General features: G+C 70.8%; 54 protein-coding genes and 1 riboswitch (1 of these 55 cut by a window edge). Of the genes, 25 read left to right on the top strand and 29 right to left on the bottom strand.

Going from position 1 to position 56637, the window contains the following annotated elements; translation table 11 throughout:
• Positions 1 to 55 precede the first annotated feature (55 nt).
• A complete protein-coding gene (locus DEJ02_RS11960) occupies positions 56 to 280 on the top strand; it encodes a DUF3107 domain-containing protein (protein WP_031259670.1) in 225 nt (74 codons plus the stop codon).
• Positions 281 to 284: 4 nt separating this feature from the next.
• Positions 285 to 581 carry a hypothetical protein gene (locus DEJ02_RS11965; RefSeq protein WP_111033226.1) on the top strand — a complete coding sequence of 99 codons (297 nt, stop codon included), beginning with the start codon at positions 285 to 287 and terminating at the stop codon, positions 579 to 581.
• A 42-nt stretch (positions 582 to 623) separates the two neighbouring features.
• On the opposite strand, the gene DEJ02_RS11970 is transcribed toward DEJ02_RS11965, so the two are convergent.
• Positions 624 to 1337 carry a ferritin-like fold-containing protein gene (locus tag DEJ02_RS11970; RefSeq protein ID WP_231564082.1) on the bottom strand — a complete coding sequence of 238 codons (714 nt, stop codon included), beginning with the start codon at positions 1335 to 1337 and terminating at the stop codon, positions 624 to 626.
• A gap of 159 nt (positions 1338 to 1496) precedes the next feature.
• Between DEJ02_RS11970 and DEJ02_RS11975 the strand changes: the two genes are divergently transcribed.
• Positions 1497 to 3002, top strand: coding sequence for a DEAD/DEAH box helicase (locus DEJ02_RS11975; protein WP_111033227.1), 1506 nt, complete (start codon positions 1497 to 1499; stop codon positions 3000 to 3002).
• Positions 3003 to 3153: 151 nt separating this feature from the next.
• Here the strand turns inward: DEJ02_RS11975 and DEJ02_RS11980 are convergent, their stop codons facing one another.
• Entirely contained in the window at positions 3154 to 4026 is an 873-nt protein-coding gene (locus tag DEJ02_RS11980) for a PHP domain-containing protein (RefSeq protein WP_071405460.1), read from the bottom strand.
• 70 nt (positions 4027 to 4096) lie between these two features.
• Here DEJ02_RS11980 and DEJ02_RS11985 point away from each other — a divergent pair, with 70 nt between their 5' ends.
• Positions 4097 to 5581, top strand: coding sequence for an aminopeptidase P family protein (locus DEJ02_RS11985; protein ID WP_111033228.1), 1485 nt, complete (start codon positions 4097 to 4099; stop codon positions 5579 to 5581).
• 15 nt (positions 5582 to 5596) lie between these two features.
• On the top strand, positions 5597 to 6067 hold the full coding sequence (locus DEJ02_RS11990) for a GNAT family N-acetyltransferase (RefSeq protein WP_071405472.1): 471 nt from the start codon (positions 5597 to 5599) through the stop codon (positions 6065 to 6067).
• 361 nt (positions 6068 to 6428) lie between these two features.
• Here DEJ02_RS11990 and DEJ02_RS11995 read toward each other — a convergent pair whose 3' ends face one another.
• A complete protein-coding gene (locus DEJ02_RS11995) occupies positions 6429 to 7319 on the bottom strand; it encodes a general stress protein (protein ID WP_111033229.1) in 891 nt (296 codons plus the stop codon).
• Positions 7320 to 7449: 130 nt separating this feature from the next.
• Between DEJ02_RS11995 and DEJ02_RS12000 the strand changes: the two genes are divergently transcribed.
• From DEJ02_RS12000 to DEJ02_RS12015, 4 genes are read left to right on the top strand one after another with little or no spacing between them, the layout of a single operon-like run.
• Positions 7450 to 8769: a magnesium transporter MgtE N-terminal domain-containing protein gene (locus tag DEJ02_RS12000; protein ID WP_027464574.1), complete on the top strand. Its 1320-nt coding sequence runs from the start codon at positions 7450 to 7452 to the stop codon at positions 8767 to 8769.
• 52 nt (positions 8770 to 8821) lie between these two features.
• On the top strand, positions 8822 to 9319 hold the full coding sequence (locus DEJ02_RS12005) for a DUF1003 domain-containing protein (RefSeq protein ID WP_042539423.1): 498 nt from the start codon (positions 8822 to 8824) through the stop codon (positions 9317 to 9319).
• Positions 9312 to 10472 carry a P-loop NTPase gene (locus DEJ02_RS12010; protein ID WP_111033230.1) on the top strand — a complete coding sequence of 387 codons (1161 nt, stop codon included), beginning with the start codon at positions 9312 to 9314 and terminating at the stop codon, positions 10470 to 10472. The genes DEJ02_RS12005 and DEJ02_RS12010 overlap by 8 nt, the downstream gene beginning before the upstream one ends.
• Positions 10473 to 10481: 9 nt before the next feature.
• The gene (locus DEJ02_RS12015) at positions 10482 to 11330 is read left to right on the top strand and encodes a bifunctional 2-polyprenyl-6-hydroxyphenol methylase/3-demethylubiquinol 3-O-methyltransferase UbiG (RefSeq protein ID WP_111033231.1); all 849 of its coding nucleotides are present in this window, start codon (positions 10482 to 10484) and stop codon (positions 11328 to 11330) included.
• Between the two features lie 82 nt (positions 11331 to 11412).
• Here the strand turns inward: DEJ02_RS12015 and DEJ02_RS12020 are convergent, their stop codons facing one another.
• On the bottom strand, positions 11413 to 11781 hold the full coding sequence (locus DEJ02_RS12020; RefSeq protein ID WP_110894138.1) for a twin-arginine translocase TatA/TatE family subunit: 369 nt from the start codon (positions 11779 to 11781) through the stop codon (positions 11413 to 11415).
• A gap of 64 nt (positions 11782 to 11845) precedes the next feature.
• Here DEJ02_RS12020 and DEJ02_RS12025 point away from each other — a divergent pair, with 64 nt between their 5' ends.
• A complete protein-coding gene (locus DEJ02_RS12025; protein ID WP_017887052.1) occupies positions 11846 to 12478 on the top strand; it encodes an O-methyltransferase in 633 nt (210 codons plus the stop codon).
• A 27-nt stretch (positions 12479 to 12505) separates the two neighbouring features.
• Here DEJ02_RS12025 and DEJ02_RS12030 read toward each other — a convergent pair whose 3' ends face one another.
• The 4 genes from DEJ02_RS12030 to dapE form a co-directional block, all read right to left on the bottom strand.
• On the bottom strand, positions 12506 to 13234 hold the full coding sequence (locus DEJ02_RS12030; protein ID WP_111033232.1) for an AAA family ATPase: 729 nt from the start codon (positions 13232 to 13234) through the stop codon (positions 12506 to 12508).
• A 115-nt stretch (positions 13235 to 13349) separates the two neighbouring features.
• Complete coding sequence (locus tag DEJ02_RS12035) at positions 13350 to 13520, bottom strand: DUF3117 domain-containing protein (RefSeq protein ID WP_017887054.1); 171 nt, start codon at positions 13518 to 13520, stop codon at positions 13350 to 13352.
• 147 nt (positions 13521 to 13667) lie between these two features.
• Positions 13668 to 14912 (bottom strand): hypothetical protein, encoded by a 1245-nt coding sequence (locus DEJ02_RS12040; RefSeq protein WP_111033233.1) that lies wholly within the window; start codon positions 14910 to 14912, stop codon positions 13668 to 13670.
• Positions 14897 to 15979 (bottom strand): succinyl-diaminopimelate desuccinylase, encoded by a 1083-nt coding sequence (dapE, locus tag DEJ02_RS12045; protein ID WP_071404160.1) that lies wholly within the window; start codon positions 15977 to 15979, stop codon positions 14897 to 14899. Before dapE ends, DEJ02_RS12040 begins: the two co-directional genes overlap by 16 nt.
• Positions 15980 to 16065: 86 nt before the next feature.
• Between dapE and dapD the strand changes: the two genes are divergently transcribed.
• On the top strand, positions 16066 to 17031 hold the full coding sequence (gene dapD / locus DEJ02_RS12050) for a 2,3,4,5-tetrahydropyridine-2,6-dicarboxylate N-succinyltransferase (protein ID WP_111033234.1): 966 nt from the start codon (positions 16066 to 16068) through the stop codon (positions 17029 to 17031).
• A gap of 1693 nt (positions 17032 to 18724) precedes the next feature.
• On the opposite strand, the gene DEJ02_RS12055 is transcribed toward dapD, so the two are convergent.
• From DEJ02_RS12055 to typA, 7 genes are all read right to left on the bottom strand, one after another.
• A complete protein-coding gene (locus DEJ02_RS12055; RefSeq protein ID WP_111033235.1) occupies positions 18725 to 20023 on the bottom strand; it encodes a citrate synthase in 1299 nt (432 codons plus the stop codon).
• Positions 20024 to 20187: 164 nt separating this feature from the next.
• Positions 20188 to 21306, bottom strand: coding sequence for a succinyldiaminopimelate transaminase (dapC, locus tag DEJ02_RS12060; protein WP_111033236.1), 1119 nt, complete (start codon positions 21304 to 21306; stop codon positions 20188 to 20190).
• A 13-nt stretch (positions 21307 to 21319) separates the two neighbouring features.
• Complete coding sequence (fdxA, locus tag DEJ02_RS12065; protein ID WP_017887060.1) at positions 21320 to 21637, bottom strand: ferredoxin; 318 nt, start codon at positions 21635 to 21637, stop codon at positions 21320 to 21322.
• Positions 21638 to 21672: 35 nt separating this feature from the next.
• Entirely contained in the window at positions 21673 to 22857 is a 1185-nt protein-coding gene (locus tag DEJ02_RS12070) for a PIG-L deacetylase family protein (protein WP_111033237.1), read from the bottom strand.
• A gap of 19 nt (positions 22858 to 22876) precedes the next feature.
• Complete coding sequence (locus DEJ02_RS12075; protein ID WP_111033238.1) at positions 22877 to 23425, bottom strand: hypothetical protein; 549 nt, start codon at positions 23423 to 23425, stop codon at positions 22877 to 22879.
• 117 nt (positions 23426 to 23542) lie between these two features.
• Positions 23543 to 24736, bottom strand: coding sequence for an amidohydrolase (locus DEJ02_RS12080; RefSeq protein WP_220034921.1), 1194 nt, complete (start codon positions 24734 to 24736; stop codon positions 23543 to 23545).
• A gap of 100 nt (positions 24737 to 24836) precedes the next feature.
• Positions 24837 to 26759 (bottom strand): translational GTPase TypA, encoded by a 1923-nt coding sequence (typA, locus tag DEJ02_RS12085; protein WP_027464562.1) that lies wholly within the window; start codon positions 26757 to 26759, stop codon positions 24837 to 24839.
• Positions 26760 to 26880: 121 nt separating this feature from the next.
• Between typA and DEJ02_RS12090 the strand changes: the two genes are divergently transcribed.
• From DEJ02_RS12090 to DEJ02_RS12100, 3 genes are all read left to right on the top strand, one after another.
• Positions 26881 to 27630, top strand: a complete 750-nt coding sequence (locus DEJ02_RS12090) for a CPBP family intramembrane glutamic endopeptidase (protein ID WP_071404166.1) — start codon at positions 26881 to 26883, stop codon at positions 27628 to 27630.
• Between the two features lie 126 nt (positions 27631 to 27756).
• Entirely contained in the window at positions 27757 to 28236 is a 480-nt protein-coding gene (locus DEJ02_RS12095) for a peroxiredoxin (protein WP_111033240.1), read from the top strand.
• 193 nt (positions 28237 to 28429) lie between these two features.
• Positions 28430 to 28981, top strand: a complete 552-nt coding sequence (locus tag DEJ02_RS12100) for a PH domain-containing protein (RefSeq protein ID WP_111033241.1) — start codon at positions 28430 to 28432, stop codon at positions 28979 to 28981.
• 71 nt (positions 28982 to 29052) lie between these two features.
• On the opposite strand, the gene DEJ02_RS12105 is transcribed toward DEJ02_RS12100, so the two are convergent.
• Positions 29053 to 30771, bottom strand: coding sequence for an ABC transporter family substrate-binding protein (locus tag DEJ02_RS12105; RefSeq protein ID WP_110864438.1), 1719 nt, complete (start codon positions 30769 to 30771; stop codon positions 29053 to 29055).
• A gap of 255 nt (positions 30772 to 31026) precedes the next feature.
• Between DEJ02_RS12105 and DEJ02_RS12110 the strand changes: the two genes are divergently transcribed.
• Genes DEJ02_RS12110 through DEJ02_RS12120 form a run of 3 tightly spaced genes read left to right on the top strand, consistent with a single transcriptional unit; the run spans position 31027 to position 35086 of the window.
• The gene (locus DEJ02_RS12110) at positions 31027 to 32007 is read left to right on the top strand and encodes an ABC transporter permease (protein ID WP_110864437.1); all 981 of its coding nucleotides are present in this window, start codon (positions 31027 to 31029) and stop codon (positions 32005 to 32007) included.
• A 3-nt stretch (positions 32008 to 32010) separates the two neighbouring features.
• A complete protein-coding gene (locus DEJ02_RS12115; RefSeq protein ID WP_071404170.1) occupies positions 32011 to 32949 on the top strand; it encodes an ABC transporter permease in 939 nt (312 codons plus the stop codon).
• The gene (locus DEJ02_RS12120) at positions 32942 to 35086 is read left to right on the top strand and encodes a dipeptide ABC transporter ATP-binding protein (RefSeq protein ID WP_111033242.1); all 2145 of its coding nucleotides are present in this window, start codon (positions 32942 to 32944) and stop codon (positions 35084 to 35086) included. Before DEJ02_RS12115 ends, DEJ02_RS12120 begins: the two co-directional genes overlap by 8 nt.
• A gap of 179 nt (positions 35087 to 35265) precedes the next feature.
• On the opposite strand, the gene DEJ02_RS12125 is transcribed toward DEJ02_RS12120, so the two are convergent.
• From DEJ02_RS12125 to gcvT, 8 genes are all read right to left on the bottom strand, one after another.
• Entirely contained in the window at positions 35266 to 35772 is a 507-nt protein-coding gene (locus DEJ02_RS12125; RefSeq protein WP_071404172.1) for a PH domain-containing protein, read from the bottom strand.
• A 62-nt stretch (positions 35773 to 35834) separates the two neighbouring features.
• Positions 35835 to 37577 (bottom strand): ABC transporter ATP-binding protein, encoded by a 1743-nt coding sequence (locus DEJ02_RS12130; RefSeq protein WP_071404173.1) that lies wholly within the window; start codon positions 37575 to 37577, stop codon positions 35835 to 35837.
• Complete coding sequence (locus DEJ02_RS12135) at positions 37574 to 38524, bottom strand: ABC transporter permease (protein ID WP_071404174.1); 951 nt, start codon at positions 38522 to 38524, stop codon at positions 37574 to 37576. Before DEJ02_RS12135 ends, DEJ02_RS12130 begins: the two co-directional genes overlap by 4 nt.
• Positions 38514 to 39443 (bottom strand): ABC transporter permease, encoded by a 930-nt coding sequence (locus DEJ02_RS12140; RefSeq protein WP_111033243.1) that lies wholly within the window; start codon positions 39441 to 39443, stop codon positions 38514 to 38516. The genes DEJ02_RS12135 and DEJ02_RS12140 overlap by 11 nt, the downstream gene beginning before the upstream one ends.
• A 221-nt stretch (positions 39444 to 39664) precedes the next feature.
• Positions 39665 to 41290: an ABC transporter substrate-binding protein gene (locus tag DEJ02_RS12145; protein ID WP_110864434.1), complete on the bottom strand. Its 1626-nt coding sequence runs from the start codon at positions 41288 to 41290 to the stop codon at positions 39665 to 39667.
• Positions 41291 to 41800: 510 nt separating this feature from the next.
• Positions 41801 to 44722, bottom strand: a complete 2922-nt coding sequence (gcvP, locus tag DEJ02_RS12150) for an aminomethyl-transferring glycine dehydrogenase (protein ID WP_111033244.1) — start codon at positions 44720 to 44722, stop codon at positions 41801 to 41803.
• On the bottom strand, positions 44719 to 45096 hold the full coding sequence (gcvH, locus tag DEJ02_RS12155; RefSeq protein WP_017887079.1) for a glycine cleavage system protein GcvH: 378 nt from the start codon (positions 45094 to 45096) through the stop codon (positions 44719 to 44721). The genes gcvP and gcvH overlap by 4 nt, the downstream gene beginning before the upstream one ends.
• A 4-nt stretch (positions 45097 to 45100) precedes the next feature.
• Entirely contained in the window at positions 45101 to 46246 is a 1146-nt protein-coding gene (gcvT, locus tag DEJ02_RS12160; RefSeq protein ID WP_111033245.1) for a glycine cleavage system aminomethyltransferase GcvT, read from the bottom strand.
• 49 nt (positions 46247 to 46295) lie between these two features.
• Positions 46296 to 46401, bottom strand: a riboswitch (glycine riboswitch).
• 298 nt (positions 46402 to 46699) lie between these two features.
• Between gcvT and DEJ02_RS12165 the strand changes: the two genes are divergently transcribed.
• Genes DEJ02_RS12165 through DEJ02_RS12180 form a run of 4 tightly spaced genes read left to right on the top strand, consistent with a single transcriptional unit; the run spans position 46700 to position 48599 of the window.
• The gene (locus DEJ02_RS12165; protein ID WP_111033246.1) at positions 46700 to 47074 is read left to right on the top strand and encodes a BlaI/MecI/CopY family transcriptional regulator; all 375 of its coding nucleotides are present in this window, start codon (positions 46700 to 46702) and stop codon (positions 47072 to 47074) included.
• Between the two features lie 13 nt (positions 47075 to 47087).
• Positions 47088 to 47825: a M48 family metalloprotease gene (locus tag DEJ02_RS12170; protein ID WP_111033247.1), complete on the top strand. Its 738-nt coding sequence runs from the start codon at positions 47088 to 47090 to the stop codon at positions 47823 to 47825.
• 40 nt (positions 47826 to 47865) lie between these two features.
• Complete coding sequence (locus tag DEJ02_RS12175; protein ID WP_181440344.1) at positions 47866 to 48348, top strand: FBP domain-containing protein; 483 nt, start codon at positions 47866 to 47868, stop codon at positions 48346 to 48348.
• Entirely contained in the window at positions 48345 to 48599 is a 255-nt protein-coding gene (locus DEJ02_RS12180; protein ID WP_017887084.1) for a hypothetical protein, read from the top strand. The genes DEJ02_RS12175 and DEJ02_RS12180 overlap by 4 nt, the downstream gene beginning before the upstream one ends.
• Positions 48600 to 48657: 58 nt before the next feature.
• On the opposite strand, the gene DEJ02_RS12185 is transcribed toward DEJ02_RS12180, so the two are convergent.
• Positions 48658 to 49542 (bottom strand): LysR substrate-binding domain-containing protein, encoded by an 885-nt coding sequence (locus DEJ02_RS12185; protein WP_111033249.1) that lies wholly within the window; start codon positions 49540 to 49542, stop codon positions 48658 to 48660.
• Positions 49543 to 49610: 68 nt separating this feature from the next.
• On the opposite strand from DEJ02_RS12185, the gene DEJ02_RS12190 reads away from it, so the two are divergent.
• The gene (locus tag DEJ02_RS12190) at positions 49611 to 50099 is read left to right on the top strand and encodes a GNAT family N-acetyltransferase (protein WP_111033250.1); all 489 of its coding nucleotides are present in this window, start codon (positions 49611 to 49613) and stop codon (positions 50097 to 50099) included.
• A 70-nt stretch (positions 50100 to 50169) separates the two neighbouring features.
• Positions 50170 to 50355 carry a hypothetical protein gene (locus tag DEJ02_RS12195; protein ID WP_017887087.1) on the top strand — a complete coding sequence of 62 codons (186 nt, stop codon included), beginning with the start codon at positions 50170 to 50172 and terminating at the stop codon, positions 50353 to 50355.
• Between the two features lie 28 nt (positions 50356 to 50383).
• Here the strand turns inward: DEJ02_RS12195 and DEJ02_RS12200 are convergent, their stop codons facing one another.
• Complete coding sequence (locus tag DEJ02_RS12200) at positions 50384 to 50764, bottom strand: hypothetical protein (protein WP_111033251.1); 381 nt, start codon at positions 50762 to 50764, stop codon at positions 50384 to 50386.
• 393 nt (positions 50765 to 51157) lie between these two features.
• Positions 51158 to 52345 (bottom strand): MalY/PatB family protein, encoded by a 1188-nt coding sequence (locus tag DEJ02_RS12210; RefSeq protein ID WP_258378727.1) that lies wholly within the window; start codon positions 52343 to 52345, stop codon positions 51158 to 51160.
• Between the two features lie 112 nt (positions 52346 to 52457).
• Here DEJ02_RS12210 and DEJ02_RS12215 point away from each other — a divergent pair, with 112 nt between their 5' ends.
• A complete protein-coding gene (locus DEJ02_RS12215; protein WP_111033254.1) occupies positions 52458 to 53234 on the top strand; it encodes an isocitrate lyase/phosphoenolpyruvate mutase family protein in 777 nt (258 codons plus the stop codon).
• Between the two features lie 84 nt (positions 53235 to 53318).
• Here the strand turns inward: DEJ02_RS12215 and DEJ02_RS12220 are convergent, their stop codons facing one another.
• A complete protein-coding gene (locus DEJ02_RS12220; protein WP_111033255.1) occupies positions 53319 to 55190 on the bottom strand; it encodes an amidase family protein in 1872 nt (623 codons plus the stop codon).
• On the bottom strand, positions 55187 to 55996 hold the full coding sequence (locus DEJ02_RS12225) for a hypothetical protein (protein ID WP_111033256.1): 810 nt from the start codon (positions 55994 to 55996) through the stop codon (positions 55187 to 55189). Before DEJ02_RS12225 ends, DEJ02_RS12220 begins: the two co-directional genes overlap by 4 nt.
• 139 nt (positions 55997 to 56135) lie before the next feature.
• Between DEJ02_RS12225 and DEJ02_RS12230 the strand changes: the two genes are divergently transcribed.
• Positions 56136 to 56637, top strand: partial view of an HD domain-containing protein gene (locus DEJ02_RS12230; protein ID WP_111033257.1) — the 5' portion only. The gene runs 110 nt beyond the window's last position; only the first 502 of its 612 coding nucleotides appear in the window; its start codon is at positions 56136 to 56138; its stop codon lies off the right edge, out of view.

Below are 56637 nucleotides of genomic sequence, written 5' to 3' on the forward strand. Positions count from 1 at the left end.
TGCGCCCGCGGCGAACGCCCGATGCCGCACGGGACCGCTCGGATACGCTGTGCTCGTGGACATCAAGATCGGCATCATCAACAGCCCCCGCGAGATCGCCTTCGAGACCGCCCAGACCGCGGACGAGGTCGAGAAGGCCGTGTCCGAGGCGCTCACCGCCAAGTCGACGCACCTGTCGCTGCAGGACGACAAGGGCCGTCGCTTCATCGTCCCCGTCTCGGCCCTGGCGTACGTCGAGGTCGGCGCGGAAGAGGCACGGCGCATCGGCTTCGTCGCCTGACGACGTGGAACTGCTCTTCGCCGTCCTCGGCGGCATCATCATCGGTGCGGTCGCGCACGTGATCCTGCCGTGGCGGTCGAACCGTGGCGTGCTCGTCGGCCCAGCGGTCGGCGGCATCGCCGCAGCAGTGCTCTGGGAAGCGCTGACCTGGGCCGGGTGGCGGTACGACGGCACCTGGATCTGGGTCGTGGCCCTCGTGGGGTCCGGCGTGGTCGTCCTCGTCGTCGAGTGGCTCCTCGGCACGCAGCGCGACAAGCGCGACGCCGAGTACTACGAGCAGCTCAAGACGCGCGGCGCCTGACGCTCGAGCAACTCAGACGCGCGGCGCCTGACGCTCGACCGCTCAGGCCGTCAGCCCGAGCGCGTCCATCCGTCGGGTGTGCGCGGCGATGAGTTCGGTCCAGACCGGCTCGAGCCGCTCCTGGTCCTCGCGGGCGTGCGACGCCAGCGCCGACCGGGCGACGAGCAGGGTGTCGCCCACCAGACGACGTCCCCACATCGCCAGACGCGAACCGATCTGCGGGTCGTCCTCGATGTGGGCCGTCAGCTCCTCGACGACCGCCGCTTCCTCGCGCGCGTCGAACACCGACCGCAGCCGCTGCCGCACGTCGATCGGCAGCGAGCGGAGCAGGTTGCCGAACAGGTCGTTGAGGATGCCGGCCGTCACGTAGCCGGTCAGCATCGACTCGTACCAGTCGGCGCCGCTCGTCCGTTCGAGGAACAGGTCGATCGCTTCGCGGTGCGGGGCCATCAGCGCCGCCGGGTCCCCGCCGGTGCGCTCGATCTCGGCCACGATCGTGCGGTGCCGCTCGAGCGCCGTGGTCGCGAGCACCCCGGTGACCAGGCGGCCGGAGAGCGTCGGGGCCGAAGCACCGGCTCGTCCCATCGTCTCGTAGACGGACAGCTGCAGGTACGCGGCCTGCCCCAGGTAGACGTCGAGCTCCGGGGTGACGTCGTCGAGCGCGAGCCGCTTGACCTGCGCGGCTCCGCGCGGGTTCCGCGACGCGAGCCATGCTGCAGCGAGCTGCGCCGCGCGCTTCCGGTTCCACCACGACACCACCCGACCAGCATAGAGGGCGCGCCCCGTGGGACCCGCCGGTCGCCCCGCTCGGCGCCCGGACCGGACCGCCCGACTCCCCGGAGCACCCCGGAGCGCCCCGGACCACGCGCCCGTCGGTAGACTGGCCCGGACTTCCACCAGAACTAAGGTGATTCTTTGACTTTCTCAGACCTCAACATCGACCAGGACATCGTCGATGCACTGGCCGGCAAGGGCATCATCGAGCCCTTCCCGATCCAGGAACAGACCATCCCGCTCGGCCTGACCGGCCAGGACATCATCGGCCAGGCCAAGACGGGTACCGGCAAGACGCTCGGTTTCGGCCTGCCGCTGATCCAGCGACTCGGTGCCGACCCGGCGCACGGCGTGAAGGCGCTCGTCGTCGTCCCGACCCGTGAACTCGCGGTCCAGGTCACCGAGGACCTCGAACTCGCGGCCTCGAACCGGCCGACCACGGTCGTCTCGATCTACGGCGGCAAGGCCTACGAGGGCCAGGTGGAGCAGCTCAAGGCCGGTGCCCAGATCGTCGTCGGCACGCCCGGGCGACTCATCGACCTGCAGCGGCAGCGGCTGCTCGACCTCTCCCACGTGCAGGAGGTCGTGCTCGACGAGGCCGACCGCATGCTCGACCTCGGGTTCTTGTCGGACATCGAGCGCATCTTCCAGGCCGTCCCCGAGGTGCGGCACACGATGCTGTTCTCGGCGACGATGCCCGCTCCGATCGTCGCCCTCGCCCGCCGGTTCATGAGCCGTCCGGTGCACATCCGGGCGACCGACCCGGACGAGGGCCTCATGCAGGCCAACATCAAGCACCTCATCTACCGCGCGCACTCCCTGGACAAGGACGAGGTCATCGCCCGCATCCTCCAGGCCGAGGGCCGCGGCAAGACCGTGATCTTCACCCGCACCAAGCGTGCCGCGGCGAAGCTCGTCGAGGAGCTGAAGGACCGCGGGTTCAACGCCGCAGCGGTGCACGGCGACCTCAACCAGGAGCAGCGCGAGCGCGCGATGGCGGCGTTCAAGGCCGGCAAGCGTGACGTGCTCATCGCCACCGACGTCGCCGCTCGCGGCATCGACGTCGACGACGTCACGCACGTCATCAACCACACGATCCCGGACGACCCGGACACGTACCTGCACCGTGCCGGCCGCACCGGCCGTGCGGGCAAGACCGGCATCGCGGTCACGTTCGTCGACTGGGACGACCTGCACAAGTGGACGCTGATCGACAAGGCGCTGGAGTTCGGCATCCCCGAGCCCGTCGAGACCTACTCGTCGTCGCCCCACCTGTTCGAGGAACTCGACATCCCCAATGGCACCAAGGGCCGTCTGCCCGGCTCGTCGTCGCACGCCGCCTCGGCTGGCGCCTCCGTCGAGAAGCGCAGCAGCGACCGCCCGGCCTCGGGTTCGCGTGACGCGTCGCGTTCGCGGTCGCGCAGCCGCACCCGGTCAGGAGGCTCGGAGCAGTCCGCCCCGCAGGCTCCGGCCACCGAGTCGGTCACCCCCACCGCCGCGGCAGGCCCCGAGGACGGCTCGGCCGCCGAGGGTGGTTCCACTGACGGCGCGGCGAAGCGTCGCCGTCGTCGCCGCCGTCGCGGAGCCGGCACCGGCGATGCCTCGGCGACCGCCTCGGCACCGCAGGGCACGTCGGACGGCGAGTAGCGCCTCCAGTCCGAAGGGCCCGTCGCTGACGCGACGGGCCCTTCGTCGTCCCCACCTGCGGACCGGCGTCACGCGCGCAGCGACAGTTCACGTGGACGCCGACGCGTGGACTGTCGGCCAGGCCGAAAACTCGTTGGGACGGCGCGACGCGTCAGGACAGGCGCGAGCCGGGTCCGACCACGGGAGCGCTGCCCGTCGCCTCGGACACGATCGCGTCGAACGAGACGCGTGCGGTGCGGTGCTCCCCCAGCCGGTTCGGCTTGCCGGTGCCGTGGTAGTCGCTCGAACCGGTGACGAACAGGCCGTAGCGCGTCGCCCAGTCGAGCAGGGTGCGCTTGCCGTGTGCCAGGTTCTCGCGGTGGTCGACCTCGAGCCCGCCGAGCCCGGCGTCGACCAGGTCGCGGAGCATCGGCTCGTCGATGACGATCCCGCGCGAGGACGCCGCGGGGTGCGCGATGACGGGCACGCCGCCCGCCTGCCGGATGAGTTCGACGCCGCGCAGGGGCGACGGTGCCTCGTGGGGTTCGTAGTAGCCGGACGCCGGGTGCAGGATGCCGCGGAACGCCGCGGACCGGTCGGACTCGAGCCCGCGGGCGACCAGGGCGTCGGCGATGTGCGGACGGCCGATCGTGGCACCGGGACTGGACTGGGCCAGGACGTCCGCCCAGGTGATCGGGTGGTCCTCGGCGATGCGGTCGACCATGCGGTGCGCGCGGGACAGCCGGCCGTCGCGGATCCGGGTCGTCTCCTCGACCAGACCGGGGTGCTCGGGGTCCACCAGGTAGCCGAGCACGTGCACGCTGCGGTAGCCGATGCGGGTGCTCAGCTCGAGGCCCGGCAGCAGGGTCAGGGGCAGCTCGTGCGCCGCTGCCGTGGCGTCCGCCCACCCCGCGGTCGTGTCGTGGTCGGTCAGCGCGACGGCGTCGAGTCCGGCGGCCGCGGCCGCTCGGACGAGCTCCGCGGGACGCTCGGTGCCGTCGGAGACACTGGAGTGCGCGTGCAGGTCGATGAACGGGTCTGGCACGTCGCCAATGCTATCCACAGGTGAGCGGCCGCACAGGCCGGGTGGCGCCCGGCGGTGCGATGATGGACGCATGGCCGACACGACTCCCCGCGCGACGAGCAACCGATCCACGACCCCCGGGTCCTCGACCTTCAAGGACTTCATCGGGTCGCAGTGGGCCGAGCGCTCGGAAGCGCAGCCCGAGCCCCGCGAGCAGGCCGCGTTCGCCGCCGAGCGTCGCGCACGCATCTCCGAGCTGCACCCGGGCCGCACGATCGTGGTGCCGGCCGGGCAGGCCAAGGTCCGCTCGAACGACTGCGACTACCCGTTCCGCCCGCACTCCACCTTCGCGCACCTGACCGGCTGGGGCACCGACACCGTCGTCGGCTCCGTGCTCGTGATGACGCCGAACGGCTCCGGCCACGACGCCACGCTGTACTTCCGCGCCACCGCGGGCCGCGACTCGGAAGAGTTCTACGCCAACCCCGAGATCGGGGAGTTCTGGGTCGGGCCGCGCCCCTCGCTCGATGCCGTCGCCGCCGACCTCGGGCTGGCCACCGCCGACCTCGGGGCGTTCTCGGCCGTCGCCGATGCACTCGACGCGTCGGCGCTGCTCGTGCGTGAAGCCGACGACGACCTGACCCGTTCGCTCGACGCCCGCATCGGCGCAGCGATCGGTGGCGCGGACGAGACCGAGGGGTCGCCCGCCACCGACGACCTGCTCGCCCGCGACCTGTCCGAGCTGCGACTGGTCAAGGACGCGTACGAGGTCCGTGAGCTCCGCAAGGCCGTCGACGCCACGAAGCACGGGTTCGACGACGTCATCGGCGACTTCGACGCCGTGCTCGCGCACCCGCGCGGTGAGCGCATCGTCGAGGGCACGTTCAACCGCCGGGCCCGCGCCGACGGCAACACCGTGGGCTACGACACCATCGCCGCCTCGGGCCACCACGCCTGCATCCTGCACTGGACCCGCAACGACGGCGCCGTGCAGCCGGGCGACCTCATCCTCATCGACGCCGGGGTCGAGGTCGACTCGTTCTACACCGCCGACATCACCCGGACGCTGCCGGTGAGCGGCACGTTCTCCCCCGTGCAGCGCATGGTCTACGAAGCCGTGCTCGAGGCCGCCGACGCCGCGTTCGCGATCGTCAAGCCGGGCATCACGTTCCGCCAGGTGCACGCCACCGCGATGGAGGTCATCGCGCGCAAGACCGCCGAGTGGGGTTTCCTGCCGGTCTCCGCCGCCGAGTCGCTCGAGCCGGACAACCAGTTCCACCGCCGCTACATGGTGCACGGCACGAGCCACCACCTGGGGCTCGACGTGCACGACTGCGCGAAGGCCCGCCGCGAGATGTACCTCGACGGCACCGTGCAGGCCGGCATGGTCTTCACGATCGAGCCCGGACTGTACTTCCAGCAGGACGACCTGACCGTGCCGGAGGAGTTCCGCGGCATCGGTGTCCGCATCGAGGACGACATCCTGGTGACCGAGGACGGTGCCGAGAACCTGTCGGTCGGCATCCCCCGGACCCCCTCGGAAGTGGAGGGGTGGATCGCCCGCTCGGGCCGCTAGCCTGATCGGGTGACCATGCCCGAGGCCTCCCCGAACACCATCTCGATCGAGGTCGAGCACTTCGACTCCCCCGACGCCCAGCGACTCCGCGCCGCCCAGCGCCTGGAGATCGACCGGGCGCACGGCGGCGACACCGAACCGGGTGAGAAGCCGACCGCCGAGTCGATCGCGGTGTTCTTCGTCGCACGCGACGAGTCCGGGACTCCACTCGGGTGCGGGGGCCTGCGCATCGTCGACGACGGCATCGCCGAGATCAAGCGGATGTACGTCCGGCCGGAATCCCGCGGGTCCGGCGCCGCGGCTGCGTTGCTGCGCCGGCTGGAAGAAGCCGCGCTCGACCTCGGGTCCCCGGCGCTCGTCCTCGAGACGGGCACGGAGCAGCAGCGCGCCGTCGGGTTCTACCAGCGCGAGGGGTTCCGGCGGATCGCGAACTTCGGGCCCTACGTCGGGGCGCCCCTGTCGGTCTGCTTCTCGAAGGTCCTCTAGCCGGCCCGAGCCTGCCCGGTCCGCGCCGCGCGCAAGCCCGGCTCGCGCGCGCCCGAGCCCGCCCGGCTCTCGGTCACAACGTGCCGTCTGCCCGAGGCCGAGCGGTCACGAACCGTCGTGTGGGCCGGCGCCGAACGACGATCTCCGACCGCTCGACGCCGTGCGCGCGGGGCGTTGCGACCACTCGGACCGCCCGACCGTCCCGACTCCGCCGCCGAGGTCGCACGAAGTGCCGTCCGCGGAGCTCGGCGGCGACAGTTCGTACGACCTCGGCGGACGTGAACGGCGTGTCGAGCGATCTCGCACGACCCGACCTCGCACGACCCGAGGACGAAGCCCGGTCGCGTCAGCCGGAGCCCGGCTAGCGGCGGTCGCTGCTCCCGTCACCGTCACCGTCGCGCTGGGCGTCCGGCGAGGACGAGGGCTCCGGCGGCGTGGCACCGGCGACCCGCTCGCCGTAGCGCGGCGGCTCCTCGGGTCGACGCTCCGGCACCGGCGGGGCCGCGGGGGCCGCAGCCGTCTCGGGGGTCTCCCCGTACCGCGGTCCGTCGTTCGTGCCGTAGCGCGGCGGGCCCGAAGGCGCACCCGTCTGCGCGCCGGGGGCCGACGTGCCGGGGTGTTGCGGGCCTCCCGGCTGCTGGTGCGGTGTGGCGTGCCCGCCGTACGGCGACTGCTGCTGCGGCGGGACCCCACCGGGGCCCGGACGCCACTGCTGCTGCTGCTGCTGCTGCTGCTGGGGAGCGTCGTTCCAGTGCGTGGACGGGGTGGCACCGTGCTCGCCGAGGATGCGCTGCGCCTGCCCGGTCAGTTGCGGGTTGACGACGATCTGGTAGTTCGTGGCGAGCACCTGGTGCACGCTCGTGAAGTCGCGCTGCCGCTTCGTGATCGCGAACGAGACGATGCCGTAGAGCATGCCGAACGCGGCACCGATGACGGCCGCGGCGAAGAACAGCCCACCTGCTTGCGGTGAGAACAGCGTGAGCACGATGCCGAAGAAGAACCCGAGCCACAGGCCGGACAGCGCACCGGCGATCGCGGCACGGCCGTAGGTCATCTTGCCGGTGACCCGCTCGACCGTCTTCAGGTCGTTGCCGACGATCGAGAGCTGGTTGACGGGGAAGTCGGCCTCGGCCAGCTTCGCCACCACGCGCTGCGCGTCGGGGTAGCTGTCGTACGTTCCCAGGACGTCGCCCTTGGGCAGCGTCGGGAACGCCTGGGCGGTCCTGCCGGCGAAGGGGCTCTGATTGCTCACACAGCCATCATTCACCGCACACCTTGCAATCGCACGTGCACTCTCAGGGAAGCAGCCGATCGGAAGCCACCGACCGGTGCCGTCGGCGGCGCGAGCGAACGCCCACACCCGAGCGACTACGCTGGGTCGAGTGAGCGCCACGAAGGTCTTCGTCGCCCGCCTCGCCGGGTGCTCCGTCTTCGACCCCGCGGGCGACCGCGTCGGCAGGGTCCGGGACGTCCTGGTCGTCTACCGCCGGGCCGATCCCCCGCACGTCGTCGGGCTCATCGTCGAGGTGCCCGGCAAGCGCCGCATCTTCGTGAGCATCGGCCGCATCACCTCCATCGGTGCCGGGCAGGTCATCACGACCGGTCTGGTCAACATGCGCCGCTTCGAGCAGCGCGGTGGCGAGGTCCGCGTCATCGCCGAGATGCTCGGCCGCAAGGTGCTCATCAAGAACCAGCGGATCCGCGCCACGATCGAGGACGTCGCGATCGAGGACCGCGGGCAGGGCGACTGGGAGGTCGCGCAGCTCTTCCTCCGCAAGCCGAAGACCACGCCGTCGCCGTTCGGCAAGGGCCCCACGACGTTCGCGACGTGGAACGAGGTCACCGAGGACGAGCTCCCCGGCGAGGCCCAGTCCGCCGAGCACGTCATCGCCGCCTACTCCGACCTGCTGCCCGCCGACCTCGCGTCGACGCTGCTCGACCTGCCCGCCGAGCGCCGGTTCGAGGTCGCGGAGGAACTGCCCGACGACCGCCTCGCCGACGTGCTCGAGGAGATGCCCGACCAGGAGCGCATCGAGATCCTCACCCGGCTGGTGGACGCGCGCGCCGCCGACGTCCTCGACCAGATGCAGCCGGACGACGCGGCCGACGTCCTCGCACAGTTCTCCGACGAGCGGAGCGAGGCCCTCCTGCAGCTCATGGAGCCGGAGGAGGCGCAGGACGTCCGCATGCTCCTGGAGTACGAGCCGGACACCGCCGGTGGTCTGATGACCACCGAACCGGTGATCGTCTCGGCCGACGCCACCGTGGCCGAGGGCCTCGCGCTGGTCCGCCGCCACGAGCTCGCACCGGTGCTCGGCGCCGCCGTCTGCGTCACCCTGCCGCCGTACGAGCCGCCGACCGGACGGTTCCTCGGGCTCGTGCACTTCCAGCGGATGCTCCGCTACCCGCCGAACGAGCGGCTCGGCACGCTCATCGACCAGCAGACCGAACCGGTCCGGGTCGACGCGAGCGCCGCCGAGGTCACCCGCATCATGGCGACCTACAACCTGCTGTCCGTCCCCGTGGTCGACGACGCCCACCGTCTCGTCGGGGTGGTGACGATCGACGATGTCCTCGACCACGTCCTGCCGGACGACTGGCGAAGTCAGGGCGAGGGGGAACCCTCACCGCTTCCACGCCAACGCCCGCGCAGGACACCCGTGACGACGGGAAGGAGGACCACCCGTGGCCCGAACGGATGACAACCGTCGCGACCGTGACCGCCAAGAGGTCCGGCTCGACTCCCCCAAGGGCATGCGCACGCGTGTGCTCCCCAGCCGCCGCCGTGGTCGCGGGGACACCTTCGGTCGTGCGACCGAGGGCATCGCCCGCGGGATGGGCACGCCGTGGTTCCTCATCGGCCTCACGCTGTTCTGCGTGGTCTGGATGGGCTACAACACCCTGGCGCCGAAGCCGTGGCAGTTCGACTCGGCGGCCATCGGCTTCACGGCTCTGACGCTCGTGCTCTCGCTGCAGGCCTCGTACGCCGCCCCGCTGATCCTGCTCGCGCAGAACCGGCAGGACGACCGCGACCGCGTGCAGTTCGAGCAGGACCGCCAGCGTGCCGAACGCAACCTGGCCGACACCGAGTACCTGGCCCGCGAGGTCGTGGCCCTGCGCCTGGCGATGCGGGACATGGCGTCGAAGGACTTCATCCGCGCCGAGCTCCGCTCCCTGCTCGAGGAGCTCGACCGCCGCGACGCCGACGAGGCCGGCTACGCGGACGAACACGACAGCTCCACCCGTGGCTGACGCCGCCCCCACCGACGAACAGCTCGGCTCGGCGGTCCTCGCTGCGCTCGGCCGCGTCATCGATCCCGAGATCCGCCGCCCCGTCACGGAGCTCGACATGATCCGCGGTGTCGACGTGCAGCCAGGAGGCGCGGTGCGCGTCGACCTGCAGCTCACGATCGTGGGGTGCCCCGCCGCCGACACCATCGAGCGCGACGTCCGCGTCGCCGCCGGGTCCGTCCCGGGGGTCGCCGCAGTCGACGTCGACGTGTCCGTGATGGACCCGGCCACTCGTGCTGCGCTGACCGAGCGGCTGCGAGCCGGCCGCCCCAAGGGCGTCCAGTTCACCGCGGACTCGCTCACGCGCGTCATCGCCGTCACGAGCGGCAAGGGTGGCGTCGGCAAGTCCACCGTCACCGTGAACCTCGCCGTCGCGCTCGCCCGCCGGGGCCTGCGGGTCGGGGTCGTCGACGTCGACGTGCACGGTTTCAGCGTGCCCGGACTGATGGGCCTGACCGACGAGCACGGGGTCGCACCCCGTCCGACCCGCGTGGACAGCATGATCCTGCCGCCGGTGGCGCACGACGTGAAGGTCGTCTCGATCGGCATGTTCGTCGACGACGTGTCGACCGCGGTGTCGTGGCGCGGACCGATGCTGCACCGCACCGTGAACCAGTTCCTGACGGACGTGTTCTTCGGCGACCTGGACGTCCTGCTGCTCGACCTGCCACCGGGCACCGGCGACGTCGCGATCTCGGTGGGGCAGCTGTTGCCGCACGCCGAGGTCCTGGTCGTCACGACCCCGCAGGCCGCCGCGGCCGACGTCGCCGAGCGCAGCGGGATCGTCGCTCGGCAGACCGGGCAGCGGGTCATCGGCGTGGTCGAGAACATGGCCGGGCTCGTGCAGCCCGACGGCTCGGTCCTGCACCTGTTCGGCGAGGGTGGCGGCGCCGAGACCGCCGCACGGCTGTCCCGCGGGCTGGACGCCCCCGTCCCGGTGCTCGGCAGCGTGCCGCTGTCCGTGCCGCTGCGCGAGGGCGGCGACGCGGGCGTGCCGGTGGTGCTCGGCGCCCCGGAGGACCCGTCCGCCGTGGCCCTGACCGCGATCGCCGACCGGATCACCACGATGGGACGCGGGCTCGCCGGCCGGAAGCTCGGGTTGTCGCTGTCCTAGGCTCGGGGCATGAGCACCGATCACGTCGACGTCGACTGGGAGCACGCACGCGCCACCAACCGCGCGAACTGGGACGACCGGGTGCCGATCCACGAGGGCGCCTACGCGATCGACGCCCTCGCCGACCCCGACCACCGCTCCGACGTCGTCCGCGAGGACCTGCCGGCACTGACGCCGTGGTTGCCGAACGGCTCGCTCGCAGGCCTCGACGTCTGTCACCTGCAGTGCCACATCGGCACCGACACGGTGTCACTCGCCCGCGAGGGTGCCCGACTGACCGGTGTGGACTTCTCCCCCGCCGCCCTCACCTCGGCCGCCGGGCTCGCATCGCGCCTCGGTCTCGACGTCACCTGGGTCGAGACCGACGTCCTCGATGCCCGCGCCGCCGTCACCGGCGACTTCGACGTCGTCTACACGAGCATCGGCACGATCTGCTGGCTCCCCGACCTCGACCGCTGGGCTGCGCAGGTCGCCGGCCTGCTCCGCCCCGGCGGGGTGTTCTTCATCCGCGACGGACACCCGGCGCTGTACGCCCTCGACGAGGACGCCGACGAGCTCGTCACCCGGTACCGGTACTTCCCGGACGGCACCGCGCAGCAGTGGGACGACGCCGGCACCTACGTCGGTGACGGGACCGTGGCGAACGCCCGCACCTTCGAGTGGCCGCACCCGCTGTCCGAGATCGTGAACGCCCTGCTCGGGGCCGGGCTGCGGCTCCGACGGCTCGACGAGGGCCGGACCCTGCCGTGGCGCTTCAGCTCCCGCATGGTCGAGACCGACACCGGCTCGTGGGCCTGGCCGGAACACGACCGCGACCGGATGCCGACCACCTACACGATCGTCGCGACCCGCGATTGACGACGCGACCCCCAGACGGACTGGAGGCCCGGTGCCAGCTGGCACCGGGCCTCCAGTCCGTCGCGTGGGGACGTGACGGGCGTCAGGTCGCCTCGGCGTCGAAGGGTGCCGGTTCACCGGCAGCCAGGGGCACGACGGGAGCCGTCGCGCGAACCTTGGAGGCCGTCACCTGCGCGGTCTGCACCGCGGCCGCACTGGAACCGGAGTCGAGCAGGGCGTCTCGGATGATGCGGCGCGGGTCGTACTGGCGCGGGTCGAGCTTCTGCCACTCGATGTCGTCGAACTCGGGGCCCATCTCGTCGCGCATCCGCTCCTTCGCGGTGTCGGCGAATCGACGGACGGCCTTGACGAACTCGGCCAGCTTCTGGGCGTACATCGGCAGGCGCTGCGGCCCGAGCAAGAGGACGCCGATGACCCCGATGATCAGGATCTTGTCGAGCGGGATGTCCACGCGAGCGAGCCTAACGCGTGCGGCTGCGTTGCACCTCTAGAGTTGTCTCCCGAACGGAGTGTGCGTGTCAGAGAAAGAGTCGAACTGGAAGTTCGCCGAGGACATCGTCTCGGAGACCGAGGCGATCGCCCGTGCTCGTGAGCACTCCCTGGAACTCGGGGTCGAAGCGATCTCGCCCGCGATCGGTGCGCAGATCGGGGTCATCGCCGCAGCCTCGCGAGCCACGAGCATCATCGAGATCGGCACCGGCCTCGGGGTCTCCGGCCTGTACCTGCTCGCCGGCGCCCCGAACGCGACCCTGACGACGATCGACGTCGAGGTCGACCACCAGCAGTTCGCCCGCGACGCCTACATCAGCGCCGGCACCGCTCCCGCACGGATCCGGCTCATCCCCGGCCGGGCGAACCAGGTGCTCCCCCGCATGAACGAGGCCTCGTACGACGTCGTCCTCGTCGACGCCGACCCCGAGCACGTCATCGAGTACGTCGAGCACGGTCTCCGGCTCGCCCGCCTGGGTGGCACCGTCCTGGTGCCGCACGCCCTGTGGCGCGGACGCGTGGCCGACCCGGTGAAGCGCGACCGTGCCACCACGGACTTCCGGCTGCTCCTGACCGAGGTGTCGACCTCGGGTGCGGTGCGCAGCGCGCTGTCGCCCGCCGGCGACGGACTGCTGCAGTTGACGAAGGTGACCAACTAGCGCTCGACCCGCCGGCGCTCGCGCAGGTCAGTCGAGGTGCCGCAGGTACCGCTCGGGCGACTCGAGGAACGCCCGCTGGTTCCGCACCAGGTCGAGGTCGCGCCACTCGGTGCGCCGCAGGCCCCACTCGCCGACCTCGTGGATCGTCGCGCCCGGGAACGCGGCGAGCACGGGTGAATGGGTCGAGAGCACGACCTGGCCGACGCCGCTCTCGACGATCGAGCGCAACAGTGCGATCAGGGTGAGGCACCCCGAGAACGACAGGGCGGACTCCGGCTCGTCGAGGATCCAGAGCCCGGGCCAACGCGCCCGGTCGATGACGAAGTCCAGGAACGCCTCGCCGTGGCTGCGCTCGTGGAACGCCGGCTCGGGGCGACTGCGGTTCGGGTGCTCCTCGAGGTAGGTGAAGAAGCCGTGCATGGTCTCAGCCCGCAGGAAGAAGCCACCGCGGGGCGCACCGAAGTCACGTCGCAGGGCGATGTGCTGCCACAGGTCCGACTCGGACGGGCGGGTCGAGTGGTGTGCCCCGGTCGAGCCGCCTTCCGGGGACATCCCGAACGCGAGCGCGATGGCCTCGATCAGGGTCGACTTGCCGACACCGTTGTCCCCGACGAACACCGTCACCGGGTCCAGGTCGAGGCCCTCGTCGAGCATCTGCCGGATCGGCGGGAGCGTGGCCGGCCACTCGTCGCGCGGCATCGGGTCCGGGTCGCGGTACTCCTCGACGCGTCGGATGGGCAGGTGGGTCCTCGGCACGGCCCCATCCTGCCGGAGCCGACCGACACCGCGTGTGGACGCCCCGCTACCGGCGGCCAGACGGAAGGCCCGGAGCGTACACGCTCCGGGCCTTCCGTTCTGGTGCTTCGACGTACTAGGCCGAGACGACCTCAGCGAGTGCGTCGTGGAGTTCCTTGGCCTCGGCATCGTTGACCGAGACGACCAGGCGGCCTCCACCTTCGAGCGGAACCCGCACGATGATGAGTCGACCCTCCTTAACAGCCTCCATCGGCCCGTCACCGGTCCTCGGCTTCATGGCTGCCATCAGATGTCCCCTTTCGTGCAGTAAATGCAGCCCTATTATCCCGTATGGAGGGGGCAACTGCGAAACCGCCCAGGTTGGGGGTGTCGGATGCGCCGTCCGGATGCTCCGCAGAACGCGGTTCCACGGGCCTCCGGCGCCCCGCATCGATCACGGCGGGGTCCAGTCGTAGCCGTCGACCCACCACGTGTAGTACAGCCAGACCCACTGCAGCCCGACGAACGCGACGACGACGGCCACGCGGTACACCCGCGACCGCGGCAGCGCCACGATGCCGAGCAGCGGCGCGATCGGCACGAGGATGCGCCAGGTGCTCGACTGCGGGAAGAACACCGCCAGCAGGTACACCAGGTACGCCACGCCCCAGAGTCGCAGCTCGATGCCGATCCGGCGTGCGGCCGGCATGCACACGAACGCCACGAACCCGATGAGCACGACGACGAGCAGCACCGCGCCGGCCGGCTGCCCGAACCACCACCCGAACCCCTGCACCCACGGCGCGAACGGCACGAGTTCCTTCCACCCGATGTACGACGAGCGCCAGGCGAGCTCGGTGTCCGTGTAGGCCTTCGTCACGCCGGTGACCGCCCACGCGATGGCCGGCCAGGCCAGACCGACCAGACCCGACACCGTGGCGACCACCGCGGGTGGGACGAGCCGGCGGAGGGTCAGCGGTTCCGACGAGCGCACCCACGCCGGGCGGATCGCCCACGCGGCCACGAAGAGCACCACCAGGAACGCGAAGGCGAGCCCCGTCGGTCGGGTCATGCCGAGCAGGAGGACGACGGGCAGCATCGCCCACCACCGTCGATCCACCATGAGCAGCAGCGCGACGAGCAGCAGGAACAGGCCCATCGACTCCGCGTAGGCCACCTGGAACATCGCCGACACCGGTGCAACGCAGAACAGGACCGTGGCGAACGTCGCCCGTGCGGGGTCGAGGAACCGTCCCATGAGCCGGCGGAACACCAGCGCGGCCCCGAGTCCGGCGAGCAACGACACCGAGACCGCGACGAACTCGAACGACGCTCCGGTGAGCAGCGTGAGCCCGCGCACCAGGAACGGGTACGCGGGCATGAACGCCCACGCGTTCTCGGTCACGTGCCCGGCGGCGTCGACCGGCAGCGTCGACGGGTACCCGCCCGTGGCGATCACGCGGTACCAGGCGCCGTCCCAGATCGACGCGAACGACAGGTAGCCCGGGCTCTGCACGGTGAACGAGTTCGCCGCCTGCACGCGGGCGAAGGCGAGCATCATCGCGCCCGTGACGAGCCGCGCCAGCACGTAGACGACCGTGATGCGCACCCACCACGGGACGACCCGGTACCGGGCCAGCCAGCGGTTCCGAGCAGGGGTCCTCCGGGTGGCCCCCGCCGTCGTCAGGCCGTCAGCCACCGACGCAGCCCGGCCTCGACCGCGGTGATCTGCGCGACCGGGACCTGCTCGTCGTCGTGGTGGGCGAAGACCGGCTCGCCGGGGCCGTAGTTGACCGCGGGGACCCCGAGCGCCGAGAAGCGTGCGACGTCGGTCCAGCCGTACTTCGGACGGGGCTCCGGTCCACCGACGGCCGCGACGAAGTCCTGCGCGAGCGGGGCGTCGAGTCCGGGGCGGGCACCGGCGGCGAGGTCGACGATCGTGACCTCGTACCCGTCGAACAGCTCGCGGATGTGGGCCACGGCTTCGTCGGCCGAGCGCGAGGGGGCGAACCGGTAGTTCACGTGCACCATCGCCTCGTCGGGGATGATGTTGCCCGCGATGCCGCCGCTGATGCCGACCGCGTTCAGGCCCTCGCGGTACTCGAGCCCGTCGACCGTCACGGTCCGCGGTTCGTACGCGGCCAGGGTGGCCAGGATCGGGGCGGTCTTGTGGATCGCGTTGTCGCCGATCCAGCTCCGGGCGCTGTGCGAACGCTTGCCGAACGTACGGATCTCGGCGCGGAGGTTGCCGTTGCACCCGCCTTCGATCTGCGCCCCGGACGGCTCGCCCAGGATCGCGAAGTCGGCGGTGAGGAGTTCGGGTCGTGTCCGGGCCAGGCGGCCGAGGCCGTTCAGGGCGTCGCTGACCTCCTCGTGGTCGTACCAGACCCAAGTGACGTCGACCGAGGGGTCGACCAGGTCGTACGCGAGCTTGAGCTGCACCGCGCAGCCCGCCTTCATGTCGACGGTGCCGCGGCCCCAGAGGATCTCGGTGCCGTCCTCGGTGGTCCGGAACTCGGTCGGCAGGTTGTCGTTGAGCGGCACCGTGTCGATGTGACCTGCGATGACGACGCGGCGGTCGCGGCCCAGGTTCGTCCGCGCCACGATTGCGTCGCCGTCGCGGATCACCTCGAGGTGCGGCAACGGTGCGAGCACGGCCTCGATCGCGTCGGCGAGGGCCTGCTCGTTGCCGGACACCGACTCGATGTCGCAGATGGCACGGGTGATGTCGATGGACGAGGCGGTGAGGTCGAGGTGCTCCGGCATGCGGGCAGCCTACCGGCCGCCCCTCGCACCGCCCCGGCAGTCCGGCCGGACGGTGCCCGCCGACGGCCGCTCGGTACCCTGGAGCCGTGACCGACACGACTGCCTCCGACCGCCCGACCCACGCCTGGGGCCACGGCCTCGCGACGATCGCCGCCGACGGCACGACGCTCGACACCTGGTACCCGGAGACGCACCTCGGCGCGCTGCCCGCCGACGCCGTGTTCCCCGCCGAGCTGCAGGCGCACGTCGGTGACGACCCCCGCCGCGAGGTCCGGATCGAGGCCGTCACCACCGAGATCACGATCGACGCCGGCCCGACGAGTACCCCGGACGCGTACCTCCGCCTGCACCTTCTGAGCCACCTGCACGTCCGCCCGAACGAGGTCTCCCTCGACGGCGTCTTCGGCCACCTGCCGATCGTCGCGTGGACGAACGCCGGCCCGGTGCACCCCGAGTCCCTGACGCGCCTGCGACCGTCCCTGCAGCGCGCCGGCATCGCCGTGCACGCCATCGACAAGTTCCCGCGCCTGCTCGACTACGTCGTGCCGGACCGCGTCCGCATCGGTGACGCCAACCGCGTCCGCCTCGGCGCACACCTGGCGCCGGGCACCACCGTCATGCACGAGGGCTTCGTCAACTTCAACGCCGGCACCCTCGGTGACGCCATGATCGAGGGCCGCGTCTCGCAGGGCGTCGTCGTCGGCAACGGCACCGACATCGGCGGCGGCGCCTCGATCATGGGCACGCTGTCCGGCGGCGGCACGCACCGTGTCTCGCTCGGCGAGCGCGCGCTGCTCGGCGCGAACGCGGGCCTCGGCATCTCGCTCGGTGACGACTCCGTCATCGAGGCCGGTCTCTACGTCACGGCCGGCACGAAGGTGGTGCTGGTCGGCGCGGCACCGAACCCCGACGGCACCCCGAAGACCGTCAAGGCCGCGGAGCTCTCCGGCACCCCGAACATCCTGTTCCGCCGCAACAGCATCAGCGGCGCCGTCGAGGCACTGCAGCGCAAGGGCGAGGGCATCCAGCTGAACACCGCGCTGCACGCGTAGCGCTCGGCCAGCGGTCACGACGCGCCGCCTGCGTGCGCCGAGGGCGCACGAACTGTCGCTCCGGCACCTGCCGGACGACAGTTCGCGACCGCTCGGCGAAAGTAAGCGGCGCGTCCCACGATCCCGCACCGACAGACGCACCCGCCTGGAGGCCCGGTACCGGCCCACGAGACCGGCACCGGGCCTCCAGGCCATCGCGTCCAGAGCCGCAGCCCGCCCCGCGAGTGGTCACAAACACGCCGCCTGCGCGCGCCGAGGGCGCGCGAACCGTCGGTTCGACGCCCTCCGGACGACAGTTCGCGACCACTCGGCGAAAGTAAGCGGCGCGTCCCACGATCCCGCACCGACAGACGCACCCGCCTGGAGGCCCGGTACCGGCCCACGAGACCGGCACCGGGCCTCCAGGCCATCGCGTCCAGAGCCGCAGCCCGCCCCGCGAGTGGTCACAAACACGCCGCCTGCGCGCGCCGAGGGCGCGCGAACCGTCGGTTCGACGCCCTCCGGACGACAGTTCGCGACCACTCGGCGAAAGTAAGCGGCGCGTCCCACGATCCCGCACCGACAGACGCACCCGCCTGGAGGCCCGGTACCGGCCCACGAGACCGGCACCGGGCCTCCAGGCCATCGCGTCCAGAGCCGCAACCCGCCCCGCGAGTGGTCACAACACGCCGCCTGCGTGCGCCGAGGGCGCACGAACTGTCGGTTCGACGCCCTTCGGACGACAGTTCGCGACCACTCGGCGAAAGTAAGCGGCGCGTCCCACGATCCCGCACCGACAGACGCACCCGCCTGGAGGCCTGGTACCGGCCCACGAGACCGGCACCGGGCCTCCAGGCCATCGCGTCCAGAGCCGCAACCCGCCCCGCGAGTGGTCACAACACGCCGCCTGCGTGCGCCGAGGGCGCACGAACTGTCGGTTCGACGCCCTTCGGACGACAGTTCGCGACCACTCGGCGAAAGTAAGCGGCGCGTCCCACGATCCCGCACCGACAGACGCACCCGCCTGGAGGCCTGGTACCGGCCCACGAGACCGGCACCGGGCCTCCAGGCCATCGCGTCCAGAGCCGCAACCCGCCCCGCGAGTGGTCACAACACGCCGCCTGCGTGCGCCGAGGGCGCACGAACTGTCGGTTCGACGCCCTTCGGACGACAGTTCGCGACCACTCGGCGAAAGTAAGCGGCGCGTCCCACGATCCCGCACCGACAGACGCACCCGCCTGGAGGCCTGGTACCGGCCCACGAGACCGGCACCGGGCCTCCAGGCCATCGCGTCCAGAGCCGCAACCCGCCCCGCGAGTGGTCACAACACGCCGCCTGCGTGCGCCGAGGGCGCACGAACTGTCGGTTCGACGCCCTTCGGACGACAGTTCGCGACCACTCGGCGGAGGTGAGCGGCGCGTCCCACGATCGCGCACCCACCGACGCACCCGGCTGGAGGCCCGGTGCCGGTCCCCGAGACCGGCACCGGGCCTCCAGGCCGTCGTGTCCAGTGCCCCACTCCGCCCCGCGAGTGGCCACAACACACCGTCCGCGTGCGCCGAGGGCGCACGAACCGTCGTTTCGACACCCGCCGGACGACCGTTCGCGACCACTCGGCGGAGGTGAGCGGCGCGTCCCGCCCGACGGCGGCACGCGGCGCACACGCACGAGCGCCCCGCGCCACGGAACCGTGGGGCGGGGCGCTCGGAGTCGATCAGCGCTCGGGGACGTCGCGCTCGGGTGCACCCACGTAGAGCTGCTGGGGGCGACCGATCTTGTTGAGCGGGTCGTTGTTCAGCTCGCGCCACTGGGCGATCCAGCCCGGCAGGCGACCGATGGCGAACAGGACGGTGAACATCCGCGGCGGGAAGCCCATCGCCTTGTAGATGATGCCGGTGTAGAAGTCGACGTTCGGGTAGAGCTTGCGGCTGACGAAGTACTCGTCCTCGAGCGCGATCTGCTCGAGTTCCATCGCGATGTCGAGCAGGTCGTCCTGCACGCCGAGGGACTCGAGGACCTCGTGCGCGGACTCCTTGACGAGCTTCGCGCGCGGGTCGTAGTTCTTGTAGACGCGGTGACCGAAGCCCATGAGCTTGACGCCCTGCTCCTTGTTCTTCACCCGCTCGACGAAGCGCGTCACGGGCTCGCCCGAGTCCTTGATCTGCTGGAGCATCTCGAGCACGGCCTCGTTCGCACCGCCGTGCAGCGGGCCGTACAGGGCGTTGATGCCGGCCGAGATCGAGGCGAACATGTTCGCCTTCGTCGAGCCGACCATGCGCACCGTCGAGGTCGAGGCGTTCTGTTCGTGGTCCTCGTGCAGGATGAGGAGCCGCTCGAGCGCCTTCGAGAGCACCGGGTTGGGCTTGTAGGTCTCGGCCATGGTGCCGAAGTTCAGCCGCAGGAAGTTGTCGACGAACGACAGCGAGTTGTCCGGGTACAGGAACGCCTGCCCGATGGCCTTCTTGTGGGCGTAGGCCGCGATGACCGGGAGCTTGGCGAGGAGCCGGACGGTCTGCAGCTCGACCTTCTCGGGGTCGTCGACGTCCATGTCGTCCTCGTAGTACGTGGACAGGGCGCTCACGGCGCTCGACAGGACGGACATCGGGTGCGCCGAGTGCGGCAGGGCGTCGAACAGGCGGCGGAGGTCTTCGTGCAGCAGGGTGTGCCGACGGATGCGGGCGTCGAACTGCTCGAGCTCGGCGGGGGTCGGCAGCTCGCCGTAGATCAGGAGCCACGCGACCTCGAGGAACGTGCAGTTCCCGGCGATCTGGTCGATCGGGTACCCGCGGTAGCGCAGGATCCCCTGGTCGCCGTCGATGTAGGTGATCGCGCTCTTCGTCGCACCGGTGTTCACGAACCCGTAGTCGAGCGTGTTCATCCCGGTCTGCTTCTTGAAGGTCGAGATGTCGATCGCGGACGCGCCGTCGACGCTCTGCAGGATCGGGAACTCCGCCGTGCCACCCGGGAACGTCAGCGTCGCGGTCGCGCCCTGCTGTTCGGCGGCGGGACTCACGGGGACGGGCGTGGTGGGCGGTGTGGCCGTCTTCTGAGCGTCATTGGCAGTGTCAGTCACGAGGACAGCCTAATCGCGGCACCTGTCGGTCGTGCACACATCCCAGGTGACGATTTGGTGGTTCCCACGGATTGCGGGCACCACCGGAACCACTCGGGTCCGTGCTACGCGGTGCCGAGGCGACGGCTGCTCGCCAGTCGCTGCGACGCTGCGGCGATGCGTTCGTCGGTCGCCGTCAGGGCCACGCGGACGTGCTCTCCCCCCGCTGCGCCGTAGAACGTGCCCGGTGCGACGAGGATCCCGCGGTCGGCGAGCCAGGCCACGGTGTCGAGTGCGGGTTCGCCGCGGGTGCCCCAGAGGTAGAGCCCAGCCTCGCTGTGGTCGATCCGGAACCCGGCATCCTCGAGTGCTCGCCGGAGCATGTTCCGGCGCGCCCGGTAGCGGGCCTTCTGCTGCTGCACGTGGGTCTCGTCCTGGAGCGCGACGACCATGGCCTGCTGCACGGGCAGCGGCGGCATGAGCCCGGCGTGCTTCCGGACGGCCAGGACGTCGGCCAGGATCGCGGCGTCGCCGGCGACGAAGGCCGCACGGTAGCCGGCGAGGTTCGACTGCTTCGACAGCGAGTACACGCTGAGCACGCCGTCGAGCGAGTCACCGACGACCCGGGGGTCGAGGATGGTGGGCGTCGGGGTGGTGGCGTACTCCGGGTCCCACCCGAGCTCGGCGTAGCACTCGTCGCCGACGATGACGGCCCCGAGCTCGCGGGCGCGCACCACGGCGGCACGGAGCTCGTCGATGGTCAGCACGCGGCCGTCGGGGTTGCCCGGGGAGTTCAGCCACACGAGCTTGGTGGTGGACGGCCACGCCGCCGGGTCGTCCGACGCGAGGGCCTCGGCGCGGACCAGTGCGGCGCCGAGCTCGTACGTCGGGTATGCGGCGGCCGGGAACACCACGGTGTCACCGGGCCCGATGCCGAGCCAGAGCGCCAGGCCCGCGATGAACTCCTTCGAGCCGATCGTCGGCAGCGCGTTCGCCTCGGTCAGGGCGACGCCGTGCCGACGGCCGTACCAGTCGGCGATGGCCTGCCGCAGCGCCGGGGTGCCGGCGACCTGCGGGTAGGCGTGCGCGTCGGTCGCGGTGGCCAGGGCGGTGCGGACGACCTCGGGCGTGGGGTCGACGGGCGATCCGACGCTGAGGTCGACGATGCCGCCCTCGTACGCCGCGGCGCGCTGCTTGAACGGGACGAGCTGGTCCCAGGGGAAGTCGGGGAGGTCGAGCGCCACGAGGGGGGTCCGGTCAGCCGCGGACGGGCTCGGCCGCGACGACGGGGTGGTCCTTGTGGATCACGCCGACCTTCGCAGCGCCGCCGGGCGACCCGACCTCGTCGAAGAACTCGACGTTGGCCTTGTAGTAGTCCGCCCACTGGTCGGGCAGGTCGTCCTCGTAGTAGATGGCCTCGACGGGGCAGACCGGCTCACACGCACCGCAGTCGACGCACTCGTCGGGGTGGATGTAGAGCGAGCGGTCACCCTCGTAGATGCAGTCGACCGGGCATTCGTCGATGCAGGCACGGTCCTTGACGTCGACACAGGGCTGGGCGATCACGTAGGTCACGGTTCGGGTGCTCCCTTCGACGAGCGGGTTCGAGTCTACTCGCGGCCCGGGGCCGTCCGGGACCGCAGCCCCGACAGGTCCGGCCACGCGAGGACCAGGGCGGCGATCACCGCGGGGGCGAAGTTCCACACGTACCCGGCCACGTTGGCGAGGACGAGCGGCGAGCTCTCCCCGCCGACCGACACGAGCACCTGCGTCGCGACGAGGATCCCGATGCCGATCGCGGCGACCATCGTCCGCGAGCGGTAGACGAGCCGCACGCCCACGGTCAGGCCGAGCACGATGAGGGTGGTGATGACGAGTCCGACCGGGAACGCGCCGAGCGTCTGCTGGTGCGTGACCGTCCCGAGCCCGCCGGCGAGCAGCCCGAGCAGCAGCGAGACGACGACCGCCGCGGCCTTGCCCTGGCCGGACATCTCGGCGTAGGTCTGCGGGGCCGCCGGCTGCGGGGCCGCGTCGTGCCGGAACGCCTCGACCGCCGGGGCGTGCTGCCGGACGCCGTGCGGCATCACCCACGACAGAGCGCTCGGGTCGGCGGGGTCCACGGGGTCGACGGCGACCTGGGAGCGGTACTGCTCGACCGCCGCACGCACCTTGGCCCGGACCGGCAGGACGTCGACCGTGACGTCGGCCTGGCCGCTGGCGGGGTCGACGATCATCGAGAAGGGGACCTCTTCGGCACGGGCCGCGTACTGCGCCGCGTGGTGCATCCGCACGTGGTCGGGGTGCCCGTAGCCGCCGTCGTCGGCGTAGCTGATCACGGCGTCGGCACCGGTGGAGCGGATCGCGGCGCGGACGTCGTCGACGACCTCGCCCAGGTCCGCCGCTGTCAGCGAGTCGGCCGGGGCGTCGTCCGCGGCGGTGGCCCGCCCGTCCGGGCCCCACTGCATGCCGGAGTCGACGTAGCGACGCTCCGGCAGGTCGGTCGGCCGGGCACCGCGCCCGCCGAGCCACAGGTGCTGCGGCCCGCCGAGGGCGGCGAGGGCCGAAGCGATCTCGGTCTCCCGGTGCCGCGCCACCCGCGCGGGGTCCCCGGCCAGCGGCGCCAACTGCTGCGTGAGCATCTCACCGCGCTCGCCTCGGGTCGCGGTGAGCACGTTCACCTCGGCGCCGCGCTCGAGCAGGGTCGCGATGGTCCCGCCCGACGAGAGCGTCTCGTCGTCGGGGTGGGCGTGCACGATCAGGACGCGCTCGGGGCGCGTGGCGGGGGCCTTCGACATCGTCCCCAAGGGTACGGGACTAGCGGGGCGTGACGATGTAGGTCGCCGTGACGCCGCCGCTGTCCTTGGTCTCCGAGAAGGTCAGGACGACGCGGTAGGCGTCGCTCCGGAACATGCCGAACGCGCTCGACGAGTCCGCACGCTTCGCCGACTCGGTGTACCCGGCGTCGGTGAGCTGCTGCACGGCGGCCTGGTAGTCGTCGACCGAGGCCGCCCGGACCTGCGCGACCCACCCCGAGCCGTTCGGTCCGGCTCCCCCGCCGAGCACGGTGCCGTCGACGAGCGGCACGTCGGCCGACGGGAACCCGTCCGGCACCTTGCCGTCGGAGGTCACGTCCGCGCCCTTGAGCGCCGTGTCGAGCGCGCCGTCGATGCCCCCGGCGACCGAGGACATGCCGTCCTGGATCGCCTTGCCGTCGATGCCCGCGACCCCGTCGGCGACGTTCGACGCGACGGAGGACCCGAGGTCGGTGGCCTGCTGCACGGCCTGGGTCGAGCAGCCGGTGAGTCCGGCCAGGGCGATGCCGGCAGCGACGGCGGCGATCAGCGGGGTACGGAGGGAACGCATGGCGCGACCGTAACGGACGAGCCGGGAGGCCCGGCGCGAGTTGGCTGTGAACGTGCCGTCCCCGGGGCGGTCACGTGCGCGGCGGGGCCGCCCCGGGCCTCCTTCCCGAAGAACGTGTCAGGCGACGTAGGCGCGCGTCGCCGCGACCAGGGCGTCGACGCCGACCGGGATCGCGGTCTCGGCCTGCGGCGCGTAGAACGGCGAGTGGTTGCTCGGGATCTCCTCGCCGCGGCGGAAGCGCTCCGGGTCGGTGATGCCCGTGAACCAGTACACGAGCGGCGCCCCCGCGGCGGTGGCGAGCTGGCCGACGTCCTCCGACGCCATGGCGAGCCCGATCTCGAGGTCGCGGGCTCCCGGCACCTCGGCGCGGATGGCCTCGAGCACGGTGGCGGCGGCATCGGCGTCGTTCACGGTGACCTCGGCGCCCGGTGCACGCACGATCGTCGGCTCGGACAGGCCACCAGCAGTGCTCTCGGCCCGGACGATGCGCTCGATCGAGGCGATGATGCGCTGGCGGGTCTCCTCGTTGCGGGCCCGGGTCGAGATCTCGATCACGGCCTCGTCGGGGATGATGTTCGCCCGCGTGCCGGCGTGGAAGCTGCCGACGGTGACGACCCCCGCGTCGCTCGGCGAGACCTCGCGGGCGACGACCGTCTGCAGCCGCACGACGGCCGAGGCCGCGGTGACGACCGGGTCGAGCGAGGCCTGCGGCGCCGAACCGTGCGCCCCACGGCCGTTGAAGGTCACCGTCAGCCGGTCGCTCGACGCCATCACGGGGCCGGTGCCGACGGCGACGATGCCGACCGGTGCGGGTGCGGAGTGCTGCCCGAGCACGACGTCCGGCTTCGGGAACCGCTCGACCAGGCCGTCCTCGACCATCGCGCGGGCGCCGGAGATGACCTCTTCAGCAGGCTGGAAGACGGCGACGACCGTGCCGCGCCAGTCCCCCGTGGTCGCGACCAGGCGCTCCAGCGTGCCGAGCAGCCACGTGACGTGGATGTCGTGGCCGCAGGCGTGCATGGTCGGGACCTCGCGGCCCTCGTCGTCGGTGCCGACGTGCTCGCTGGCGTAGGACAGGCCGGTGCGTTCCTGTACGGGCAGGCCGTCCATGTCGGCGCGGAGCCAGACCACGGGGCCCTCGCCGTTCGACACGACACCGACGACGCCGGTGCCGCCGACGCCCGTCGTCACCTCGATCCCACCGATCTCGGCGAGCTTCGCAGTGATGACACCGGCGGTGCGGTGCTCCTGGAAGCCGAGCTCCGGGTGGGCGTGCAGGTCCTGGTAGATCGAGAGCAGGTCGAGAGTCACGCTGACCACGGTACAACCGCGAACGGCCCGGCCACCTGTTGCAGGTGACCGGGCCGTCGGACGGAGGACGGGCCTCCGCGCGTGTTGCTCGTGCTGGTGCTTACGCGTCCTGGCGCTTGAGACGCGCGTAGGAGCGCTGGCGAGCCGACGCGTCCAGCTCGACCTTGCGGATGCGCACGGCGGCGGGGGTGACCTCGACGCACTCGTCCTCACGGGCGAACTCGAGGCACTCCTCCAACGAGAGCTGACGCGACGGCGTCATCGACTCGAACGTGTCGGCGTTGGCCGACCGCATGTTGGTGAGCTTCTTCTCCTTGGTGATGTTCACGTCCATGTCGTCGGCGCGTGAGTTCTCGCCGATGACCATGCCCTCGTAGACCTCTTCGGTCGGGTTGACGAAGAACGACATCCGCTCCTGGAGGTTCGTGATGGCGAACGGCGTCACCACACCGGAGCGGTCGGAGACGATCGAGCCGTTGATGCGGGTCTGGATCGCGCCGGCCCACTCGTCGTAGCCGTGGAAGATCGCGTTGGCGATGCCGGTGCCGCGGGTCTCCGTGAGGAACGACGTGCGGAAGCCGATCAGGCCGCGCGACGGGACGATGAACTCCATGCGCACCCAGCCGGTGCCGTGGTTCGTCATGTTCTCCATGCGGCCCTTGCGAGCGGCCATGAGCTGCGTGATCGCGCCGAGGTACTCCTCCGGCGTGTCGATCGTCATGTGCTCGTACGGCTCCTGCAGCTTGCCGTTCTCGTCACGCTTCGTGACCACCTGCGGCTTGCCGACGGTGAGCTCGAAGCCCTCGCGACGCATCTGCTCGACCAGGATGGCGAGTGCGAGCTCACCACGACCCTGGACCTCCCACGCGTCGGGGCGGCCGATGTCGAGGACCTTGAGCGAGACGTTGCCGACGAGCTCGCGGTCGAGGCGCTCCTTGACCATGCGGGCGGTCAGCTTGTGGCCCTTGACCTTGCCGACGAGCGGGCTGGTGTTCGTGCCGATCGTCATCGAGATCGCCGGGTCGTCGACCGTGATGGTCGGCAGCGGGCGGACGTCCTCGGGGTCGGTCAGGGTCTCGCCGATGGTGATCGTGTCGAAGCCGGCGACGGCGACGATGTCACCGGGGCCCGCCGACTCGGCCGGGTAGCGGTCGAGCGCCTTGGTGATGAGGAGCTCGGTGATGCGGGCGTTGACGACGGTGCCGTCGTGCTTGACCCACGCGACCGTCTGGCCCTTCTTCATGGTGCCGTGGAAGATGCGCAGGAGCGCCAGGCGACCGAGGAACGGGGAGGCGTCGAGGTTCGTGACGTGCGCCTGCAGCGGGTGCTCGTCGTCGTACTTCGGGGCCGGGACGTGCTGGAGGATCGCTTCGAACAGCGGCTCGAGGTCGTCGTTGTCGGGCAGCTCGCCGTCGTTCGGCTTGTTGCGCGACGCGGCGCCGTTGCGACCCGAGGCGTAGACCACCGGGACGTCGAGGATCGCGTCGAGGTCGAGGTCGTCGACCTCGTCCGACAGGTCGGAGGCGAGGCCGAGGAGCAGGTCCTGGGACTCGGAGACGACCTCGTCGATGCGGGAGTCGGGCCGGTCCGTCTTGTTGACGAGCAGGATCACCGGGAGCTTCGCGGCGAGCGCCTTGCGCAGCACGAAGCGGGTCTGGGGCAGGGGACCTTCGGAGGCGTCGACGAGCAGCACGACACCGTCGACCATGGAGAGGCCGCGCTCGACCTCACCACCGAAGTCGGCGTGGCCGGGCGTGTCGATCACGTTGATGGTGATGGGGCCGTCCGCGCCGAACTCGGTCGCGTGCTTGCCGTTGTAGAGCACCGACGTGTTCTTCGCGAGGATCGTGATGCCCTTCTCGCGCTCGAGGTCGTTCGAGTCCATCATGCGGTCTTCGCCCTCGAAGTGGGCGTCGAACGAGTTGGTCTGCGTGAGCATCGCGTCGACGAGGGTGGTCTTGCCGTGGTCGACGTGTGCCACGATGGCGACGTTGCGCAGGTCGGACCGGGTGGCGAGCGCCATACAGGACATCCTTCAATTTCTGGGAGAGTGTCGGGCCAGTGTTTTCACAGCACCGCACCCGTGGGCAGAACGCCCGACACGCCAGTCTACCGGTAGTTCGCAAGCGACAGGAGTACAGCGCATGAGCCGTCGGCGAACGTGGGTCGAGATCACCATCGTCCTGCTGCTCTCGCTCGGTGCCAGCGCCCTCTACTCGATCCTGCAGATCATCGACGACCTGTCCCAGACGACCCCGCTCGGCGAGCAGTCGACGGCGCTGAACACCTCGTCGACGACGGTGCAGTACGTCGACCTCGCCCGGCAGCTCCTCGGCATCGCGGTGGACCTGGCCCCGGTGGCGCTCGTCTGCTACCTCCTGTGGAGCACGTCGCGACCGCACCTGGGCCGGCTCGGGATCGACCGGTTCCGGGCGAAGCCGGACCTGGGCGGCCCGGCGCTCATCGCCCTGTGCATCGGGATCCCGGGGCTCGCGCTGTACTTCGCGGGGCGGGCGCTCGGCATCACGGTCGCGGTCGACCCCGCCGCGCTGAACTCGTACTGGTGGACGGTCCCGGTCCTGCTGCTGTCCGCGATCCGCTCGGGCCTGCAGGAAGAGGTGATCGTGATCGGGTACCTCTACGCCCGACTCGGCGACCTCGGGTGGGGTCGCTGGCAGATGATCCTGTCGACCGCCCTGCTGCGCGGCAGCTACCACCTGTACCAGGGGTTCGGGGCGTTCATCGGCAACGCGGTGATGGGCATCGTGTTCGGCTGGATCTACACGAGGTGGGGCCGGCTCCTGCCGCTCGTCATCACGCACGCCCTGCTCGACGCGGTGGTCTTCGTCGGGTACCCCTGGGTGGCGCACGCGTTCCCGCAGTTGTTCTCGTAGGCGGCGGCGCGCTGCTGGCAGCTCGCGCACGCGTCGCTGGCCGTTCAGCGCGTCGCGGGCGCATCCACAGCCCCCACTCAGCGCGCCGAGGGGCAACCACCGCCGGGCCGCCCTACCGTGAGACGCATGAGCATCCCCGCGATCGGCGAGTCCGCCCCGTCGTTCACCCTGCCGGGGATGGTCGTGCTCGGCGGCGTCCGCTCCGACGACGAGTACGACCTGTCCGCCGAGATCGGCCGCACCGTGGTGCTGGCCTTCTACCCGGGCGACGCGACGGCGGTCTGCACGGCCCAGCTCTGCAGCTACCAGGCCGAACTCGACCAGTTCACCGACCTCGGCGCGACGGTGTGGGGCATCAGCCCGCAGGCACTCGACTCGCACGAGGGGTTCGCCCGCGGGTCCTCGCTCGCGTTCCCGCTGCTCAGCGACACCGCGGGCTCGGTGATCCGCGCGTACGGGGTGCAGGCACCGGGCATCGGCCTGCGTCGGTCGGTCTTCGTGATCGGCCCCGACGGCGTGGTCCGGTGGCGGCACGTCGGCCTGGTCGGTCTGCGGTTCCCGAAGGCCGAGACCATCCGCGAACAGATCGAACTGCTCGTTTCCTAGCCCCCGGCGTGGGATTCCCCTGAATGCGTCGCGATGGGGTGTTGACACCCCAACTGGGGGCGACGACCATTGACGGCACGAGGGTCCGTCCAGGATCTGCCTCCCCGGGGAATCGGGTCGTCCGGAGATACGCGCCGGTGTGTCACACCCGCTCCCCGGGCGTCTCCGGGGAGGCATCTCGTACCCTCGTCCGGTGCCCACCACCATCGTCGCCCCCGGCCTGCGCGCCCTCGCCGTCGTCCTCTGGGTCGTGGCCGTCGTGCTCGTCCCACTGGCCCTGCTCGGCGGCGGCGCCCCCTGGCTCGTGCCGATCCCGAGCATCGCCGTCGCGTTCGTCGCCTGGGCAGCGCTGTGGCGTCCCCGGATCGAGCTGACGCCGGAGCACCTGCGCGTCGTGGACGTCCGGCGGACCAGCACCTACACCTGGTCCCGCATCAGCGAGGTGCGCACGAAGTACGGCATCGAGGTGGTCACCAGCGAGGGCGTCCGCCGCGTCTGGATCGCGACCCGCCCGACGGCGCGTCTCGCCGCGCACACCGGTGACCACCCGGGAGGCCCGGATCGCCTGGACGTCGACGCTGCGGGCGCGCGGATGCTGGCCCACGTGCCCGCCCCCGCCGAGCAGGACGGCCCACCCCCGTCGACCGTGACGGCTGCGCCGATCACGCACCGCACCCACGGCTGGACGATCCTGGCGATGGTCGTCCTCGGGGTCGCGGCGTCGCTGGCGGCGGCACGGTTCTGACGGTCACGACGCAGAACGACACCCCCGACGTCGTGCGACGTCGGGGGTGTCGTTCGTGAACGGGGCGGCGACTACTTCGTGTAGCCGACGTCCTGCCACTTGACCGAGGACTGCTGGAACTGCGCCGGACCGTAGTTCACCAGGTCCTTGCGCACACCCCAGGCGTACGGCTCGGCGAACAGCGGGATGGTGCCGGCGACCGCGACGATCTTCTTGTCGATGGCCTGCGCGTCCTTGATGCGGGCATCCGGGTCGAGCTCGCCGTTCGCCTTGTCCCACGCGGCACCGAGCGAGTCGTCCGTCACGCCGGTGTAGTTCTGGCCGGCGTCGGCGGGGTAGTAGATCGACTTCAGCGACGAGATCGGGAACGGGGTGCCCTGCCACGCGAAGTACGTGGCGTCGAAGTCACGGGTCGTCGTGGTGATGTACTTCGTGAAGAAGTCGTCGGTGGGCACGGTGTCGATGGTCACCTTGAAGCCGGCGAGCTTGGTCTGCTGCTGCACGAGCTGCGCGACGTTCGCCGAGTTCGGGTTGTCCGACGGGATCACGAAGCGGACGTCGAGTTCCTTGCCGCCCTTGGTCGCGTAGCCGTCCGAGCCGATCTTCCAGCCGGCGTCCTCGAGCTTCGACTTCGCCTTGTCGGTGCTGTAGCCGTAGACGCTCGACGCGTCGTCCTCGTAGCCCTGCTGTCCGGGCAGGTAGACGAGGTTGTTGAGCACGTCGCCCGGGCTCTTCACCGGCGACAGGATCGCCTGGGCCACGACCTTGCGGTTGATGGCCTGTGCGAACGCCTGGCGCACGTCCTGGTCCTTGAAGACGTCCGAGGTGCCGTTCAGCGTGATCTGACGCTGCGTGGTGCCGAGCGAGCGCTCGATCTTCGAGTCGGAGCGCGAGTTCGCCGTCTTGAGGTTGTCGGCGCTGCCGTTCAGGTTGAACGCGTCGAGCTCCTTGTTGCCGTACGCCTGGGCGACGCCGTCACGCGAGACCGTCTTGAAGACGATCGTGTCGAGCTTGCCCTCGTCACCCCACCACTTCGAGTTCTTCTCGAAGGTCACGACGCCACCGTTGGTGTCGAAGGACTTCAGGATGTACGGACCACCGGAGACGTAGGTCTTGCCGTCGGCGGCGTACGGCGCCTTGGCCCAGGCCTTGTTGAAGTGGTCCGGGGTGTCGACGGCCCAGTACGGGTAGATGGCGGTCAGGACGCTCGCCCAGTCGGCGTTGGTCTTCGAGAACGTCATGATGACGTCACGCTCGTCGGAGCCCTGCTTGACCGAGTCCACGTCCTCCCACACGTTGGTGGACAGCGGCGCGAAGGCCTTGTCGGAGCCGTTCAGCGCCTTCCAGTTCGCGATGACGTCCTTCGCGCTGATCGGGGTGCCGTCCGACCACACGGCCTTCGGGTTGATCTTGATCTCGACGGTCTGGGGCGAGTCCTTGGTCAGCTCGACGGACGTCGCGTAGTCCTTGTTCGCCTCCCACTCACCGTTCTCCTTGAACTGGATGAAGCTCGGCAGGTAGGTCTGCGAGATCGTCGTGTCGTCGACGGTCCCCGAGTCCAGGTTGAGCAGCTGCCAGTTCGCCGGAGCTGTGTCGATCGGCAGGGTGATCGACCCGCCGTCCTTGACGTCGGCGCGGTCCGCGACGGTCCAGCCGGTCGACTTCAGCGACGACTCGGCGACCGCGGAGTTGTCGCCGCCCGCTTCTCCGCCGCCGGAGCAGCCTGCCAGCACGACGGCAGCTGCCGCAGCGGTGGCCAGGACGGCGATGCCCTTGATCCTCTTTCGCATGGCGAGGATTCCCTTTCGTTGTGGTTCGCGCAGATCGCGCTGGACCGCGGCGGCCCCCGCCGTCGCGCCTGTTGGTTGAGAACCCTAGCCACATCCGAAGGCGGCACAAGGGTCTGTGCGATGAATCGAAACACGCTCGTAACGAATGTTGCATAGCGTCACTTCCGTTGTCCCACCCAGTCGCTCGAACGGCTAGCCTGTCGCCACCGACAACGCCGTCCGGTCGGACGGCCGCACCCAGAGGTCACGAACCACATGCTCGCCTTCATCGCAAAGCGGATCGTCAACTACATCGTCCTGACGATCGTGGCGACCACGCTCGGGTACATCCTCGCCAGCACGACGCTCAACCCGGCAGCCCGGTTCCTGGGGCGCAACCCGGCCGTGCCGCCGGGCACCATCCAGGCGTCGCTCCGCAAGCTCGGCGCCGATCCGGACACCCCGCTCCTCGTCCGCACCTGGGACTGGTGGGTCGGGCTGGTGACGCACGGCTCGCTCGGCATGAGCACGCGAGGCACCGAGGTGACGGCCGACATCATCGCCCGCTCCGGGACGAGCCTGCGGCTGCTCGTGATCGGCACACTGCTCGGCGCGATCCTCGGGGTGCTCCTCGGCGTCTGGAACGCGGTCCGGCAGTACCGCACCTCCGACCAGGTGTCGACGTACCTGTCCTTCGCGGTGCTCGCCACCCCGACCTTCGTCATCGCGGTCGTGCTGATGATCCTCGCGACCACGCTCAACCAGGGCGTCGGGACGCAGGTGATCCGGTTCACCGGCGAGTACACGCCGGGGGTGACCGGGTTCTTCCCGGTGCTCGGCGACCGGCTCGTGCACCTGTTGTTACCGACGATCTCGCTGACCATCGGCGCCGTCGCCACCTACTCGCGCTACCAGCGCTCGGCGATGCTCGACGTGCTGTCGAACGACTTCATCCGGACCGCACGGTCGAAGGGCCGCACCCGCGGCTCGGCGATCATGCGCCACGGTGTGCGGGTCGCCCTCATCCCGATGTCGACCTTCTTCGCGTACTCGTTCGGACTCATCCTGACCGGCGCGAGCATCACCGAGCTGGTCTTCAGCTGGCACGGCATGGGCGAGTACTTCGTCCAGAGCATCAGCAACAACGACATCAACGCGGCATCGGGCACGATCCTCTTCACGGCGATCCTCGTGCTCATCGCAGGGACCCTCGCGGACCTGCTGTACGCCGCGCTCGACCCGCGAGTGAGGGTGTGACCCGTGTCTGTTCTCGACCCCACGACCACGACCACCGCCGGTGACCCCGGCGACGGCAACGCCGGGACGCCGGCGCACGTCATCGAGGTGAAGGGCGGCCGCACCCCGCTCTGGCGCAAGGTGTTCGGCACCTGGCGCGCGCGCATCGGCGGCAGCGCCCTGCTCCTCATCATCCTCTGGGCGTTCCTCGGCCCGTACCTGTACCACTGGAACGCCGTCGACTCCGACGGACTGGCGTTCGGCATGCCGCCGAGCGCCGCGCACTGGTTCGGCACGAACGACATCGGCCAGGACATCTACGCGCAGACCCTGGTCGGCCTGCAGAAGTCGCTGCTCATCGGCCTGATCGCCGGACCGGCAGCGACCCTGATCGCCGGCATCGTCGGCGCGATCGCCGGGTACTTCGGCGGCCTCACCGACCGGCTGCTCGTGTGGGTCATCGACCTGCTGCTCGTGATCCCGTCGTTCTACGCGCTCGTACTGCTCAGCCCGGTGTTCAAGAACCTGACGTGGGTGGCCCTCATCGTCGGGCTCGCGGTGTTCAGCTGGATGGTGATGGCCAGGGTGATCCGCGGGCAGACGATGTCGCTCCGCGAACGCGACTACGTCAAGGCCGCCCGGTTCATGGGTGTCCCGGCGTTCACGATCATCCGGCGGCACATCCTGCCGAACGTCGCGTCGCTGCTCATCATCGACGCCACGCTCGGCGTCGGAGCCGCGATCCTGGCGGAGAGCTCGCTGAGCTTCTTCGGCTTCGGCATCCAGATCCCCGACGTGTCGCTCGGCACCCTGCTCGCCGCCGGCAGCCAGTCCGCCGTCACCCGCCCGTGGCTGTTCGTCCTGCCCGCCGCGACGCTCGTCGCGACCGTGCTCTCGACCAGCCTGCTCGGCGACGCCCTGCGCGACGCCATCGACCCCACCTCCGGAGCCAACCGTGACTGAGCCGCTGCTCACCGTGTCCGACCTGTCGGTCACGTTCAACCCGAAGACCAAGCCCGTCTACGCGGTCCGGGGTGTCGACTACTCGGTGGCCCCCGGTGAGTTCCTCGGCATCGTGGGCGAGTCGGGTTCCGGCAAGTCGGTGTCCTCGATGGCCGTGATGGGCCTACTGCCGTCCTCCGCCCAGGTGCAGGGCAGCATCCGGTTCGACGGGCAGGAGCTCGTCGGCAGGAACGATCGCGAGATGTCGGCGCTGCGCGGCCGGGACATCGCGATGGTGTTCCAGGACCCGCTGTCCGCATTGACGCCGGTGTACACGATCGGCCAGCAGATCATCGAGGGCCTGCGCCTGCACGACCGCTCCCTCACCCAGCACGCCGCACGCACCCGCGCCGAGGAACTCCTGCGCATCGTCGGCATCCCGAACCCGGCGCGACGACTGGACGCGTTCCCGCACGAGTTCTCCGGCGGCATGCGCCAGCGCGCGATGATCGCCATCGCCATCGCGAACGACCCGAAGCTGATCATCGCGGACGAGCCGACCACGGCGCTCGACGTGACGATCCAGGCGCAGATCCTCGACGTGCTGCAGACCGCCAAGGACATGACCGGTGCGGCCGTCGTGCTCATCACGCACGACCTCGGCGTCGTCGCCGGCAACGCCGACCGCGTCGCCGTGATGTACGCCGGCCGGATCGTCGAGACGGCGCCGGTGCTCCCCCTGTTCCGCGAGCCGGTGATGCCCTACACGATCGGGCTGCTCCGCTCGATGCCGAACATGACGTCCGCCCGCACCGAGCGGCTCGTCCCGCTCGACGGCCGTCCGCCCCTGCTCACGCAGAAGCCGACCGGCTGCCCGTTCGCCGACCGCTGCCCCGCCGTCATCGACGCGTGCCGCGACGGCGAACCCGCCCTCGTCGCACCGACGGTGCCGCAGAGCGCCGACAACCCGGTCCTGACCGGTGCCGTCCAGACGATCGGCAACGGCACCCTGCTCGACGACCACACCGCCGCGTGCATCCGTCGCGACGAGATCGCCGCGGGCACCCTCGAGCGCTCGGAGATCTTCCCCCGCCCCGAGGACGTCCCCGAGGCAGCGGTCGACCACGGCGACGAGGTCGTGCTCGAGCTGCAGGACGTCGTCAAGACGTTCCCGCTCACCAAGGGCGCGCTCTTCCGCCGGCAGATCGGCGAGGTGCACGCGGTGGACGGCATCTCCCTGACGCTCAAGCGCGGCCAGGTGCTCGGTCTGGTCGGCGAGTCCGGCTGCGGCAAGACGACCACCATCATGGAGATCCTCGAGCTCGCCGGGGCCCAGCACGGCACCATCCGGGTGAACGGCGTCGACACCGCCTCGCTGTCCAAGAAGGACCGTCTGGCACTGCGCCGCGACATCCAGGTCGTGTTCCAGGACCCGATGGCGTCGATCGACCCGCGCCTCGACATCGGCTCGGTGATCGGTGAACCCCTCACCGTGCACGGCGTCGCGAAGGACGAGATCCGCCGGCGGGTGCGCGAGGTCCTCGAGCTGGTCGGGCTCGAGCCGAGCTACATCGACCGGTACCCGCACGAGTTCTCCGGCGGCCAGCGGCAGCGCATCGGCATCGCCCGTGCGCTCATCGTCGAGCCGAAGATCCTGGTGCTCGACGAGCCGGTCTCCGCGCTCGACGTCTCGGTGCAGGCCGGTGTGATCAACCTGCTCGAGGACCTCAAGCACCGCCTCGGGCTGTCCTACCTGTTCGTGGCGCACGACCTGTCCGTCGTCCGGCACATCGCCGACGACGTCGCGGTCATGTACCTCGGCCGCATCGTCGAGTACGGCGACGGCGACGCGGTCTTCTCGGACCCGCAGCACCCGTACACCCGGGCCCTGCTGTCGGCCGTGCCGGTGCCGGACCCCATGGCCGAGGCCGCCCGCGGGCGCATCCTGCTCGACGGCGACCTGCCCTCCCCCACGGAGCGCATCGACGGCTGCCGGTTCCGCACGCGCTGCCCGCTCTACCAGCTCCTCGACGAGGGCCGGCAGGAGCAGTGCCGCACGATCGACCCGGGCCTCGAGCCCGTGCACGGCCGCGGTGTCGCCTGCATGCAGACCGACCAGGAGCACCTGCTCACCGAGCGGGTCGGCGCGGTCGTCTGACGACCCGGTCACGTTCACCGCTCCAGATCGTGAGCAGGAAGGGTCGGGTCCCGTCCGCGGACTCGACCATTCCTGCTCACCGAGCGCGGCAGTGGACGTGACCAGCGGACGGACGGGAGGCCCGGTACCAGCTGGCACCGGGCCTCCCGTCCGTCGTGTGGTCGCGATCGCGAGCCGCGTCAGGCTCCGAGCCACAGGCTGAGCAGCGAGGCGGCGAGCAGCGCCAGCGCCGCTGCGCCGACCGCCAGGGCCGGCACGTCCCAGCCGCGCACGGCGTCGCCGGCGCCGGTGCCGTCGCGGTGCTCGGACCAGCGGTCGAGCAGCACCGTCATCTCGTCGGGCTGTCGCAGGACGGCCCGCTCACCGCGCCGGGCCGGTTTCGGCCGCGGCAGCGACGGCCCGCCCCAGCACTGGACCTTCCGGCCGGCGACCGTCTCGATCACGATCTGCCAGCGGAGCCGGACGTCGGCGACGGCCTGCCACGGCACCACGGTGCGGCGGAGCGGGTTGACCACGGTGACCGCGCGCTCGTCGATGACGATGCACGGACGGTAGGTCAGGACCCAGAGCGCCCAGACGAGCACGGCGATCGGGCCGGCGGCACGGAGGACGACGTCCCAGCTCCCCCGGAACGCCGCATCGCCGAGCAGGAACAGGCCCAGGACGGCGACGAGGCCGGACGCCACCGCGCCCCCGCGACCAGCGCGGAGGACGACGGGGCGTCCGGCCTCGTTCGTGTCCAGGTGGATCAGCGTCCGAACTCGAACCCGGCGCCGGGGATGGCGGCCAGGAGGTCCTTCGTGTACTGCTCCTTCGGGGCGGCGAAGACCTCGTCGGTCGTCGCCTTCTCGACGATCTGCCCACGGCGCATGACGCACACGTTGTCCGCGACGAGGCGGACGACCGCGAGGTCGTGCGTGATGAACAGGTACGTCAGGCCGAGCTCGGTCTGCAGCTCGGTGAGCAGGTCGAGGATCTGCCCCTGCACGAGCACGTCGAGCGCGGAGACGGCCTCGTCGAGGACGATGACCTCCGGCTTGAGCGCCAGTGCTCGCGCGACGGCGATGCGCTGTCGCTGGCCACCGGACAGCTCGTTCGGGTAGCGGTTCACCATCGACTTCGGCAGCGCGACCTGGTCGAGCAGCTCCAGCACCCGGGCGCGACGCGAGGCCTTGTCGCCCACCTTGTGCGTGGCGAGCGGCTCGGCGATCGTGTTCCCGACGTTGTACATCGGGTCCAGGGAGCCGTACGGGTCCTGGAACACCGGCTGCACGCGGCGGCGGAAGTCGAAGAGGTCCTTGCCCTTCAGCGCGCCGATGTCGATGCCGTCGAACTGCACGGTGCCGCTCGTGATGCTCTCGAGCTGCAGCACCAGCTTCGCGACGGTCGACTTGCCCGAACCGGACTCGCCGACGAGCGCCGTGGTGGTGCCCTTCTGGATCGAGAACGACACGTCGTCGACGGCCTTGAGCTCGCGGGTGGCGAGGCTCTTGCCGCGCAGCTTGTAGACCTTCTCGAGGTTCTTCACCACGATGAGGTCCTCGGCCGGACGGTGCTCGCGCTCCTGGGCCCGGGCGATCAGCTCGGCGTCGTCGTTGCCGGCGTCGGCGATGTCGACGCGTGCGTGCTGCACCTTCGACTGGATGCGACGGCTGGCCAGCGACGGGGCCGCCGCGACGAGCCGCTGCGTGTACGGGTGCTGCGGGTTGGCCAGGATCTCCTTCGAGGGACCGGCCTCGACGACCTGGCCCTTGTACATCACGACGAGCTTCTCGGCACGCTCGGCGGCGAGGCCGAGGTCGTGCGTGATGAACAGCACCGAGGTGCCGAAGTCGCGGGTCAGGCTCTCGAGGTGGTCGAGGATGACGCGCTGGACGGTGACGTCGAGCGCGCTCGTCGGCTCGTCGGCGATGAGCAGCTGCGGGCGGCTCGACAGACCGATACCGATGAGCACGCGCTGGCGCATGCCGCCGGAGAACTCGTGCGGGTACTGCTTCAGGCGGGTCGAGGCGTCGCCGAGGCCGGCCTCCTGCAGGACCTCGACGGCACGGTCACGGACCGCCTTCTTGCCGGTCGCCATGCCGTTCGCACGGATCGCCTCTTCGACCTGGAAGCCGATCGACCACAGCGGGTTGAGGTTCGACATCGGGTCCTGGGGGACGTAGCCGATCTCCTTCCCGCGGATCTCCGACATCTCCTTGTCGCTCAGCCCGACGAGCTCGCGCCCGTTGAACTTGATCGAGCCACCGGTGACCTCACCGGTGCCGGGGAGCAGCTTGATGATCGCCTGGGCGCTCGTCGACTTGCCCGAACCGGACTCGCCGACGATGGCCAGGCGCTCGCCCTGCTCGAGGGTGAGGTTGACGCCGCGGACGGCCTGCACGAGGCCGCTCTGGGTCTTGAAGCCGACCTGCAGGTCGGTGATCTCGAGCAGCGGGGCGCCGGAACCGCCGGTGCGGCTGCTGTTCGTCTGGGTCAGTGTCTCGCTCATCGGCGGGCCCTCGCCTTCGGGTCGAGCGCGTCGCGCACCACGTCACCGAGGAGCAGGAACGCGAGCACGGTGATGGACAGGGCTGCCGACGGCCAGAAGATCGTCGACGGGTTCGTGCGGATCGACGTCTGGGCGGTGCCGATGTCGAGGCCCCAGCTCAGGGCCGACGGCGGCAGACCGATGCCGAGGAACGACAGCGTCGCCTCGGCGACGATGAACGTGCCGAGCGACACGGTCGCGACCACGATGACCGGAGCCAGCGAGTTCGGGATGACGTGGCGCACGAGCGTCCGGAACCGGTTGACACCCAGGGCCGCCGACGCCATGACGTAGTCGGCCTGCTTGGCGCTCAGCACGGCGCCACGCATGATGCGGGCGATCTGCGGCCACGCGAACGCGGCGAGGACGAGCGCGACGGTGATCGCGTTCCGCGCGGGGATGACCGACATGATCACGATCGCACCGAGGACGGTGGGGATCGAGAAGAAGATGTCACCGATGCGGGACACGATCGTGTCGAGCCAGCCGCCGTAGAAGCCGGCCAGGGAACCGATCACGATGCCGACGATCGACACCAGGATCGTCGCGACGATGCCGACGATGAGCGAGTTCTGGGCACCCCAGATCACGCGGGCGTAGACGTCCGAGCCCTGACGCGTGAAGCCGAGGATGTGCCCGGCCTCGGGTCCGCCGTCGCTGTTGTCGAGGTTCGACGCGCGCGGGTCGACGTGGGCGAAGAGCCCCGGGAAGACCGCGACGACGATGATCAGCAGGATCAGGATCGAGGAGATCCAGAACGTCGGGCGGGTCCGCATGGACTCCCAGGCATCGGTCCACAGGGAACGGGTCTTCTCGTCCTCGTTGACCTGGTCGACCGCCTGCAGGGGGGTTTCTTCGAGCGGGGCGACGTAGTGCGTCGCCGAGCGGGGTGCGGCGTTACTTGGCATAGCGGATCCTCGGGTCCAGGACGGCGTAGAGCAGGTCCACCAGGAGGTTGGCGAGCATGAAGATGATGACCATCACGGCGACGAAGGAGACCACCGTCGGGCCTTCGCCGAGCTTGACGGCGCGGAACACCGTGCCGCCGACACCGTTGATGTTGAAGATGCCCTCGGTCACGATCGCGCCGACCATCAGGTTGCCGATGTCGACGCCCAGGTAGGTCACCACGGGGATGAGCGAGTTCCGGAAGATGTGCACGCCGACGACACGACGGCGGGGCAGGCCCTTGGCCGTGGCGGTGCGCACGAAGTCGGCGCTCATGTTCTCGGCGACGCTGGCCCGGGTCAGACGCACGATGTACGCGAACGAGACCGAGGCGAGGACGATCGCCGGCAGGACGAGTTCGCTCCACGGCGCCTCGCCGGACACCGTGACCCGGAACAGCCCGAGCTTGATGCCGAAGACGTACTGCAGCACGAACCCGACGACGAAGGTCGGCACCGAGATGAGCAGGAGCGACACGACGAGCGCGGTGGCGTCGAACAGCTTGCCCTTGCGCAGACCCGCGACGACGCCGACGACGATGCCGGCGACGGCCTCGAACACGAGCGCGAGGAGCGCCAGGCGCGCGGTGATCGGGAAGGCCGATGCGAGCTGCTGGCTGACCGGCAGACCCGAGTAGGTCACGCCGAGGTCGCCGCGGAACACGCCGCCGATCCAGAGCAGGTACTGCACGATGAACGGCTTGTCGAGGTTGTACTGCTGACGCAGCGTCTCGATGACCTGCGGCGACGGCTGCCGGTCGCCGAACAGCGCGGCGATCGGGTCGCCGGGCAGCGAGAAGACCAGGAAGTAGATGAGGAACGTGGCCCCGAAGAACACGGGGATGAGTTGCAGGAGGCGCTTGCCGAGGTACCAGAGCATCAGATCACTGCCCGGTCCGGAGCGATGTCGATCAGGTTCATTGTGGTGAGGGGTGGACGGTCCGAGGGTCGGCACGGATGTCCGGTGCGGGAGGGCGCCCGCTGTGTGGGGGTGTTGCCACCGTGGTACGGGGGTTCGGGGACCTGTGCGGTCCCCGAACCCCCGTCCGGTGATCGCGAAGCAGGATACCTGCTCGCGCTTCGGTCTCTAGGAGACCTGGATCAGTTCTTGACCTCGATGTCGTAGTACAGCGGCACCGAGTTCCAGCCGAACTTGACGTTCGACACGTTGTCCGCGTTCCAGACACCGGTCACGTTGGAGTACCAGAGCGGGATCTCGGGCAGGTCCTCGAACAGGAGTTCCTGTGCCTGGTCGAAGGACTTGTTGCCCTCTTCGACGGTCGCAGCCGAACGGCCCTTGGCGAGCAGCTCGTTGTACTCCTTGGAGTCGTACCGCGAGTAGTTGTTCGACGAGCCCTCACCCATGGTCGGGCCGAGGAAGTTGTACAGCGACGGGTAGTCGGCCTGCCAACCGGTGCGGCTGCCGCCCGTGAGCTTGTCGTTCGTCTGGAGGTCCAGGGCTTCCTGGAACGTCGGGATCGCGTTGCCCTCGGCCTTGATGCCGAGCGTGTTCGAGATCGAGTTCGTGACCGCGGTCACCCAGGCCTCGTGGCCACCATCGGCGTTGTACGTGATGGTGAGCGTGTCGTCGTACTTCGAGATCTTGTCGGCCTCGGCCCAGAGCTTCTTGGCCTCGGACTCGTCGTAGTCCAGGACGTCCGAACCGTCGAGGTCGTCGTTCCAGCCGGCGATCACCGGGGAGGTGAAGTCCTTGGCCGGGGTGCGGGTGCCGTCGAAGATCTTGTCGGTGATCTGCTTGCGGTTGATCGCCATCGAGACGGCCTCGCGACGCAGCTTGCCCTCTTCACCCTTCCAGTGGTCGAGGTAGTAGGGCAGGTAGATCGCCTGGAAGATCGCGGCGGGCTGGTTGACGTTCGAGTCCGGGAAGTCGGACTTGTAGGTCTTGAACGCGCTGTCCGGCACGGCGTCGAGGACGTCGAGGTTGCCGCCCTGGGCGTCGGAGTACGCGGTGTCCTGCGAGGCGTAGAACGTGATCGTCAGACCACCGTTCTTCGGCTTGCGCTTGCCCTCGTAGTCCTTGTTGGTGACGAGCTTGATGGACTGGTTGTGCGTCCAGGCCTTCTTGCCGTCGAGCTTGTACGGACCGTTGCCGATCGGGTTCTCACCGAAGGCCTTGGTGTCGTCGTAGAACGCCGACGGGAGCGGCACGAACGCCGAGTAGCCGAGCGACAGCGGGAAGTCGGACTGCGCCGACTTCAGCGTGACGGTGAACTCGTCGTCGTCCACGACCTTGAGGCCGGTGAGCTCGGAGTCCTTGTCGGCGTTGTAGCCCTCGATGTTCTCGAAGAAGTAGCTGGCGCCCTGGGCGTTCGACTTCTGGGCTGCCCAGTTCCACGCCTTGGTGAACGACTCGGCCGTGACCTTCTCGCCGTTGGTGAAGGTGTAGCCGGTGTTCAGCGTGATGTCGAACGTCTTCGAGTCATCGGTGTCGATGCTCTTGGCGACCTCGTTGACCGGCTTGCCGTCGGCGTCGTACGAGACGAGGCCCTCGAAGAGCGAGTCGATGATCTTGCCGCCACCGGTCTCGGTGGTGTTCGACGGGATCAGCGGGTTCTGGGGTTCGCTGCCGTTGGTGGTGACGATCCCGGACGCGTTCGCCGAGCCCGAGCCACCCCCGTCGGAGCTGTTGCTGGAGCAGGCGGTCAGGGCGAGTGCTGTGGCCCCGAGCACGGCGAGGGCGGAAAGCCCGGCGCGCTTCTTGATCAAGGTTCCTCCTGGTGCATGGGACGCGCAGGGCACAGCGGTGTCGCCCGGGCGCGTTTGACCTTTGCAGCGTAGGCAAGGTGAACAGCGGCGTCCAAACCCAGGGGCGAACGGTTACACGCCGGTAACCAACTTGCACGATCCTTGCGACAAGATGCAACATTCGCGCGCGTGCTGGTGAAGGGTGCGTTTTTGTTGCATCCGCATGAAATCCATTGCACTCCGTCACACTTCTGTGCAAGTCGGGGGACGGCCGAGCATCGCTCAGGGGTACGGCTCAGGGGCTGCGTCGAGCGGTCCGGACATGCCGTGGGTGGCGCGCCGAGTGGTCACGAACTGTCGGTGGGAGCGGGTCCGGACGACGGTTCGTGACCGCTCGGCGGAACTGAGCGGGGTGTCGTGACCGCCCGGGGCGGGACCGTGCCGGCCGCCGGACACGACCGTGCCCCGCCCGGAGGACCGGACGGGGCACGGGGCGCAGGGCGACGACGAGGGTGTCGGCGCTGGTCGGGATCAGGCGAACGCCTCGATCGGCGGGCACGCGCACACCAGGTTGCGGTCCCCGTACGCCTGGTCGATGCGACGCACCGGCGGCCAGTACTTCCGGCCGCTGATGCCCGGCAGCGGGTAGACGGCCTGCTCGCGGGTGTAGGCGTGCGCCCACTCCCCCGAGATCACCGACGAGGCGGTGTGCGGCGCGTGCACGAGCGGGTTGTCGTCCGCCGGCCACTCCCCGCGCTCGACCGCCGCGGCTTCGGCCCGGATCGCGAGCATGGCGTCGACGAAGCGGTCGAGCTCGGCGAGGTCCTCGCTCTCGGTCGGTTCGACCATGAGCGTGCTCGCCACCGGGAACGACATCGTCGGCGCGTGGAACCCGTAGTCGACCAGGCGCTTCGCGACGTCGTCCACCGTGATGCCGGTGGCGTCCCGCAGCGGGCGGAGGTCGAGGATGCACTCGTGCGCGACCAGTCCGTCGTCGCCCGTGTACAGCACGGGGAACGCGTCGCGCAGACGAGCAGCGATGTAGTTCGCCCCGAGGACCGCGGCCTCGGTCGCACGGGTGAGGCCCTCGAGCCCCATCATCCGGACGTAGGTCCACGTGATCGGCAGGATGCTCGGACTGCCGTACGGCGCCGCACTGACCGGGCCGCCGGCGTGGGCCAGGCGGTCGTCCGCCTCGGCAGCGGTCGCGCCGGAGCGCCGGTCGGCCTGCTGCGCGAACGGGTGGCCGGGCAGGAACGGTGCCAGGTGTGCCTTCGCGGCGACGGGTCCCACGCCGGGGCCGCCACCGCCGTGCGGGATGCAGAAGGTCTTGTGCAGGTTGAGGTGCGACACGTCGCCCCCGAAGTCACCGAAGCGGGCGTGGCCGAGCAACGCGTTGAGGTTCGCGCCGTCGACGTAGACCTGGCCGCCTGCGTCGTGCACGGCGTCGCAGATCTCGCGGATGTCGTGCTCGTAGACGCCGTGGGTGGACGGGTACGTGATCATCAGGGCCGCGAGGGTGTCGGCGTGGGCGGCGACACGGGCCCGGAGGTCCTCGAGGTCGACGTTGCCGTTCTCGTCGCAGGCCACCACGACGACCTTCATGCCGGCGAGCACGGCGGACGCGGCGTTCGTGCCGTGCGCGCTCGACGGGATGAGGCAGACCGTCCGGTCCTCGTCGCCACGAGCCTGGTGGTACCCGCGGATGGCCAGCAGGCCTGCGAGCTCACCCTGGCTGCCGGCGTTCGGCTGCAGGGACACGGTGTCGTAGCCGGTGACCTCGGCGAGCCACGACTCGAGGTCGCCGATCATGTCGAGGTACCCCTCGACGTCCTCGCGCGGTGCGAACGGGTGGATGTTCGCGAACTCCGGCCAGGTCACGGCGGCCATCTCGGTCGCCGCGTTGAGCTTCATCGTGCAGCTGCCGAGCGGGATCATGCCGCGGTCGAGCGCGTAGTCCTTGTCGGACAGGTGCTTGAGGTACCGCATCATGCGGGTCTCGCTGCGGTGTGCGCTGAACACGGGGTGCGTCAGGTAGTCGCTCTCACGCTGCAGGGCGGCCGGGAGGCCCGTGGCCGCGTCGCGCACGGCGGTCTCGGTCGCGGGGACGGTCACGTCCACCGCCCCGAGCACGCCTGCCAGCGCCGCGACGTCGTCGGGCGTGGTCGTCTCGTCGACGGACAGCTGGAACGTGTCGGCGTCCACGACGTGCAGCAGGTAGCCGGCGTCCTGCGCTGCCGCGACGATCGCCTCGGCGCGACCGACGGCCCGCAGGGCGAGCGTGTCGAAGAATGCGTCGTGCACGACCTCGACCCCGGCGTCACGCGCCACGGCGGCGAGCGCACCGGTGGTGCGTGCGACCCGGCCGGCGATGAACCGCAGGCCCTCGGGCCCGTGGTAGACCGCGTACATCGAGGCCATCACGGCGAGCAGGACCTGCGCGGTGCAGATGTTGCTCGTCGCCTTCTCGCGGCGGATGTGCTGTTCGCGGGTCTGCAGGCTGAGGCGGTAGGCCATCTGGCCGTCGGCGTCGAAGGACACCCCGACCAGGCGACCGGGGAGCTGACGCTCGAGGCCGGAGCGCACCGCGAGGTAACCGGCGTGCGGGCCACCGAAGCCGAGCGGGACGCCGAAGCGCTGGCTCGTCCCGACGGCCACGTCGGCACCCAGGTCGCCGGGGCTGGCGAGCAGGGTCATCGCGAGCAGGTCGGCTGCGACGACGGCGATGCCGCCGCCGGAGTGGACCCGCTCGATGACGGACGACGGGTCGACGATGCGGCCCGAGGCGCCGGGGTACTGCAGGATGACGCCGAACGCGCCGTCGAGCTGGTCGTCGCTCGGGCCGGCGGCAGCGTCGAACGCGCGCAGCGTGATGCCCACGGCGTCGGCACGGTGGTCGAGCAGCGCACGGGTCTGCGGCAGCAGGTCGGCGTCGACGAGGAACGCGTCGCCCTTGACCTTGGACGCGCGGCGGGCGAGGAGCATGCCCTCGACCACTGCGGTGCCCTCGTCGAGCATCGAGGCGCCGGCGGTGGCCATGCCGGTCAGGTCGGACACCATCGTCTGGAAGTTGATGAGTGCTTCGAGGCGGCCCTGCGAGATCTCCGGCTGGTAGGGCGTGTACGCCGTGTACCAGCTCGGGTTCTCGAGCACGTTGCGCTGGATCACCGCGGGCGTGTGGGTGCCGTGGTAGCCGAGGCCGATCATGGCGCGCCGGACGGTGTTGCGGCCGGCCTTGGCGCGGAGTTCGGCGAGCGCCTCGGTCTCGCCGACGGCGGCCGGGATCACCGAGTCGGCGACGGGGCCGACGTGGATGGACTCCGGGATCGCCGCACGGACCAGGGCGTCGAGCGACGGCTGCCCGACGACGTCGAGCATGGCCTGCTGGTCGGCCGGGGTGGTGCCGATGTGGCGGTCGGCGAAGGACGTCTGGAGGTTCTCGAACGCGGTCATGCGATGGAGGCCCGGTACGCGTCGTGGTCCATCAGGTCCTCGGGGAACGAGGTGCCGTCGACCTTGATCTTCACGAGCCAGCCGGCACCGAACGGGTCCTGGTTGACGGTGTCGGGGGTGTCGACGACGGCGTCGTTGACCTCGACGACCTCGCCCTCGATCGGGGCGAAGAGCTCGCCGACGCTCTTGGTCGACTCGATCTCGCCGATCTGGTCGCCGGCGGTGGTGGCGGTGCCGACGGCGGGGAGCTCGACGTAGACGACGTCACCGAGCTGCTCGGCGGCGTGGTCGGTGATGCCGACGGTGACGGTGTCGCCCTCGACGAGCAGCCACTCGTGGTCGGCCGTGTACTGGAGTGCGGTCTGGTCGGTCATGGGGTCAGCCTTTCGAGGCGCGGCGGTAGAAGGGGAACGCGGAGACGGCGCTGGGGACGGCAGTCCCGCGGACGTCGATGTGGAGGACCTGTGCCCCGTCCGACACGGCGGCGAGCGCGGCCGGGTCGACGAAGGCCATCGCGACGGGGTGGCCGAGCGTCGGCGAGAGCGCGCCCGAGGTCACGGTGCCGACGACCGTGCCGTCGAGCACGACGTCGTAGCCGGCTCGGGGAGCACGGCGGCCTTCGGTCACCAGACCGACGAGCACGCGGGCGTCCGCGGACGGGGTGACGCCGGCCGCACCGACGAAGTCGCCGTCCTTCGCGACGACGCGGCCGAGGCCGGCCTGGGCCGGACGGACGTCGGTGCCGAGCTCGTGCCCGTAGAGGGGCATGCCTGCCTCGAGTCGCAGGGTGTCGCGTGCGGCGAGCCCGGCGGGGACGACCCCGCGGTCGGCGCCGGCCTCGAGCAGGGCGTCCCAGAGCACCGGGGCGGTGTCCGGGTCGGTGTAGACCTCGAAGCCGTCCTCGCCGGTGTACCCGGTCCGCGCGACGAGCACGTCGGCACCGTCGAACAGCGCGTGCAGCACGCGGTAGTAGCCGAGTTCGTCGAGCGGGGTCTCGGGCTGCAGGCGGTCGGCGACGACGAGCGCGTCGAGCGTGCCGGCAGCCGCGGGGCCCTGGATCGCGACGAGGGCCGTGGTGTCGGAGTCGTCGGAGACCTCGACGTCGAAGCCGTCGGCCCGGGCGGTGAGCGCGGTGACGGCCACGTCGCGGTTGGACGCGTTCGCGACGACGAGGAAGACGTCGTCGTCGGTCCGGTACACGACGAGGTCGTCGAGGATCCCGCCGTCCTCGGCGAGCAGCAGCGAGTACTTGGCGCGGCCGATCGGCATCGTGCCGAAGGAGCCGGCGAGCGCGTGGTCGAGGAAGGCGACGGCATCGCTGCCGGTCACCCCGATCTCGGCCATGTGCGACAGGTCGAAGACGCCGGCGGCCTCGCGCACGGCGTGGTGCTCGGCGAGGTCCGACGAGTAGCGCACGGGCATGCGGTACCCGGCGAAGTCGGTGAAGGTCGCACCGGCGGCCTCGTGCACGGCTTCGAGCGGCGACGAACGCTGACCCGGCGTGGGCAGTGGGGACGGACTCATGGCGGAGTTCTCCTGGCATCGGCAGGGCCCGGCGACGATCGCCGGGTGGAACTCCCCCTCTGTCATGGGCCTGAGAGTTTCACCGCGGCCCGTGAGGTCCGGCGGCTTTCACCGTGGGCGAGACGACCGAGCGTCTGCTTTTCAGAGTGGCCTGTCCGCTGCGGTGTGGGACCTGAGAGATTGACGGGGGGATTGCTCCTTCGGTGCCGTGCGTGCGCCCGAGGGCACGGTGTACCCAGAGGCACGGTGTACCCAGAGGCACGGTGTACCCAGAGGCACGATGTACCCAGAGGCACGATGTACCCAGAGGCACGATGTACCCGGAGGTACGTGCACGGCGTCTCCCGCGACGGATGAACGGCCGGTGTGTTCAGTTGTCCGCGACGAGCATACCGAGGCCGCGTTTCGAGCGTGTGTCGCGAGCGAGCCTTCGACATCTCGTAGAATGCGGGGATGGCCGGAAAACGATCGCGCCCGCGCGGGCAGCTGGAGCAGGCGGTGCTCGACGCCCTCCGCTCCGCCGACGCCGGGCTCACCGCGCGCCAGGTGCTCGACGCGTTCGCGGAGCCCCGCCCCGCGCTGACGACCGTCCTCACCGTGCTCGACCGACTCGGCCGCAAGGGCCAGGTGGAACGGGAGCAGCACGACGACGCTCCCCTGACGTTCCGCGCCGTGCACAGTCGTGACGAGCAGACCGCGTCGCTGATGTCGAGCGCGCTGGCCGCGTCGTCCGACCGTGAGGCCGCACTGCTGCAGTTCACCGGCTCGCTCGCCTCGGACGACCTCGAGGCCCTGCGCCGCGCCCTCGACGCCCGCGCCCGCTCCTGACCGGCTGCGCACCGTGGTCGTCGCCGGCATCGCGCTCATCGTCCTCGCACTCGCGGTGGTGGTGTTCGCACCCCGGGTCCTGACCCGTTCCGCCTGGACGATCGACCTGCCCCGCACCGCGCTGGTCTGCTGGTCGGTCGCGGTCCTGCTCGGCGTCGTCGGCTTCGTGGTCGGCATCACCCTCGTGGTGCTCGCGGACCGTCCGGTCACCGAGCTGTTCGGCGGGGGCGGCTCCCCCACGCACGGCTTCAACGTCGGCGTCGCGCTGCTCGGGGTCGTCGCGTTCGTCGTCGCGGTCCGGGTGCGCCCCGGCCCGGAACACGAGGCCGTCCGGCAGGCGATGCGTTCCGGTGTCGCCCCGCACCGCGAGATCGACGGCACCCCCGTCGCCGTCGTCGAGGCCGACCACGCACTGGCGTGCGCCGTGCCGGGTCGGAGCGGTGGTGTCCTCGTCAGCACCGGCTTGGCAGACCGGTTGCGCACCGACGAACTGGAGGCCGTGGTCGCCCACGAACGCGCCCACCTGACCCAGCACCACGCGGCTGCGGTCGCGGTCGCGGAATCGATCGAACGTGCGGTCCCGTGGGTGCCAGGTGCGCGCGCCATGGCGCGGTCGACGCGTGTGCTCGTGGAGTTCGCCGCGGACGACGCGGCGGCCCGTCGCGTCGGACGCGACGCCCTGCGCCGGGCGGTGCTGGTGGCGGACGGGAGCAGCGCGCTCGGCGCGATCCGCGCCTCCAGGCTGTCGTGACGCACCATGTGTCGGGGGCGAGGCATATGGTGATCGGACCGTGAAGCCACTGACCGAAGCCGACATCCGATCGTCGTTCGTGAACGCCACCCCCGACGAACTCGCACAGCTGCCCATCCCGGGCCTGCACGAGACACTCTGGGACGAACGCGAGTTCCTGGGCTGGCGCGACCCGCAGGCCGCGCGCCGCGGGTACATCGTGTCCTGGCTCGACGAGCGCCCCGTGGGCATCGTCGTCCGGTCCGCCGGTGGCTCGCTGCGCCCCGGCATCGCAGCGATGTGCTCGTTCTGCCACTCGCCGCAGCCCGCGACCCAGGTCCGGCTGTTCTCCGCAGCGCGTGCCGGTGAGTCCGGGCGCAACGGCAACACGATCGGCACGTACATCTGCGAAGACCTCGGGTGCCCGATGCTGATCCGCACCGCGCCCCCGCACCTGAACCCGCCGGCGACCATCGCGATGCGTGGTGCCTCCCTGTTGCAGCGCGTGCAGAACTTCACCGCGGACATCACCAAGACGGCGTGAGCCGGTTCGGCACCGCCCGCTGGGCCGTGGTCGAGGAGCTCGGCGACGGCCGGTGGCGGCTGACGCTGCGGGACGAGGCCGACGACGAACTCGGCGCGTTCGGTCTGGGCGTCGAGGGGCCGTGGGACCCCGACGTCGAGCCGCACGTCGGGTTCGTGCTCGTGCAGCTCGGCCTGACGTTGCGCGGGGCTCGGCCGTGGCGCATCGACGAACTCGGTGACCACCGGGCACCCGTGCTGTCGCTGGGCTGAACGACGACGCCCGGACGGCTTCCTTTCGTGCGGGCAGGCAGTCAGTCAGTCAGCTCGGTCAGTCCGCGGCGACGAAGTTGCGCAAGATCTCGCGGTCGTCGTCGGCGCGCATCGCCCAGGCGAGCTCGCTGCGGTGGTCGCTGCCCTCGAGCGGCAGGAGCGCCACCGTGTCGGGTGCGGCGCGCGCGGCGCTCTCCGGCACCACCGTGACACCGAGGCCCACCCCGACCAGGTGCAGCACGGTCGCCCAGGTCGTGGCCTCCTGCACGATGACGGGTCGGCGGCCACCGGCGGTGACCGGTGCGAGGTTGCGCTCGGTCGCCAGGGCACCCGCGACCGCCGGGAAGAACACGAACGGCTCGTCGACCAGCTCGGTGCCGCGGATGCGTTCGCGGTCCGCCAGGCGGTGCCCGCGCGGCACAGCGGCGACGAAGGCCTCGGAACGGAACGGCAGCAGCCGCACGGCGGGGTCCGGGTCGGCATCGCGGACGACGGCGAGGTCGAGTTCGCCGCGGACGATCCGTGCCAGCAGGGTCGACGAGTACCCCTCGGTCAGTTCGACCCGGACCAGGGGGTAGCGCTCCCGGAACGCCTGCACACGTTCGATCGGGCCGAGGGGCAGGGCGGAGACGACGAACCCGACGTCGAGCCGACCGACCTCGCCCCGCCCGACCCGCACCGTCTCGTCGAGGTCCCGTCGCACCTGCCCGAGCAGCGACCGCGCACGGCCCTGCAGCACCCGGCCGGCGGCGGTCAGGGCGACGCTGCGGCTGGTCCGGACGAACAGGTCGACCCCGAGCGCGCGTTCGGTCCGCCGGATCTGCTGGGACAGCGCGGGCTGGGCGATCCGCAGCTGCTCGGCCGCGCGGCCGAAGTGCAGCTCGTCGGCGACGGCGAGGAACGCCCGCAGCTGCCGGAGGTCGACGTCCGGTTCTCGATCCATGCACACAGGCTATCGATCAGCGCGAACGAGTATTGGACGTGACTGCATCGTCGATCGAGGATGGATGCATGCCCGAAGCGACCTCCACCGTCACCATCGCCGACCTCGCCACCCCCGCGGACGCCGAGGCGTTCCGCACGCTCAACGAGGCCTGGATCACCCGGTACTTCACCCTCGAGGACGAGGACCGCGTGTTCCTCTCCGATCCCGTCGGCCGGGTCGTGGAGCGGGGCGGGGCCGTCCTGGTCGCCCGGCTCGACGACCAGGTCGTCGGGTGCATCGGCGTCGTGCCCACCACCCCCGGCGTGTTCGAACTCGTGAAGATGGCGGTCTCCCCCGACCACCAGGGGCACGGCACCGGGCGGAAGCTCATCGCCGCGGCGCTCGACCGGGCACGCGAGCTCGGCGCCCGCCGCATCGACCTGGAGAGCAACGCACAACTGGCCAGCGCCGTGCACCTGTACGAGGCGTTCGGGTTCCGGCACCTGCGCGAGGACGAGATCGCCCCGAGCCCGTACGTGCGGGCCGACGTGCACATGACCCGCGACCTGCACTGACGTTCGCCGTTGGACCTGCGCCGACGTTCGAACTGCACTGACGGCGGCCCGGTCCCGGTACGCTCGCGGCATGGCGACGTACGAGGTGCAGGCGGTCCGCGAGGCCGGCGCGTGGCAGGTGTTCATCGACGGCTTCATGGTGACCGAGGTGTCCCGGTGGCCGTCCGTCGGGTTCGTGGCCCGCGAGCTCCTCGCGATGGACCGTGACGACGACCTGCGCATCCGCGTCGTCGGCCGCAACCAGTACGTGGCCTGACCCCGGCGGAGCGCGATGACCCGGGCGGTCAGCGAGCCGCGGCGACGAGCTGTTGTGCTCGCTGGTGCGAGACGTGGAGCAGCGGTCCGATCTCACGCACCGTGAGCCCGGACTCGTGCAGGACCAACGCCGCGGCGGCCGTCTCCTTGGCTGCCTCGATGCGTGCGCGCTCGGACTCCTCGCGGAGCGCGACCGCACGGTCCAGGTGCGCCTGCGCCGCTTCGGGCATCGCCACCTCGACGACGAGTTCGAAGGACTCCGGATCGCGGTCGTCGTTCATCAGCGAGAGCCAGTCACGGGCCATCAGCTCGATCTCTCGTTCGCGCTTCGCCTGCGTCCGGATGACGCCGTCGATCCAGATCACCCAGTACTTCCCGTCGCGCTCCGCGCGCACCGTGTGTCGGCTCATTCCCGGCCTTCTCCCCGTCGTTGACAGTCTCGGATGATGGACAGCGCAGTCCGTTCCCGGACCTCACGGTGGCGTGGAACCGCCACGGCACTCTCCCCGAAGCGGAAGACGTCGTGGCGCCCGCCGTGGCGGTCGAACACGAACGTCACCCCTCGCTGCTCGGCCAATCGCGCAAGCCGGTCCAAGAGTTCCGCGCGCTTCACGCTACGGGTCCAATCGGGATTGGGCAAGATTGTCTACCCGAAGTAGACGCGTGGTGTCGGAGAAGGGCATGCACCGACCGTTGCGGTCCGAGGAGCACGATCCAGGACACCCAACGTGATCTGTGGACAGATTTCAGCAACGGCGAGTTGTGGAGGACGAGCCTCCCGGCACGCGTCAGTCAGGCGCAGGTCAGGCGACGTGCCAGACCAGCCCCTCCTGCGCGCTCGACGGGTACGCCGAGGCGATCCGGAACACGGCCTCGCGCAGGGTCTCCGGTGAGCACGCCAGGTTGAGCCGGACGAACCCGCGCCCCTCGGACCCGAACCCCAGCCCGGAGTTGAGCGCGACGTACGCGTTCTCACGCAGCGGCACCGCGGGGTCGTCGCCGAGGCCGATGCCGCGGAAGTCGAGCCACGCCAGGTACCCGGCGCGCGGCCGCGTGTAGACGACCCCGGGCAGGTGCTCGGCGAGGAGTTTGGCGAGCAGTCGGTCGTTCGCCACGATGCGTGCCACGACGTCGTCGAGCCAGTCCGTCGCCAGGGTGAACGCCGCCAGGTTCGCGTGCAGCCCGAGGATGCTCGTGCGGCAGGCGACCTCCTCCCACAGGGTGTCGAGGAGCGCGGCGGTCCGGGGATCGCCGGCGACGATGACCGAGCACTTCACACCGGCGAGGTTCCACCCCTTGCTCGCCGAGGTCACGCACACGCTGCGTGCACCGAGCGGCTCGGCGACGGCGGCGAACGGGGTGAACTGCACGCCGGGGTGGGTCAGGGGTGCGTGGATCTCGTCGCTGATGACGAGGACGTCGTACTTCGCAGCGAGTTCGGCGATCGCGACGAGGTCGGCCCGGTCGTGCACGAGCCCGACCGGGTTGTGCGGGTTGCAGAGCAGGAAGACGCCGGCCCCGCCGGCGAACGCCCGCTCGAGGCCCTCGAGGTCGAGCCGGTACTGCCCCCACTGCTCGAGCAGCGGGACCTCCTCGACCTGACATCGGGCCTCTTCGACGAGCTCGAAGAACGGCGGGTACACCGGCGGCGTGATCGCGACTCGGCCGCCGTCGGGCAGCGCGAGCCGGAGCGACTCGACGATCCCGACGCTGACGTCGGTGGCCAGGTGGATGCGCGACGGATCGATCTCCCAGCCCCAGCGGTCCAGCGCGAACTGCGCGAACGCGGGAGCGAGCGGACCGGGGCCGTCGAGGTACCCGAGGTCGGACTGCGAGACCCGTTCGATCAGGGCCTGCCGGATCGCCGGCGCGACGTCGTGGTCCATCTCGGCGACGAACAGGGGCAGCACGTCGGGCGCGTACCGCGTCCACTTGATGCTCGTCCGGACCCCGCGGAGCGTGCCGACCGGGTCCTGCTCGTCGCTCGCCATGCGTCCCAGCATGCCCCTGCCTGGAGGCCCGGCGCGACTCCCGACGTCATCCCACGTCGTCTTCGGCTGGGCTTGCGGCCGGGGGCCGCCCCGTCGGCCTACTGTCGGCAGCATGAGCACGAGCACCGCCGACAAGGCCGTCACCCTGAAGCAGCTGCACGAAGCCCCCGAGATCCTGCGCGTGGTGAACGTGTGGGACGCGATCACCGCGAAGGTCGTCAGCGACCTGCCCGGCACGAAGGCGATCGCCACCGCCGGGCACTCGATCGCCGCGTCGTACGGGTACGAGGACGGCGGGATGCCCCTCGACCTCGCACTGTCCGGAGCCGCGATCGTCGCCGCAGCCACGGACCTGCCGGTCACCGCCGACCTGGACGACGGCTACGAGGATCCCGCCGAGACGATCCGCCGTGCCATCGGCTCCGGCATCGCGGGCGCCAACGTCGAGGACCGGCTGCGTCCCTTCGACGAGGCGGTCGCCCGCGTCGCCGCGATCACCGCAGCGGCGCAGGCCGAGGGCGTCGGCTTCCAGCTGAACGCCCGCACCGACGCGATCGTGCGAGGCGGCGAGCGCCCGATCGACGAGAGCATCGAGGACGCGATCGCCCGTGGCAAGGCGTTCCTGGACAACGGCGCCGCCCTGGTCTTCGTGCCCGGTGCGGTCGAGCGTTCGGTGGTCGAGCGACTCGTGGCCGGTCTGGGCCGAGGCAAGCTCTCGGTCATCGGCCTGCCCGGCGCCCTGCCCGCCGCCGAGTACGAGGCGCTCGGCGTCGCCCGCATCTCCTACGGTCCGCTCACGCAGCGGGTCGCGCTGCGCGCGCTCCGCGACCTGGCGACCGACCTGTACGCCGACGGCGTCGTGCCGGAGGACACCCCGACCCTGAACTGACGGAGCAGACGGACGGGAGGCCCGTGGCGGTGTCGCCACGGGCCTCCCGTCCGTCCTGTGGTCACGTCACGCGACCCGCTCAGCTCAGCCGAGCACCGGGTACAGCGCGGGCGTGGTGCGCGCGTGCGTCTCCTGCTCGAAGGCGTAGCCGAGGCCGATGACCGTGCTCTCGTCGAAGGAGCGGCCGAGGAACTCCACGTTCACGCCGGCACCGGTGATGGTGTTGTCGGCAGCGGTCGCCTGGCCCATCGGGACGGTGATCGCCGGCATGCCGGTGTTCGGGCTGAGGCGCATGTTCGTCGACTGCGTGCCGTACGGCGTGCCCGACGGGTAGACGAGCGCGTCGAGGTCCTGGTCGTCGAGCATCTGCGTCACGAGCTGCTTGCCGGTGGCGAGCTGTGTCGTGTGCGACCCCGTCGGTCCGGCCCACGCCTGGTACTGCGTGTCGGTGATCAGGTCGCGCGACTGGTAGGTGCTCTTGCGGCTCGGCACGTACTCACCCGAGGCCAGGATGCCCTGCAGGGAACGCGCGGTGACGTCGGGGTCGAGGTGCTTCGCGACGTACTCGTCCAGGTCGTGCTTGAACTCGTTCGTGCTGCCGCTGCCCTCGGACAGGACCCGGTTGAAGGCCGTCGTCGCGGTGATCGGGACGACGGTGGCACCGGCGGCCTCGAGCTTCGCGACGGAGGCGTCGAACAGGCGCTTCGTCGTGGCGTTCGTCCCGACCATGCTCGTCACGTAGCCGATGCGGGCGCCCTGCAGGGAGTCGGCGTCGAGCGATGACGTGTACGACGTCGGCACCTTGCCGGCCTGCGCACTCGTCGCCGGGTCCGCCGCGTCCACGCCGGTGACGGCGTCGAGCGCGACCGCCGCGTCGGTGACCGAGCGCGTGATCGGGCCGCCGGTGTCCTGCGACAGGGCGAGCGGGATGATCCCGTCACGGCTGGTCAGGCCGACCGTGGGCCGGATGCCGACGAGCTGGTTGTACGTCGACGGCACGCGGATCGAGCCGCCGGTGTCGGTGCCGAAGCCGATCCCCGCGAGGTTCGCGGAGATCGCCGCACCGGTGCCGCCGCTCGAGCCACCGGCCGTCTGCGCCGTGTTGTACGGGCTGGCGACCAGGAGCGACGAGCCGGCGGGCTGGTTCGACGAGAACTCGGAGACGAAGCCGAAGGCGAACTCGTCGAGGCTGGCCTTCGCCAGGATCACGGCGCCGGCGTCGCGCAGACCGGTGACCATGGCGGCGTCGGTGTCGGTCTGGTTGTCGTCCCAGCAGCCGCAGCCACCGGTGGTCGGCATGTCCTTCGTGTCGTAGTTGTCCTTCACCGCGATCGGCACGCCGAGCAGCATGCTCGTCATCCCGTGCTCGGCGCGCTCGGCGTCCGCGGTCTTCGCGGCGGCCAGGGCGTCGGCGTTGGTGGTGACGATCGAGTTGAGCGCGCGCCCGGTCGACGCGGTGTCGACCTTCGTGCGGTCGTACGCGGCGATGCGGTCGAGGTAGTCCTGCGTGATCGCGACCGACGTGGTGACCCCGGCGTTCATCGCGGCCTGCATGTCGATGGTCGATGCCTCGACGAGCTGGAAGGGGCCGTCGTCGTAGATCATCCGCTGGGACAACCCGGCCAGGTCCGCGACGGTGATGGTGCCGTCGGCGTCGGTGTCCGCGGCGCTGACCGTCGCCCAGTCGGTGCTCGCGGTCGTCGCACCGAGGTGGTCGGTGAGCACGGCGAGGTCGGCCTTCGTCACCTGGTCGTCGCCGGTCAGGTCGAGGTCCGTGTAGTACGGCGCGAGCATGGCGGCGGGGCTGGCATCGACGGCTGCGGGTGCTGCGGCGGCCGTGATCGCGGGGGTCGCGGCGAGGACGGTGCCGACGAGGGCGATGAGCGATGCGCCGGCGACGGTGGTGCGCTTCTTGCTGGAGGCCCGCTTCGTGGCGGCCTGCTTCGTGGCGGTCATGCGGAGGCTCCGGTGCGGTCGCGGCGGGCACGGCGGGCCCGCAAGGTGATCAGGGTGCCGCCGGCTGCGAGCAGGGCGATGGACGCGGCGATCCACGGCGCGACGTCGGCGCCGGTCCAGGCGAGGTCGCCTCCGGTCGGACGGTCGTCCCCGCCGGCTGCCGCCACGGCGGTGGCGCTGCTGGTCGGGTCGGTGCCCGGGGCAGTCGGGTCACCGGGGGCGCTGGGGCCACCCGTGCCGCCACCGGCGCCGGGCTGCGTGGTCGCACCCGGTGTCGGGGTGGCCGTCGGGGCGGTGGTCGCGGCCGCGGCGACCACGACGGTGGTGCTCGCCGGGTCGTCGAGGGTCGTCGACGTGCCGTCGGAGCCGACGAGGGTGATGCCCGTGACGTCGAGGTCGACGCTGCCGACCGCGGTCGGGGTCAGCGAGATCGAGGTGGTCAGGTCGCCGTCGAGTGCCGGCGAGGTGCCGAGGCGGGTGTGCACGATCGTCAGGGCGTCGGCGTCCTGCTCGACAGTGTCGAAGCCGCCGTCCGGGCCGGTGACGCTGTCGTCCCGGTACTCCACCGAGTCGGCCTCGAGCGTGATCTCGTACGCGTAGACGTCGGCGGTGTCCGGGATCGTCAGGTCGACGTCGAACGCCGTGCCGACGGTCACGGTGGCCGGGGCGTCGATGGTGGCGGTGGTCGCGGTGGGCGCTGCCTGGGCCGGAGCGGCCGTCAGGACGGCGAGGCCGAACGCCCCGGCGGCGACGAGCGTCGAGGAGACGATCGTCGCGCGTGGGCGCAGCCGTGGTCGGTGCTGCATGGGCGCAGTTCCTTCGGGTGGGGTGGAGGGGTGCTGAGCGGGTACTCAGTGAACCGAAAGCTAACGGGGCGCTGTTTCCGGTTCTGGCCCGGCACGTTTCCGCCCCGTTACGGCTCGTTCCTGCCGCTACTGTCGTGCCATGTCGGTCGATGTCGAAGCCCTGCTCACCCCACCCTCCCCCGTGGCTGCGCGCGCACTGGACGTCGTGCGGGCATGGTCCGAACCGGCCCTCGTCAACCACTGCCTGCGCTCGTGGGCCTGGGCCGTCCTGCTCGCCCCGACGGTCGACCTCGAACCGGACCCCGAGCTGCTCTTCGTCGCGACGATGCTCCACGACCTCGGCGTGACCCCGTCGTTCGACGCCCACCGGGTGCCCTTCGAGGACGCCGGCGGCGCGGTCGGTTCGGTCTTCGCGCTCGGTGCCGGGTGGGACGCCGTGCGAGCCCGTCGGGTCGGGGAGATCATCGAGCGGCACATGTGGCGGTCCGTCGACCCGGAGCTCGACGCCGAGGGGCACCTGCTCGAGGTGGCGACCTCGCTCGACGTCTCCGGCGTGGGCTTCGACAGGTGGTCGTCGGACGACCTGCGGGACGTCACGGCCGCGCTGCCCCGTCTGGACTTCTCGGCGTCGTTCGACGGGC

Origin of the sequence: Curtobacterium sp. MCLR17_042 (assembly GCF_003234695.1) — a bacterium.
In the GTDB taxonomy this organism is placed as follows: Bacteria; Actinomycetota; Actinomycetes; order Actinomycetales; family Microbacteriaceae; genus Curtobacterium; species Curtobacterium flaccumfaciens.

Excerpts from the sequence above, each read along its gene's own strand:
- DEJ02_RS12075 (WP_111033238.1), bottom strand. The coding sequence starts at position 23,425 with ATGCGTTCCCTCCGTACCCCGCTGATCGCCGCCGTCGCTGCCGGCATC.
- DEJ02_RS12165 (WP_111033246.1), top strand. The coding sequence starts at position 46,700 with ATGGCCGGAAAACGATCGCGCCCGCGCGGGCAGCTGGAGCAGGCGGTG.
- DEJ02_RS11990 (WP_071405472.1), top strand. The coding sequence starts at position 5,597 with ATGCCCGAGGCCTCCCCGAACACCATCTCGATCGAGGTCGAGCACTTC.
- gcvP (WP_111033244.1), bottom strand. The coding sequence starts at position 44,722 with ATGACCGCGTTCGAGAACCTCCAGACGTCCTTCGCCGACCGCCACATC.
- DEJ02_RS12140 (WP_111033243.1), bottom strand. The coding sequence starts at position 39,443 with ATGCTCTGGTACCTCGGCAAGCGCCTCCTGCAACTCATCCCCGTGTTC.
- DEJ02_RS12200 (WP_111033251.1), bottom strand. The coding sequence starts at position 50,764 with ATGAGCCGACACACGGTGCGCGCGGAGCGCGACGGGAAGTACTGGGTG.
- DEJ02_RS12095 (WP_111033240.1), top strand. The coding sequence starts at position 27,757 with ATGAGCATCCCCGCGATCGGCGAGTCCGCCCCGTCGTTCACCCTGCCG.
- DEJ02_RS12220 (WP_111033255.1), bottom strand. The coding sequence starts at position 55,190 with ATGACCGCCACGAAGCAGGCCGCCACGAAGCGGGCCTCCAGCAAGAAG.
- DEJ02_RS12015 (WP_111033231.1), top strand. The coding sequence starts at position 10,482 with ATGAGCACCGATCACGTCGACGTCGACTGGGAGCACGCACGCGCCACC.
- DEJ02_RS12225 (WP_111033256.1), bottom strand. The coding sequence starts at position 55,996 with ATGCAGCACCGACCACGGCTGCGCCCACGCGCGACGATCGTCTCCTCG.
- DEJ02_RS11985 (WP_111033228.1), top strand. The coding sequence starts at position 4,097 with ATGGCCGACACGACTCCCCGCGCGACGAGCAACCGATCCACGACCCCC.
- DEJ02_RS12035 (WP_017887054.1), bottom strand. The coding sequence starts at position 13,520 with ATGGCAGCCATGAAGCCGAGGACCGGTGACGGGCCGATGGAGGCTGTT.
- DEJ02_RS12135 (WP_071404174.1), bottom strand. The coding sequence starts at position 38,524 with ATGCCAAGTAACGCCGCACCCCGCTCGGCGACGCACTACGTCGCCCCG.
- gcvT (WP_111033245.1), bottom strand. The coding sequence starts at position 46,246 with ATGAGTCCGTCCCCACTGCCCACGCCGGGTCAGCGTTCGTCGCCGCTC.
- DEJ02_RS12110 (WP_110864437.1), top strand. The coding sequence starts at position 31,027 with ATGCTCGCCTTCATCGCAAAGCGGATCGTCAACTACATCGTCCTGACG.
- DEJ02_RS12105 (WP_110864438.1), bottom strand. The coding sequence starts at position 30,771 with ATGCGAAAGAGGATCAAGGGCATCGCCGTCCTGGCCACCGCTGCGGCA.
- DEJ02_RS12210 (WP_258378727.1), bottom strand. The coding sequence starts at position 52,345 with ATGGCGAGCGACGAGCAGGACCCGGTCGGCACGCTCCGCGGGGTCCGG.
- DEJ02_RS12130 (WP_071404173.1), bottom strand. The coding sequence starts at position 37,577 with ATGAGCGAGACACTGACCCAGACGAACAGCAGCCGCACCGGCGGTTCC.
- DEJ02_RS12190 (WP_111033250.1), top strand. The coding sequence starts at position 49,611 with ATGCCCGAAGCGACCTCCACCGTCACCATCGCCGACCTCGCCACCCCC.
- dapE (WP_071404160.1), bottom strand. The coding sequence starts at position 15,979 with ATGCCGGAGCACCTCGACCTCACCGCCTCGTCCATCGACATCACCCGT.
- DEJ02_RS12185 (WP_111033249.1), bottom strand. The coding sequence starts at position 49,542 with ATGGATCGAGAACCGGACGTCGACCTCCGGCAGCTGCGGGCGTTCCTC.
- DEJ02_RS12005 (WP_042539423.1), top strand. The coding sequence starts at position 8,822 with ATGCGCACGCGTGTGCTCCCCAGCCGCCGCCGTGGTCGCGGGGACACC.
- typA (WP_027464562.1), bottom strand. The coding sequence starts at position 26,759 with ATGGCGCTCGCCACCCGGTCCGACCTGCGCAACGTCGCCATCGTGGCA.
- DEJ02_RS12195 (WP_017887087.1), top strand. The coding sequence starts at position 50,170 with ATGGCGACGTACGAGGTGCAGGCGGTCCGCGAGGCCGGCGCGTGGCAG.
- DEJ02_RS12215 (WP_111033254.1), top strand. The coding sequence starts at position 52,458 with ATGAGCACGAGCACCGCCGACAAGGCCGTCACCCTGAAGCAGCTGCAC.
- gcvH (WP_017887079.1), bottom strand. The coding sequence starts at position 45,096 with ATGACCGACCAGACCGCACTCCAGTACACGGCCGACCACGAGTGGCTG.
- DEJ02_RS12090 (WP_071404166.1), top strand. The coding sequence starts at position 26,881 with ATGAGCCGTCGGCGAACGTGGGTCGAGATCACCATCGTCCTGCTGCTC.
- DEJ02_RS12070 (WP_111033237.1), bottom strand. The coding sequence starts at position 22,857 with ATGTCGAAGGCCCCCGCCACGCGCCCCGAGCGCGTCCTGATCGTGCAC.